Below are 55,271 nucleotides of genomic sequence, written 5' to 3'. Positions count from 1 at the left end.
TAGTCGGAGCTGGGTGAGGGGTGGGCTCGCTTAGCGAGTGGCGAGTCGGTCAGACCTAGAGAGACGCGTCGGAACCGCTCGCTACCAGGCGGTTCGCGCTTAGAAGCGGAAGGCCGTTCCCAGATACACCGCCTGGCTGTTGCGGCGATCATCGTCGAGTCGCGCCAGACGCTCACGGTCCGAGCGATAGCGGACACCCGCGGTCACATCGAGATTGCGCGTCAGCGAATAGGACCCGCCCATGTCGAGCGAATAGCTGGACGGCATGTCGACCAGCTTGGCCGTCGCGTCGATCGGGCGATCGGTCGACGCCTTCACCCGGCCGGTGAAGCGATTCGCGGTATAGCTGACCGCGACATCGGCACTCTCACGGCTGCCCGGCATGCCCGCCAGGTCCACCCGAGTCACGTCACCCGACACCGCCAGCCGCTTCCAGCCAACCGCCACGCCCAGATTGTAGGAGATCGGCGCCAGGCCGACGGTCGGCGCGGTGTTGGCGGCGATCCGCTCGTCATTGGTGCGGCTGGTCCGGGCACGCACCGCGACGGTCACCGCACGGCTGACGCCGCGCTGGCTTTCCGCCGGGGTGAAGCGCAGGTCGCCCGCGTCGAGCCCGCTCTTGGCGAACAGCGCCGCCAGCCGGGGATCGGCCGCCGCCGGGGTGAAGCCGCCGCTGGCGCGCAGCGAAAGGCTGCGCTTGATGGGCTTGCCCCCCTGCTCCACCGCGCCGATGGCGGGCGCGACCAGAGCCGTCGTGGCGGCGAGCGCCCCGATAGCAATTCCGATCACCACACGCCCGAACGACACGGTCCACCCCTTTATGGAAACCCCTTTGTAGGGATCGTCCTAACATGAAAAGGCAGGTGAGCGATCCCATTGTTACGCCCCCATGGGCGAATCTTGTCCGACTGTTGCGCACGATCCACAGAATCGGGGAAACGCCGCCCATCGTCCGGGCGCTTGCCGGGGTGGCGGGGCCCCTGTAGAGGCTATAGCCAACCCTTATTCCCAGTCAGGACAATGCCGATGCTTCGCCGTTCCGCCACCGCGTTCGCGGTTATCGCCGCCCTGTCGCTCGGCGCCTGTGCCGGCAAGAAGGATCGCCCGCAGGCCGATCTGGCCGCGTCGAAGGTCACGACGATCGGCGTCAATTCCTATCTGTGGCGCGCCAGCCTCGACACGCTCAGCTTCATGCCGCTGGCCGAAACCGACTCGAACGGCGGCGTGATCGTCACCGACTGGTATATCAACCCGCAGGTCCCGACCGAGCGGATGAAGGTCACCGTCACCATCCTCGACCAGGATCTGCGCGCCGACGCGCTGCGCGTCACCGCGCTGCGTGAGGTGAACCGCGGCGGCCAGTGGGTCGAGGCGCCCGTCCAGGCCGCCACCATCCAGAAGCTGGAAGACATCATCTTGACCAAGGCGCGCGACCTGCGCCGTGCGTCGATCACGAACTGATAAAAGACGAGAAGAATGGCCTCGCGTTTCAACGCCCTGAAATCGGATTCGACCTGGCAGCGGATCTGGGAGGAGCGGCGCACCTTCGCCGCCGACGATCACAGCCCCAAGCCGCGCAGCTATGTCCTTGAGATGTTTCCCTATCCTTCGGGGCGCATCCATATGGGGCATGTCCGCAACTATACGATGGGCGACGTGCTGGCGCGCTATCGGCGGATGATCGGGCATGAGGTGCTCCACCCGATGGGCTGGGACGCGTTTGGCATGCCCGCCGAGAATGCCGCGATGGAAAAGGGCGTCCATCCGGGCGGCTGGACCCGCGACAATATCGCGACGATGAAGGCGCAGCTGAAGCGGCTGGGCTTCGCGCTCGACTGGACGCGCGAGATCGCGACCTGCGAGCCCGATTATTACGGGCATGAGCAGGCGCTGTTCCTCGACCTGTATGCGGGCGGCCTGGTCTATCGCAAGGAATCGGCGGTCAACTGGGACCCGGTCGACATGACCGTGCTCGCCAACGAACAGGTGATCGATGGACGCGGCTGGCGTTCCGGCGCGCTGGTCGAGAAGCGCAAGCTGAACCAGTGGTTCCTCAAGATCACGGACTTCGCCGACGAGCTGCTGGAGGGCCTCACCACCCTCGAGCATTGGCCCGACAAGGTGAAGCTGATGCAGGAGAACTGGATCGGCCGCAGCCAGGGTCTCCAGTTCCGTTTCGCGCCGGTCGCCCCCTTCGCGACGCCGATCGAGGTCTATTCGACCCGCCCCGACACGATCTTCGGCGCCAGTTTCGTCGCGATTGCGGCGGATCACCCGATCGCGCGGCAGCTGGCCGAGACGAATGCTGAGGCGGCCGCCTTCATCGAACGCTGCAAGGCGGGCGGCACCACCGCGGCCGAGCTGGAAACGCAGGAAAAGCTGGGCTTCGACACCGGCTATCGGATGCAGCATCCTATGGACGCCAGCATCACCCTGCCCGTCTATATCGCGAACTTCGTGCTGATGGATTACGGCACGGGTGCGGTGATGGGCGTGCCTGCGCATGACCAGCGTGACCTCGACTTCGCGCGCAAATACGGCCTGTCCGTCACCCGCGTCGTCGCCGATGGCGACACGACCGCCCCGGTGTTCGAGGGCGACACCGCCTATACCGGCACCGGCCAGCTGGTGAATTCGGGTCCGCTCGACGGGCTGGATGTGGAGGCCGCCAAGGCCGCCGTCATCGCGCGCGCCGAAAGCGAAGGCTGGGGCCAGGGCCAGACCGTGTACCGCCTGCGCGACTGGGGCGTCAGCCGCCAGCGTTACTGGGGCACGCCGATCCCGATCATCCATTGCGAGGATTGCGGCGCGGTGCCGGTCCCCAAGGACCAGCTGCCGGTGACGCTGCCCGAGGACGTCACCTTCGACGTTCCCGGCAACCCGCTCGACCGGCATCCGACCTGGAAGCATGTCGACTGCCCCAATTGCGGCAAGCCCGCCCGGCGCGAGACCGACACGCTCGACACCTTCGTCGATTCGTCCTGGTATTTCATCCGCTTCGCCAGCCAGCCCAAGGATCGCCCGTTCGATCCCGAGGTCGTTAAGAAATGGCTGCCGGTCGGGCAATATATCGGCGGCGTCGAGCATGCGATCCTGCACCTGCTCTATGCCCGCTTCTGGACGCGCGCGTTGAAGCATATCGGCCTGATCGACGTGGCGGAGCCCTTTGCGGGCCTGTTCACGCAAGGCATGGTCACGCACGAAAGCTACAAGTCGTCGGACGGCCGCTGGCTGGCGCCGGGCGAGATTCGCGACGGCATCGAGATCGCGACCGGACAGCCGATCACCGTCGGCCGCGTCGAGAAGATGTCCAAGTCCAAGAAGAACACCGTCGATCCCGAACCCATTGTGGATCAGTACGGTGCGGACGCGGTGCGCTGGTTCATGCTGTCCGACAGCCCGCCCGAGCGCGATCTGCCCTGGTCCGAATCGGGCATCGAGGGGTCGTGGCGCTTCGTCCAGCGCCTGTGGCGCCTGTTCGACGGCTCGGAGGCCGCCGAGGGCGAGGACAAGGCGCTGTCCCGGAAATTGCACCAGACGATCGCGGGCGTCGCGACGGATATCGAGGCGCTGGCCTTCAACAAGGCGGTCGCCAAGCTGTACGAGCTGGTCAACGCGATCGAAAAGGCCAAGCCGTCGGCCGCCCGTAACGAGGCGATCCGCACCACCATGCTGCTGGTCGCGCCGATGGTGCCGCATCTGGCCGAGGAAGCCTGGGCCGGTATGGGCCAGGACGGCCTGATCGCCGACGCCGCCTGGCCGGTGGTCGATGAGAGCCTGCTGGTCGAGGACGAGGTCACCGTCGCGGTACAGGTCAACGGCAAGCTGCGCGACACGCTGACCGTCGCCAAGGGGCTGCCCAAGGACGTATTGGAGGCGACCGCGCTGGCGTCGGACAGGATCGTCCGCGCGCTTGATGGCGCAACGCCCAAGAAGGTGATCGTGGTGCCCGACCGTCTGGTGAACATCGTCGCATGACCCGCCCCCTTCCCCTGCCCCTCTTCTGTCAAATCGCAGCTGGTCTGGCGCTGACGCTGGGTCTGTCGGGCTGCGGGCTGCATCCGCTTTATGCGGGGGGCGGCTCGGGCTCGGTCGCGACCGCCTTGTCGCAGATCGAGGTTGCCCCGATTCAGGGGAAGGCGGGCTGGCTGATGGCCAATGCGCTCAACGACCGGCTGGGCGGCAAGACCGGGAATGCGCGCTATCGGCTCGATGTGAAGCTGGACGACCAGATTCGCGGGCTTGGCGTGCGGCGCGACGACTCGGTGGTGCGCGAGCGGCGAATCCTGCGTGCGCGCTATCAGCTGGTCGACCAGACGAGCAATGCGGTGCTGGTCGACGCCACCGCCGGATCCGATGCCGGGATCGACGTGGTCCGGTCCGAATATGCCACCATCGCGGCGGAAAATACCGCGCTGGAGCGGCTGTCGGTGATCGTCGCGGACGAAATCGTCGCGCGGCTGGCCACCTATGCCCGGTCGCGCCCCGGCGAGGCGATGGCGCCCGCGCGTCCGTGACGGCGCGACCGCTGTGAAAGCCCCCTGCTCTTGAAAGCCCCCCGGCCTTGAAAGCCAGCGCCAACCAGATTCGCCAGGCGCTGGGCCGCCCCTCGCCCGACACCCGCCTCTATCTGTTGCACGGGCCGGACGAGGCGGGGGCCGCCGAACTGGCCCGGTTGCTGGCCAATGCGATGGGGCGCGATGCCGAGCGGATCGATCTCGATTCGGCGACGCTTAAGAGCGACCCCGCCCGCCTGACCGACGAAGCCGCCGCGCTGTCGCTGTTCGGCGGGCCCCGGCATATCCGCATCGCCAGTGTCGGCGAGGAAGGGCTGGCGGCGTTTACCGCGCTGCTCGAAGCGGAATCGGCGGGCAATCCGGTGGTCGCCATCGCCCCATCGGTCAAGACGACCGCCAAGATCGTCAAGCTGGCGCTGGAATCGCCCCGCGCCATGGCCTTTGGCTGTTACGCCCCCACGGCGGCGGATGCCGAGCGGCTGGCGACGACGATGGCGAGCGAAATGGGGCTGCGGCTGGCGGCGGGCGTGGCGGCGCGGCTGGTCGATGCCGCCGCGGCCGATCGCTCGGTCATGACCCGCGAGTTGGAGAAGCTCGCGCTCTATGCCGACGCCGCCCCCGATCGCCCGCGCGAGATCGACCATGGTGCGCTGGACGCCATCGGTGCCGATCTGGGCGAGGTCGAGATGGGCGATGCGGTCGAAGCGGTGGTCGAGGGCCGCGTCGCCGATCTGGGCGGCGAACTGGCCTTGCTGGACGAGGGTGGCGCCTCCCCCATACCCTGGCTCCGCGCGCTGGCCCGCCGCCTGGTCGCGCTGGCCGAAATGCGCGCCGATATCGACAAGGGCGAGCCGGTCGACGCGGTGATGAAGCGCCACCGCGTCTTCTTTCGCGACGAGGCCCGCACCGCCAAGGCGTTGCGCCGCTGGACCCCGGCGATGCTGGCGCGCGCACTGGCTCGGATTCGCGCGGCGGAGCGGGCGGTGATGGCGCCGGGCAATGCCGGTGCCGTGCTGGCGGAGGCCGAGGCGACGATCATCGCACAGGGCATTGCCCGGCGGGGGTGATCGCCCTTGGGCTTCGACTTCGCTCAGCCTGAACGGGGCTTGGGGATCTTTACCAACACCCGTTCAGGCGGAGCGAAGCGGGGCCCACACCCCATTCAGAATTCAAAAGCGAGTTGCGCCGGTCTGCGGAACAGACCAGCGTCCCCCTTTCAAATACCCTCACCGGTCAGCCGCTGGCATACCATGTCGAGCTGATCGAGCGTCGAATAGCTGAGGGTCAGCGTGCCGCCCTTCTCGCCATGCGCGATCCGCACCGACAGGCCCAGCAGATCGGCGAGTTGGCCCTCCAGTGCCGCGATATCCGCATCTGCCGCGTCCATCCCGTTGCCGCGCGGACCCGATTTGTCCGAATCCGCCGACGCCTTGCGCCCGCCGCCCTTGGCCTCGCGGGTCAGCTTTTCGGTCTCGCGCACGCTCAGCGCGCGTCCGATCACCTGATCGGCCAGCGCCTCGACATCCTCCGCCCCAAGCAGCGCGCGGGCATGGCCCATCGACAGGGCGCCGGTGACGACCTGCTTCTGCACCGATTCGGGCAGTTCGAGCAGCCGCAGCAGGTTCGCGACATGGCTGCGCGACTTGTGGACGATCTTGGCCAGCGCCTCCTGGGTATGGCCGAACTCGCCCGCCAGCCGCTGATAGGCCTGCGCCTCTTCGATCGCGTTGAGGTCCTGGCGCTGGATATTCTCGATCAGCGCGATTTCGAGCGTCTGGGCGTCGTCAAAGTCGCGGACGACGACGGGCACTTCGTGCAGCCGGGCACGCTGCGCCGCGCGCCAGCGGCGCTCGCCCGCGACGATCTGATAATCCTTGCCATGCGGACGCACGACGATCGGCTGGATCAGCCCGCGCGCCGCGATCGAGGCGGCGAGTTCGTCGAGCGCGGCTTCCTCGAAATGGCGACGCGGCTGGTCGGGATGCGGCGACAAGGCCCCCACGGGCAGCATCCGCACGCCACCGGGTATCTGCTGATCGCCCGGCTGGATCGGCGTCTCGCGCGCAATGTCACCGAGCAACGCCCCCAGTCCGCGCCCGAGGCCGGGACGCGGGCGCTTGGCCGTTTCCGTGCTCATGCCGCCGCCGCTCCCGGCTGGGTGGTCAGCGGCAGGCGCGCGATCAGCTCGCGGGCCAGCGCGATATAGGCCTGGCTGCCGACGCAGCGATGGTCATAGATCAACGCAGGAAGTCCATGGCTGGGCGCCTCCGACAGCCGGACGTTGCGCGGAATCACCGTATCGAACACCACACCTCCCAAAACCGCGCGCACATCCGCCGACACCTGATCGGTCAGCCGGTTGCGCCGGTCGAACATCGTCAAAGCCACGCCGAGAATCGCCAGCCCCGGATTGAACCGCGCGCGTATCCGCTCGACCGTGGTCAAAAGCTGCGACAGCCCCTCCAGCGCGAAGAACTCGCATTGCAGCGGCACGAACAGCGAATCGGACGCCACCATCGCATTGATCGTCAGCAGCCCCAGCGAGGGCGGGCAGTCGACCAGCACGATGTCCCAATTGCCCTGTGAGCGGCGCATCGCATGATCGAGCCGATGGGTGCGATTCTCGTAATCGACCAGCTCCAGCTCGGCCCCCGACAGGTCGACCGTCGCGGGCACGACGTCGAGGCGCGGCACCTGCGTATGGACGACCGCATCGTCGATCCGCGCTTCCCCCAGCAGGACGTGATAGCTGGAGAACATGCGCTGGCTGTTGGGAATACCCAGCCCCGTCGAAGCATTGCCTTGCGGATCGAGGTCGATCAGCAGGACATGCAGCCCGGTCGCGGCCAGCGCGGTCGCTAAATTGATGGCGCTGGTGGTCTTGCCCACCCCACCCTTCTGGTTCGCGATGGCAACGCAGATCATCGGGCCCCTACTCGGTCGAGGATCACGATCGACGAATCCGCCGAGGTGATGCTATGTTCCACGTGAAACACGAAGCGCCAGTGCCGCTTGAGGGTCTTGATTTCGCGCTCGTCCAGGCGGCCGCGCGGGAGCAGCCACCGCGTATCCTGTTTGCCGCAATGGGCCGCCGCGCGCAAAAGATTTTCGACTGTCGCCACGGCGCGAGCAGAAATAATATCCGCCTTGATCTCCACCGCCTCGATCTTGGAGGCATGGACGCTGACCCGGTCGGCAACCCCCAGCGTCTCGGCACAGTCGCGCAGGAAATCGGCGCGGCGCTTGCGGGGCTCGACCAGCGCGACCTTGCCCGGCCAGGCCAGCGCCACGACCATGCCGGGAAAGCCACCCCCCGTGCCGATATCGACCCATTGCCCATCAGGCCGATCCGCCAGCGGAACCAGCTGTACCGAGTCGAGCGCGTGCCGCGACCAGATGGTCGAGATGGTCGAGGGAGCGATGAGATTCTGCTGGTCGTTTTCCACGACCACCAGATTGAGGAAATGGTCGATCCGGTCGGCGGCTTCCGCCCCGAAACGCGCGACGATCCAGTCGCGGGCCTGGTCTTCGGTCATGCCGCCATCTTTCGTGCGTGGAGAAGAACCGCCGACAAGGCGGCGGGGGTGATGCCGCGAATGCGCGATGCGGCGGCCAGCGTCGCGGGACGTGCCAGACCCAGCCGGTCGATCATCTCCTGCGACAGACCGGGGATGGCGGCATAGTCGATCGTGGCGGGCAACAGGATCTGCTCGTCGGCGCGCAACCGCGCGACCTCCTCGGCCTGACGCTCGACATAGGGGGCGTAGCGCGCATCCTCCAGCGTCTCGGCCACAACGGCCGGGTCACACCCCTCCGCCGCCTCGGGCGCGACATGCGCCAGCGTGACCCCGTCGAAGCGCAGCCACTCATAGGCGGACCGGCGGGCGCCATCCTGCGCGATCGCCGCTCCGCCGCGCGCCAGATCGGAGGCGGTGCGGATGACCGCCAAACGGTCGCGCAGGGTCGCCTGCTGCGCCTGCCGCCGCCGCCGATGCGCCAGCCGCTCGGGCGACAGGCATCCCGCCGCCTCGGCCATCTCCCCCAACCGCGTCTCGGCATTGTCGGCCCGCAGCGACAGCCGATATTCGGCGCGCGCGGTGAGCATGCGATAGGGTTCGGTCACGCCCTGCAACACCAGATCATCGATCATCACGCCCAGATAGCTGGAGGCGCGGTCGAGGATGACGGGGTCCAGCCCACAGGCGAGTGCCGCCGCATTGAGCCCGGCGATCAGCCCCTGCCCCGCCGCTTCCTCATACCCTGTCGTGCCGTTGATCTGGCCCGCACAGAACACGCCGGGAAGCGCCCCCAGCGCCAGCCGCGCATCGAGCGCGCGTGGGTCGATATGGTCATATTCCACCGCATAGCCGGGCAGCGTGATGACCGCGCGCTCCAGCCCCGGCATGGAGGCGATCATCGCCCCCTGCACATCGGTCGGCAGCGAGGTCGACAGGCCGTTAGGATAGACGATCGGATCGTCCAGCCCTTCCGGCTCCAGGAAGATCTGATGGCTGTCGCGGTCGGCGAAGCGCTTGATCTTGTCCTCGATCGACGGGCAATAGCGCGGGCCGTTCGCCTCGATCGCGCCGGTGAACAGCGGCGAGCGGTGAAAGGCCGCCGCGATGATCGCATGGGTCTCTTCGGTCGTCCGGGTGATCGCGCAGGCGATCTGCGGCAGCGGCCGTACCGCCGTCATCGGCGACATGGTCCAGGGATCGGTGTCGGACGGCTGCTCGTCCAGCCTGGCCCAATCGATGGTGCGCCCATCCAGACGCGGCGGCGTGCCGGTCTTCATCCGTGCCATCGGCAGGCCCAGGCCACGCAGCTGCTCGGCCATGCGGGTCGCGGCGCGCTCGCCGATACGGCCGCCCAGATGCCGCTCCTCGCCCCGGAACAGCCGTCCGCCCAGGAAGGTCCCGGTCGCCAGCACCACCGCGCGACAGACCAGCACCGAGCCGTCGGCGAGCTGCACACCGGCCACCCGGTCGCCCTCCAGCACCAGCGCCTCGGCCTCGCCCTCGACGATCGTCAGGCCGGGTTGCGCCGCCAGCATTGCCTGGATCGCCCCGGCATAGCGCCGCCGGTCGGCCTGGACGCGGGGGCCCTGCACGGCGGTTCCCTTGCTCCGGTTGAGCATGCGATAGTGGATCGCGCCCTGATCCGCCGCGCGACCGATCAGCCCGTCAAAGGCGTCGACCTCGCGCACGATATGGCCCTTCCCCAATCCGCCGATCGCCGGATTGCAGGACATGGCGCCCAGGCCATGACGATCGAAGGACAACAGGGCCGTCTGCGCGCCCCGGCGCGCGGCCGCTGCGGCGGCCTCGGTTCCCGCGTGACCGCCACCGATCACTACGACATCAAACATGCCCCCGCCCTATCGCAAGCGGCGCGCAGCGTCAAAGACGATCCGTGGCAAAACGTTCCACGTGGAACATCACTTGCCCAGGCAGAAGCGTCCGAACAGGGCATCGAGCATCGTCTCGGTCGCGCTGACCCCCAGCACCGCCGCCAGCGCTTGCCGCGCCACGCGCAGTTCCTCGGCGATCAACAGCACGTCATCGCTCTGAGCGGTGAGCAGCGCCTGTGCTGCACGGCGGCATTGATCCTGCTGGTGCCGCTTGAAACCCAGCGCGTCCTCGCGCGGGAGCAGGGTCACCGCATGCGCCGCAATCGCGTCCCAGACCATGGCCACCGTCGCCGCGTCGTCCCGCCGCACCGCCAGCGCCCGCCCCTCGGGCAAAGCCTCGCGCCCCGGCAGATCGGCGCGCGCGTGCAGCCAGATCGCATCGTCGCGCGGTGGCGGAGCATCGGCCATCCATAGCAGGATGTCGGCCTGTTGGATCGCCTCCTGCGCGCGCGTGACGCCGATCGCCTCGATCACATCGTCGGTATCCTCGGCCAGACCCGCCGTGTCGGTCAGCACATAGGCGATGCCGCCGCGCAGCACGCTCGCCTCGATCCGATCGCGCGTCGTCCCCGCAATCGGCGAGACGATCGCCGCCTCGCGTTCGACCAGCAGGTTGAGCAGGGTCGACTTGCCGCTATTGGGCGGCCCCGCCAGCACCACCCGGATGCCGTCATGCAGCCGGTCGACCGGCGGCTGGTCGACCGCCGCCAGCATCGTGGCGGCCAGCGCGGTCATGTCGCTCCTGATCCGCGCCACCATGGCGGCGTCGAGCGGCACGTCATCCTCCTCGGCGAAATCGAGCATCGCCTCGATCCCGGCGGACAAAACGGAGAGCCGGTCCATCCAGCCGCGCAGCGCCTGGCTCACCCGTCCCTCGACCGCGCCGATCGCGGCCCGCCGCTGTCGCTCGGTCTGGGCTTCGAGCAGATCGGCCAGCCCCTCCGCCTCGGCGAGATCGATCCGGCCGTTGAGCAGGGCGCGGCGGGTAAACTCGCCCGGCTCGGCCCGGCGAACACCGGGTGATGTCGCCAGCGCCGCCTCGACCGCCGCCACCACTGCGCGGCCGCCATGGCAATGCAGCTCGACCAGATCCTCGCCGGTCGCCGTCGCCGGGCCGGGGAAACAGAGCATCAGCGCCGAGTCCAGCACCGCCCCCTCCCCGTCGCGCAAGGTCCGCAGCCCCGCCCGACGCGGCGCGGGCAGACGCCCGCCCAGCCGCTCGGCCGTCGCGAACGCCGCCGGGCCGCTGACCCGGATCACCGCGATGGCGGCCGGGGGCTGCCCGCTCGATACGGCGAAGATCGTGTCGCTCACCGGATCAGCCCTTCTGCCCCTCGAACATGCGCCGCCACATCGCCATGCCCGCCTCGCCCATCGGGGCCCAGCTGCGCATCATCGCCTCGACCATTTCGGGCTTCACCCCCGACTGCATCGTGTCGAGCATCATCTGGACATAGCGCTCGTGAATCGGCGTCAGGTCAGGCAGGCCCATCGCACGCCGCGCTTCTTCGGGCGTGCAGTCGATTTCCACATTCACTTTCATGCGCCATTCTCCATCGCGACCAAGCCGGGCATAAGGCGTTATGATCGCGTGGACCACAGGAGACCAGTAGACATGACCGGGACCAAGACCATCGCCGCCGGCCACGGCGACGGCCAGTTCAACGCCTATCACGCCGAGCCGCAGGGACAGCCGGGCGCGGCGATCATCGTCATCCAGGAAATCTTCGGCATCAATGCGGGCATCCGCCGCAAATGCGATACGCTGGCCGAGGCGGGCTATCTGGCCGTCGCGCCCGATCTCTTCCACAAGATCGCGCCGGGTATCGAGCTCGACCCCGACGTCCCCGACGAGATGCAGCAGGCGCTCGACCTGATGGGCCGGTTCGATCAGGACGGCGGCATTCGCGATATCGAGGCGACGATCAAGGCGATCCGCGACGAACATGGCGCGGACTTCAAGGTCGGCGTGGTCGGCTATTGCCTGGGCGGACGGCTGGCCTTCATGACCGCGGCGCGGACCGATGTGGATGCCAGTGTCGGCTATTATGGCGTCGGCATCGACGGGCTGCTCGGCGAGAAACATGCGATCGCCAAGCCGGTGCTGCTCCACATTCCGGAAGAGGATCATTTCGTCGACAAGGACGCGCAGAAGCGGATGCACGAAGGGCTGGACGATCACCCCAAGGTGACGTTGTACGACTATCCCGGCGAGGATCACGGCTTTGCCGCCGAATTCGGCCAGCGCCGCTCGGAGGAGTCGGCCAGGCTGGCGGACGAACGCACCATGGCGTTCTTTGCGGAGCATCTCCGCTGATACGAAAAAGGGGGGAGCCGGTCGGCACCCCCCTTCCCTTTTACGCCGCCTTGGCGAGCGCCTCGGCGATCAGTTTGCGGCTGTTGTCCACACCGTAGAGCGCGATGAAGCTGCCCATGCGCGGCCCCTGCGCCGATCCCAGCAGCGTCTCGTACAGCGCCTTGAACCAGTCGCGCAGCGACGGGAAGGCGTCGGTCTTGCCGATCTCATAGACGATGTTCTGGATATCCTCGGCACTCGCTCCCTCGGGAAGCGCGGCCAGCTGTGCGTCGAGCTGGCGCAGCGCCTCGGCCTCATGCGGCTCGGGCGCGCGGCGCTGGAGCGTCGGGGCGACGAAGTCACGCGCATAGGCCAGCGCATGGTCGATCAGCCGGTCCAGCTCGGGATATTTCGCGGCCGAGGCTTCCGGCACATAATTGGCGAGATAGCCCCAGACCTGCTCCTTGGTCGCCTCGCCCATCACGCCAACCAGATTGAGCAGCAGGCCGAACGTCACCGGCAGTTCACCCTCGGGCAGCTTGCCGTCATGGATGTGATGCACCGGATTGCCCAGTTGCTCCTTGAGCGACTGGTTGGGATAGTTGACCCGGAACTGCCAATATTCGTCCACCGCGCGCGGGATGACGCCCATGTGCAGCTGCTTGGCCTTTTTGGGTTCGCGGTAAGCGAAGAAGGCCAGGCTCTCCTCCGGCCCATAGGTCAGCCACTGGTCGAGGCTCAGGCCATTGCCCTTGGACTTGGAGATCTTCTCGCCATGCTCGTCGAGGAACATCTCATAGTTGAAGCCCTCGGGCGGGCGGCCGCCGAGCACGCGCGCGATCTTGGACGACTGGGTGACCGAGTCGATCAGGTCCTTGCCCGCCATCTCGTAATCCACGCCCAGCGCGACCCAGCGCATGGCCCAGTCGACCTTCCATTGCAGCTTGGACAGGCCGCCCAGCGCCGACTGGACGATCCGCTCGCCCTCATCCTCGAACGCGATCAGGCCCGCCTCGGCATCCACGACCTCGATTGGCACCTGAAGGACGATGCCCGACTTGGGGCTGATCGGCAGGACCGGCGAATAGGTGGCGCGGCGCTCGGCGCGCAGGGTCGGGAGCATCACATCCTGAATGCCCTGGAAATGCCGGAGCACCAGCCGCAGCGCATCGTCGAACCGGCCCGAGGTGTAATAGTCGGTCGAGGAGGCGAACTCGTAATCGAAGCCGTAGCGGTCGAGAAACTGGCGCAGCATCGCATTATTGTGCGCGGCGAAGCTGTCGCACGTCTCGAACGGATCGGGCACCTGGGTCAGCGGCTTGCCGAGATGCTCGCGCAGCATCTCCTGGTTGGGGACATTGTCCGGCACCTTGCGCAACCCGTCCATATCGTCCGAAAAGGCGATCAGCCGGGTCTTCTGGTCCGACAGCGCATGGAGGGCATTGCGGACCATGGTGGTGCGAAGCACTTCGTTGAACGTCCCGATATGCGGGAGCCCCGAGGGGCCATAGCCGGTTTCGAACAGGATCGGCTCGCCGCCCGGTTTGCCGTCGGGATAGCGTTTGAGGAGCTTGCGGGCCTCCTCATAGGGCCAGGCCTTGGACTCGAGAGCGGTGGAGCGAAGTTCGTCTGTCATGATTTTGCCTCTGGCAAGCCGGGGGGCAATTCACAACGTATTTTGCGATTTCCACCGGCTATCCGCTCTTTGCCCACAGAGTTATCCACATTGCGGGTTGTTCCACGTGGAACAGCTAAGGGGGTATTGCTGGGCTTTCCCTCCCCCATCCCCTCCCGCTTGCGGGAGGGGCGTGGGTTGGTGAAGCGTTATGCGCGCCATGAATGAGTGCCCTGCTGGGAGGGTCGGACAGCAAACCCGTTGGCCTGAACGATTCCAACCCCATTCCCCGTTGCCAACCTGTTCCCACTCCCCCAAATCATCATCGTGACCGCGCTTCCCCACCCCGCTCTTCACGCCAGCCATAGCGGTGTGTGGATTTCCACCAGCGGACAGACCCGCGCCGTCTCGCGCGGCGAGGCGATCGGGCTGGCGTCGGAAACCCCGGTGATCCTTCTCAACGCGCCGTTGATCGGGCAGCGGCTGGGCTATGCCGAATTGTCGGGCCTCGACATCCTCGAGTTGTTCGCATTCCTGCGCCCCGCCCAATTCGCGGTCCCGACCCCGCATGGCCTTGCCCGTGCCTGCGGACTGGAGCCGCCGGAAAGCGATGCCGACGTCGCGGCCTTCCTCCTCCGCGCGACCGAGACGTTGCTCGCCATGCCCGACGGCGCCTGGCCCGAGCGCGAGGGTGCCTGGACCGCCGCGCAGAGTCTGGCGCGACTCCGCTGGCCCTGGGCACCGCTGATCGGTCCGCGCCTGACCCGGCCCGAGCGCAACGAACGCTGGCTGTTCAGCGCGCTGCCCGAATGGGAAGAGGATGCCCCCCGCCCCGCCCCGCGCACCATCGACCTGCCGCCGCAGGATTCGGAGGAGCGGCTGGTCCGGCTGACCGGCGACGGGGCCGAGGAACGGCCGGGTCAGCGCGCCTATGCCGCCGCGGTCACCGCCGCCTTCGCACCGCGCGCGGTTCGCGACACGCCCAACATGGTCCTGGCCGAAGCGGGGACCGGCATCGGCAAGACCCTGGGCTACCTCGCCCCCGCCAGCCTCTGGGCCGAGCGGGCGGGCGGCGCGGTGTGGATCTCGACCTATACCAAGGCGCTGCAACGCCAGCTGAGCGGCGAGACCGCGCGCATCTTCCCCGACGCGGTGCTGCGCAAGGAACGGGTGGTCACGCGCAAGGGGCGGGAGAATTATCTCTGTCTGCTCAATCTGGAGGACGCGCTTCAGGGCGGGTTCGCGGGACGCGCGGCGGTGCTGGCGCAGCTGGTCGCGCGCTGGGCGGCCTATACCGGCGATGGCGATATGGTCGGCGGCGACCTGCCCGGCTGGCTGACCACTTTGTTCCGGCGCAACGGATCGGCCGCGCTGACCGATCGGCGCGGCGAGTGCGTCTATGCGGGCTGCCCGCATTATCGGAAATGCTTCATCGAGCGGGCGGCGCGCGCCTCGGTGCAGGCGGACATCGTCATCGCCAACCATGCGCTGGTGATGGTCAATGCCGCGCGCGGGCGCGAGACGCAGACCCGGCCGACCCGCTATGTCTTCGACGAGGGCCATCACCTGTTCGACGCGGCGGACTCGATGTTCGCCACCGCGCTGACCGGATCGGAGACGATCGAGCTGCGCCGCTGGATCCTGGGCCCCGAGGCCGGGTCGCGCGGACGGCGGCGCGGTCTGGCGGCGCGGCTGTCCGATGTCGCCAGCTATGACGAGGGCGGCAATCGCGCGATCGGCGATGCGGTGCAGGCCGCGCATGCGCTGGCGAGCGAAGGCTGGCTCGGCCGACTAGCGGAGGGCCAGCCCTTCGGTCCGATCGAGACGCTGTTGGCGGCGGTGCGGGGGCTGGCCTTTGCCCGCGCCGAACAAACCGGCGATGCGGGCTATGGTCTGGAGACCGAACTCGCCGACCCCTCCCCCGAACTGATCGATGCCGCCGGTCCTGCTGCGCACGCGCTCGACGCGCTGCTCCGCCCCCTGGTGACGCTCGGCCAGCGGCTGGAGGCGGTGTTGCAGGAAGCGCCCGACTGGCTCGACGGTCAGGCGCGCGCGCGGGTGGAAGGCGCGATCGCGTCGATCGCCTGGCGCGCCGAGACGGTCGCCGCCTGGTTGTCGCTGCTGGCGCGGATCGGCGGCCCTGCCGATCCCGACTTTGTCGACTGGCTGGCGGTCGACCGGGTCGAGGGGCGCGAATATGATATCGGGCTGCACCGGCACTGGCTCGACCCCACCCGCCCCTTTGCCGAAATCGTGCTGAAGCCCGCGCATGGCGCGCTCGTCACCTCGGCGACCCTGCGCGCGGGCGGCGACTGGGACGTGGCGGAGGCGCGGACCGGCGCGCCGCATCTGGCGCGTGGCCCTGCCCATTTCGTCGCCCCCAGCCCGTTCGATTATCCGAGCCGGGCCGAGGTGCTGATCGTCACCGACGTCAAGCGCGGCGACATTCCCCAACTGGCCAATGCCTATGCCCGGCTGATCGCGGCATCGCGCGGGGGCACGCTGGGACTGTTTACCGCGATCCGACGGTTGCGCGGCGTGCATGGCCGGATCGCCGACCGGCTGGCGCGCGAGGGGCTGGCGTTGCACGCACAGCATGTCGATCCGATCGACACGGGGACGCTGGTGGATATCTTTCGCGACGATCCGTCGGCGTCGCTGCTCGGCACCGATGCGCTGCGCGACGGGGTGGACGTGCCCGGCGCTTCGTTGCGGCTGGTGGTGATGGAGGGCGTGCCCTGGCCCAAGCCGACCGTGCTGCATGCCGCGCGCAAGCTGGCGGGGGGCGGCAGCGCCTATGACGACCGCATCGTCCGCGCGCGACTGGCCCAGGCGTTCGGCCGGTTGATCCGCCGCGCCGACGATCGCGGCGCCTTCGTGCTGCTGTCCGCCGCCATGCCGTCGCGCCTGCTCGACGCCTTTCCACCAGGCGTGGCGATCGCGCGCGTCACGCTCGACGAGGCGGTCGCGCGGGTCGCGGCCCGGCTTTCCTCCGACGCCGGGATCGGGCATGGATCGGTGGACACCCCGCTGGCCGCCGCGACGGAGAATCCGATCCGATGAAGACGCTGACGCTGCTTCGCCATGCCAAATCGAGCTGGGACGATCCCGTCGCCCGCGACTTCGACCGGCCGCTCAACGCCAAGGGGCGGCGCGCGGCGGCGATGATGGGACGCCATCTGAAATCGCTCGACATGGCCTTCGACCATATCCTCGCCTCGCCCGCCGTCCGCGTGATCGAGACGCTGGACGAAGTGTGGAGCGGCTATGGCCGCAAGCTCGCGCCGGTCTGGGACAAGGCGCTCTACCTCGCCTCCTCGGCCAGTCTGCTCGATCAGGTCCATGCGCTGCCCGATGCCTGCGACCATGTCCTGATGGTCGGGCATAATCCCGGGCTGGAGGATCTGGTCCTCGACCTGACCCGCGACGGCGAACTGCGCGACCGGGTCGAGGAGAAATATCCCACCGCCACCGTCGCGCAGCTGACCCTGCCGATCACCCGGTGGGCGGATGCCGCTTCACACAGCGCGACCCTGATCGCCTTTATCCGGCCGCGCGACCTGGATCCCACGCTGGGGCCCGACACACCCTGACCTGACCCCTGATAGGCTGTGGGCCGATCTGTCGGAAAATGATCCCAAAAACCGTTGGCGACCTGTTGGCCATCTGTTGATAGCCTGTGGATAATCCGGAAAAAGTGGCGTGAATGAAGGAAGTTACTCCTTCCCCTCCAGCTTGGCCTTCAATCCCGCCAGCGCGCCGAACGGCCCGGCCTCATCCTCGCTGATCACGCCCGCTTCCTTCAAGGCCGCCGCCGCCTGGGGGCTGCGCGGAAACGGGTCGAGTGAGAGCGCCATGGTTTCGGCCGCGGCCTCGCCCAGATCGATCGTGCCGCCCTCGATCTCGATCGTGTCGAGCGAATCCTCGGACAGCTCGATCTCCTCATCGCCGCCATGGGCCGAAGGTTCGACGAAGCGCAACGCCACCGGCTCGTCGACCGTGGCGGGCACCGGGTCGCCGGTCACCGAACAGGGCTGGGCCACCTTCGCGCGGACCGTGCCGGTGACGAGGATGCCCATCGCATCGCGCCGGACGACCAGATCGGCGGTAAGGGCGTCGATCGACACCAGTCCGAACCGCCCGGCCAGCGCACGGCGCTCCTCCTCCGAGGCCTGGATCGTCACGGGCTTTTCACGCTCGCCGATCGTGTCGATCTTTTCGGGGCGGCTCCATTCGGGGGTCACGGCAATTCTCCCATTCTCAATCGGGCCAGCGACACCGCCGCCAGCCGTTCAGACAGATCGCGCATCCGATCGCGCACATGGGCGACGGCGTCCGGACCGGCGGGCGCATCCCCCCGATACAGATTGCGGAGCAAGGCGGCATCCAGCGCCGCCCCCTCCCCCGCCAGTCCGTCGCGATAGGCGGTCAGGCGGCCGCCGAGCATCGCCATCATCCGGCCGATATGCTTGCCGACCACGATGTCGCCGATGCCCAGCTCGCGCAACTGCCCGTCCATGTCGGTGACGAAGCGTTCGGTCAACCGCGCGGCCAGCGCCGCCCCCTCGGACTCCCGCTCCAGCCGGATCAGGACCAGCGATAGGATCGCCGCGATCATGTCGAACCGGCCATCGACCGTGTCGGGCACCGCGCCCTCGACATACCAATGCGGTTCGCGCGCGCGCAGCACCACCGCGTTGTAGAGCGGCAACGCCTCGTCCCCGTCGCGCCCGAAATAGCGCGCCACCATCCGCTTCAGCCAGCCCGCGGCCATCCGCCCCTCCCTCGCCTTGCGCGATCACACCCGCGCGAGTGCTTGTATGCGTCTTTCCCTTGGCATATCGAGGGGGTGACGGTCGAGCGGATCGACCGCCTGTATATTTGCCTGTGCGGCCGATCCCCCGGCCCGGAGATGATGATGAGCGTTTCTTCGACCCGCGCCCTCGGGCTTGGCCTGGCGATGGCCTTGGCCGCGTCGGCCTGCACGCCGCTGCGGTCGCATCAGGGTTATGTGGTCGACACCGATCTCGTCAACTCGATCCAGCCGGGCGTGGATAACCGCCAGTCGGTGCTCCAGACGCTGGGCACGCCGACCATCTCCAGCCAGTTCGGCGGCGGCGACTGGTATTATGTCGCGCGCGACAGCCGCAATCTGGGCTTCAACCTGCCCAAGCCGGCGTCGCAGATCACGCTTCAGATCAGCTTCGACCAGGCGGGCAACGTGACGACGATCCGCCGCTCGGGCGTGGATCAGGTCGCCGACATCTCGCCCTATGGCAAGACCACCCCGACGCTGGGCCGCAAGCGCGGCTTCTTCCAGGACCTGTTCGGCAATATCGGCGCGGTGGGCGCACCCGGCGCAGGTGGCGGCCAGGGCGGTGGCATGGGCGGCGGGCGCACCCGGCCGTAAGGGCCGGAGCGCCTTTCCCCCTTCCATTCCCGCGGGGCGACGTCGAAGCGCATGGTGTGCGTTTCGCCAACGGAGACGCTTGGCCTTCGACTTCGCTCAGGCTGAACGGAGTTTGGGGTGCCCCCCGTTTGGCCGCGCCGCCTGGTAAGCAACGACGCGGCCGTGCCGTGCTTGGACCGGCACGATCCCGAAAGGGGGTGGGATCGGGCCTGCTAACGCCCCAAAACGAAAATGGGTTCGCAAGCGGGACCAATTCCGCCGGCGAACCCCTATTTCCGTAGCGTCGCGGGGCCGCATGACCCCGCCGAGCGCCGGTTACTGGTTCATCGAGTCGAAGAAATCCTCGTTGGTCTTCGAGTTCTTCATCTTGTCGAGCAGGAACTCCATCGAATCGATCGTGCCCATCTGCATGAGGATGCGGCGCAGCACCCACATCTTGGACAGCTTGTCCTTCTCGACCAGCAGCTCTTCCTTGCGGGTGCCCGACTTGCCGACATCCATCGCCGGGAAGATGCGCTTGTCCGCCACCTTGCGGTCGAGGACGATTTCCGAGTTGCCGGTGCCCTTGAACTCTTCGAAGATAACCTCGTCCATGCGGCTGCCGGTGTCGATCAGCGCGGTGGCGATGATCGAGAGCGAGCCGCCCTCCTCGATATTGCGCGCCGCGCCGAAGAAGCGCTTCGGCCGCTGGAGCGCGTTCGCATCGACGCCGCCGGTCAGCACCTTGCCCGACGATGGCACGACCGTGTTGTAGGCGCGGCCCAGACGGGTGATCGAGTCGAGCAGGATGACCACATCCTTCTTGTGCTCGACCAGGCGCTTGGCCTTTTCGATCACCATCTCGGCGACCTGGACGTGGCGCTGCGCCGGTTCGTCGAAGGTCGAGGAGACGACCTCGCCGCGCACCGAGCGCTGCATGTCGGTGACTTCTTCCGGACGCTCGTCGATGAGGAGGACGATCAGGAAGACTTCGGGATGGTTGTCGGTGATCGCCTTGGCGATGTTCTGCAGCATCACCGTCTTACCCACGCGCGGGGGCGCGACGATCAGCGTGCGCTGGCCCTTGCCCTGGGGGCTGACGATGTCGATGACGCGCGCCGACTTGTCCTTCTGGGTCGGGTCGGCGGGGTCGAGGATCAGCTTCTGCTCGGGGTAGAGCGGGGTCAGGTTGTCGAAATTGACGCGGTGGCGGACCGCCTCGGGATCGTCGAAATTGACGCTGGTCAGCTTGGTCAGCGCGAAATAGCGCTCGCCGTCCTTGGGCGCGCGGATCTCGCCTTCCACCGTGTCGCCGGTGCGCAGGCCGTGCTTGCGGACCTGGTTGGGCGAGACATAGATGTCGTCGGGCCCGGCGAGATAGTTCGCTTCCGGCGAGCGCAGGAAGCCGAAACCGTCGGGCAGCACCTCGATCGTGCCCAGCCCCATGATCTGGTCGCCCTTTTCCGCCTGCTCCTTCAGGATGGCGAAGAGCAGGTCCTGCTTGCGCAGCGTCGACGCGCTCTCGACCCCCAGTTCCTCGGCCAGCTGCACGAGGTCGGCGGGGGTCTTCTTCTTCAGGTCTTTCAGATGCATGGGGATCGGTCCGGATGGTCGGAGGGCGTCGGTCGGCGAGGATCGCGGCGAAACGAGGCTGTCGATAAGGAAGCGTACGCGACGCGAGGACCGCGCCGTACAAGATTTGAGTTAGGATTCGGGGACCCCCAAGTCAATGGGGAAAGGGCCCGCCCCCCCATGAGACCCACGCCCCTCCCGCCTGCGGGAGGGGATGGGGGAGGGAAAGGCCGCAGGGGTTGGTCTCGGTGAGACTCCCTGCCCTCCCCCAACCCCTCCCGTTTACGGGAGGGGAGCAAATAGAAGGGCCCTCCCGCCTGCGAGCGGGGAGCAAGAAGGTCAGAACGGCTTGATGACCACCAGTACCACGATCACCGCCGCCGCCAGCGCGGGCACTTCGTTGATCATACGCAGCTGCTTGCCGGTCAGCGTCATCTGCCCCCGCGCCAGCTTTTTGGAATAGCCGACCATCCAGCCATGATAGCCGCTGAGCAGCAGCACGAAGAACAGCTTGGCATGCAGCCATCCCAGCCCCGGCACACCGGAAAACACCCCCAGCGACGCCCCCAGCAACAGCCCCAGCACCCACACCGCGATCATCGCGGGCGTCAGGATGATGGCGCGCAGCTTGCCCTCGCGCTCGACCCAGCGCGCGGCATCCGCCGCATCGCCCGCGACCAGCGCCTCCTGGTGATAGACCAGATAGCGCGGCATCATGAACAGCCCGGCCATCCAGAAGATCACGAAGATGATATGCGCCGCTTTCACCCATTCATAGGCGGCGCCGAGCAGTCCGATCATGATGCGCTCCGTACACGGGCGATCAGCCGCTCGACATGCGCGATCGGCGTGTCGGGCAGGATGCCATGGCCCAGGTTGAAGATATGCGGCCGCTCGGTGAACGCCGCCAGGATGCGGTCGACCGCACCGTCCAGCGCCTCGCCGCCCGCGATCAGCGCCAGCGGGTCGAGATTGCCCTGCACCGGCAGGTCCTCGGGCAGATAGGTGTCGGCCCAGACTGGATCGACCGTCTCGTCCAGCCCGACCGCATCCACCCCCGTCTCACGGGCATAAGCGGGCAGCTTGCCCCCGGCCCCCTTGGGGAAGCCGATGACCGGCACGCCCGGGCAACGCTGGCGGAAACCTTCGACGATCGCGGCATTGGGGGCGATCACCCAGCGCTCGAATTGCGCCGGGCTCAGCGACCCCGCCCAGCTGTCGAACAACTGCACCGCCTCGACCCCGTTGGCGACCTGCCCCGCCAGATAGTCGACGGTCATGGTCACGATCGCATCGATGATTGCGCCGAAGCCAGCCGGGTCGGCATAGGCGAAGCGCCGCGTCTCGCCCTGGTCCTTCGATCCCTGCCCCGCCACCATATAGGTCGCGACCGTCCAGGGAGAGCCCGCAAAGCCCAGAAAGGTGGTCTGGAGCGGCAATTGCGCCTTCACCCCCGCCACGGTGGCATAGACCGGGTCGAGCCGCTCAGGGACGCGCTCGAGGGCACCCAGCGCATGATCGACCAGCGCGGGCGCCAGACGCGGCCCCTCCCCCGCCCCGAAGCTCAGATCCTGGCCCAGCGCCCAGGGGACCATCAGGATGTCGGAGAACAGGATCGCGCCGTCGAACCCGAAGCGCCGGATCGGCTGCACCGTCACCTCGGCCGCCGCCGCCGGATCGGTGGCCAGGGCCAGGAAGCCGCCCTTCTGCGCCCGGAGTTCGCGATACTCGGGCAGATAGCGTCCGGCCTGTCGCATGAGCCACATGGGCGGTGTCGCCTGCCGCTCTCCGTTCAGCACGGCGAGCAGGGGCTTTTGAATCGCAACGTCGGTCAGGAGACCCCCCTTCTTCTAAATAAGAAGATTCTAAGAATGGATTGTTGAAGTGGTTGGCACGTTGGTTGTCGGGATTATGCGGCTCTCCCCGATATGCCAACACGTTGACTCATGGGGAATCGCCGATTCAACGGGATTCGGATTCATGACCCCCGTAACTCACAGGCTGTGGAAAAGAATCGGGCCTGTGAGATTCATTGTGGACGAATCGGTCGTTATCCACCGCCGGTCCGCCGCTTGGCCGGTCGGCGAAGTTACGCTACCGATTCTTCCCATGTTATCCACAGAGTCATTAGGCCGGTCATGACGACGCGGCTCCACCTCCACCTTTTGTCCGATTCCACGGGCGAGACGCTGGAGAACATCGCCAAGGCGGCGCTGGCCCAATATGACGATGTGGAAACCGTCCGGCACTTCTGGCCGATGGTCCGCACCGAGAGCCATCTGGAGCGTATCCTTCAGGAGATCGCGCAGAATCCGGGGCTGGTGATCTATACGCTGGTCAACCCGACGACCCGGCGCGTGCTGGAGAGCCGCTGCCATGCGCTGGGCCTGCCCACGGTCGCGCCGCTCGACCCGGTCAATGCCGCGCTGTCGGGGCTGTTGGGCGTGCAGGCCAAGATGCGGCCCGGTCGCCAGCATGTCCTCGACGCCGCCTATTTCGCGCGGGTCGATGCGATCCAGTTCACCATCGCGCATGACGACGGCATCGCGTGGGAGGAATGGGAGGAGGCCGATATCGTGCTGGCGGGCGTCAGCCGCTCGTCCAAGACGCCGACCTCCATCTATCTCGCCAATCGCGGGTTCAAGACCGCCAACATCCCGATCGTGGTCGAAAGCCCCCCGCCCCCCTTCCTGTTCACGCTGAAAAAGCCGCTGGTCGTCGGGCTGACCACCAGCGCCGACCGGCTGATCGCGATCCGGCGCAACCGGCTGCTCTCGCTGAACCAGGCGCCCGACACCGATTATGTCGAGCAGGAAGCGGTCAATCGCGAACTGACCTTTGCCAGGCGTATGTTCGCCGACAATGACTGGCCGGTGATCGACGTCACCCGCCGCTCGATCGAGGAGACGGCGGCGGCGATCATCTCGCTGGTGAATCAACGAAAGGCCGAAGCATGATCATCCTCGCCTCGCAAAGCGCCTCGCGCCGGGCGATGCTCGACGCCGCCGGAGTGGCCTATGAGGCGTTGCCCGCGCGCGTCGACGAGGCGGGCGTGAAGGCGGCGATGGCGGGCGCCTCCCCCCGCGACCTGTCCGACGCGCTGGCCGAGATGAAGGCGGTGAAGGTGTCGGCGAATGCCGGGCCGGTCCCGGTGCTGGGATCGGATTCGATCGTCGCGCTGGCCGACGGCACGCTGCTCGACAAGCCCGAGAGCCGCGAGGAAGCGGCCGAGCATCTCGCTCGGATGAGCGGAGGCAGCCACGAACTGTGGAGCGCCGCCGTCATCGCCGAACATGGTCGCCCCGTCTGGCGGCATGTCGAGCGCGCCAAACTCCATGTCCGCCCGCTTTCGGGTGCCTTTATCGATCGCTATCTGGATCAGGAATGGCCCGAAATCGCGGGCTGTGTCGGCTGTTTCCGGATCGAGGGGCCCGGCATCCAGCTCTTCTCGCGGATCGAGGGAAGCCATTTCACCATTCTCGGTATGCCGTTGCTGCCCGTGCTGGGCTATCTGCGCGAGCGCGGCTGGATGGCCGCCTGACAGGATTCATGATGACCAAGCCCTATGCAGAGGTGATCGGCGACCCGATCAGCCATTCCAAATCGCCGATCATCCACAATTTCTGGGCCGAGGCGCTGGGCCTCGACGTCGCGTATCGCGCGGTCCACGTCGCGCCCGAGGGGCTGGCGGCCTATTTCGCCGAGCGCAAGGCCGATCCCCATTGGCGCGGCTGCAACGTCACCGTGCCGCACAAGGTCGAGGCGCTGGCGCATGTCGAGGATCGCGGCGACGTCCGCACCACGATCGGCGCGATCAACACGGTGATCCGGGCCGAGGACGGCGCGCTGGTCGGCACCAACACCGATGCGGCGGGATTCTATGCGCCGCTGAGCGGGCTGGACCTCGCGGGGCAGCCGGTGACGGTGATCGGGGCAGGGGGGGCGGCGCGCGCCATCCTGTTCGCGCTGTCGCGCATGGGCGTCGGCCCGGTGACGCTGTTCAACCGCAACGTGCTCAAGGGCGCGGCGCTGCTGTCCTCCTTCGGCCTGAAGGGCCAGGCGCTGCCGATCGGCGCGGCGGTGCCGCCCTCGGCCCTGGTCGTCAACGCGACCAGCCTGGGGATGACCGGTCAGCCGCCGCTCGCCCTCGACCTGTCGGCGCTGCCCGAGGAGGCGGTGGTCTATGACATCGTCTATGCCCCGCTGGAGACCGACCTGCTGGCGGTGGCACGGGCACGCGATCTCGACACGATCGACGGGCTGGAGATGCTGATCGGCCAGGCGGCGGTGGCGTTCGAGCTGTTCTTCGGTGCCGAGCCGCCTCGCGACCGCGACGAGGAACTGCGCGGCCTTCTGCTCGGATGATCGTCCTCGGGCTGACCGGCTCGATCGGCATGGGCAAGTCCACCGTCGCGCAGATGTTCCGCGACGAGGGCGTGCCGGTGTTCGACGCCGATGCCTGTGTCCACCAGCTTCAGGGGCCGGGCGGGCGGCTGGTCGCGGCGATCGAATCGGCCTTTCCCGGCACCACCGATGCGAACGGCGTGAATCGCACGGCGCTGGGGCGCGCGGTGCTGGGCGATGATTCGGCGATGCGGCGGCTCGAGCGGATCGTCCACCCGGCGGTCCAGGCCGAGCGCGCCGCCTTTCTCCACCGCCATGCCGACGCGCCGCTGGTCGTCGTCGACGTGCCTTTGCTGTTCGAAACGGGCGGGGATAAGGCTGTGGATAAGGTGTTGGTCGTATCGGCAGAACCCGCCGTGCAGGAGGCCAGGGTGTTGGCAAGGCCCGGCATGACGCGCGAGAAATTAGACGCGATTCTCGCACGTCAGCTGTCCGATGCCGACAAGCGCGCGCGCGCCGATCACGTCATCGCGACCGATATTCCCATCACCGACACAAAGCGCGCGGTGCAGCGGCTGATCACTTGCATGCGGGACTCCGAAGTCCGATAGTCGGGGCATGAGAGAGATCGTTTTCGACACCGAAACGACAGGGTTCAAATTTTCGGAAGGCGACCGGCTGGTCGAAATCGGCTGTGTCGAACTGGTCAACCGGGTCGAGACGGGGCGGACCTATCACGCCTATTTCAACCCCGAACGCGCCATGCCCCCCGAGGCGCAGGCGATCCACGGCCTGTCCGACGCCTTTCTGAAGGACAAGCCGGTCTTCGCCCAGGGCGTGGCCGAGTTTCTCGACTTCATCGGCGACGCGCCGCTGATCGCGCACAATGCGACCTTCGACTTCGGCTTCATCAATGGCGAGCTGGGCGCGCTGGGCTTTCCGCCTGTCTGCGAGAGGACGCGGATGGTCGATACGCTGGCCATCGCGCGCAGCAAGCATCCGGGGGCCAAGCATACGCTCGACGCGCTGTGTTCGCGTTACGGCGTCGACCGGTCGCACCGCGTGCTGCACGGCGCGCTGCTCGACGCGCAGCTGCTGGCACAGGTCTATGTTGAGCTTATGGGCGGGCGCCAGATCGGGCTGGGCCTGCTGGCCGAGACCATGGTGGAGGCGGGGCCGGTCGTCGTCGCCCGCGCGCCCGCCAAAGTCCTGCCGCCGCGCATCTTCCGCCCCAGCGAGGGGGAACTTGCCGCCCATGCCGCGTTTCTAAAGGGTATCACCGATCCGATTTGGGGGGCCGAGGCGTCCGGTTGACGCCACGGGACAGGCCAAAAGGACCGTCCCAGTCGTGTAAGACAAGGAGAAGACGATGGATATCCGGATTTCTGGTCATCAGGTCGAAACGGGCGACGCGCTGCGGACCCATGTGACGGACCGGCTTCAGGGTATCGCCGAGAAATATTTCGCCCGCGCCATGTCGTCGGAGGTGACGTTCGGCAAGGGGCCGCACGATATCGGCTTCAAATGCGATATCGTCATGCACGTGACCCGCGGCCTCGTCCTGAAGGGCCGCCACGATGCACAGGACGCGCATCTGTCCTTCGACGGCGCCGCCACCAAGATCGAAAAGCAGCTGCGCCGTTACTCGCGCCGCCTGAAGGATCGCAATGCGGGCCAGGCGATCGAACTGGCCGAGGCGGGGGCCTATGATGCGGGCTATACCCTGTTCGCCGAACAGGTCGATGAAGATGAGGCGGGCGATGCACCCCTGATCATCGCCGAAACCCGCGTCGACATTCCCGATGCCAGCGTGTCCGATGCCGTGATGATGCTCGACCTGCGCAATACAGCCGCGCTGTTGTTCAAGAATTCGGGCACCGGATCGTATAACATGGTGTATCGCCGTGGCGACGGAACCATTGGCTGGGTCGAACCGCAGCGGGGCGGCTGACCTTTAAGCCCCTATCGTTCTTCCGCGTGGCCCGCTAATAGCCGGGCCGCGCGGGGGCGCACCGGAAAAAACGATGAACGACTTTAGCGATCTGTTGCGCCACGAAACCGTGCTGGCCGGTGTTACGGCCGCGAACAAGAAAAGCCTGTTTCCGGTTCTGGCGACGGCGGCGTCCGGTCCTGCCGGACAGAGCGCCAAGATACTGACCGACGTGCTGGTCGAGCGCGAGAAGCTGGGCTCCACCGGTTTCGGCGGCGGCATCGCCATTCCGCATGGCAAGGTTGCCGGGCTCGACCAGATCGTCGGCGTGTTCGCGCGGCTGGCGCAGCCGGTCGATTTCCAGGCGGTCGACGACATGCCGGTCGACCTGGTCTTTGCGATGTTCTCCCCCGCCGATGCGGGCTCCGCGCATCTCAAGGCGCTGGCGCGTGTCTCGCGGCGGCTGCGCGACAAGGGCTTCGTCGCCAAGCTGCGCGGGGCCGGGTCGCCCGACGCGATCTGGGCGCTGCTGACCCAGGACGAGGCGCGTGACGCCGCGGCCTGAAGGCGAGGCCGCGCATTTCCGGGCGCTGGAGGCGCTCTATGCCGAGGCACCGATCAACCGGCTGTTCGACTCCACGCTGGAGATTCCCGAACCCGGCGTCGCGCGCATCCGCTTCCGGGTGGACGAGCGCCATTATCATGCGGCGGGGGCGGCGCATGGCACCAGCTATTTCAAGATGCTGGACGATGCGGCCTTTTATGCCTGCAACAGCCTGGTCACCGATCGCTTCCTGCTGACGACGCAGTTCAACCTGCTGCTCACCCGGCCGATGCGGGCGGGGGCGGTCGTCGCCGAGGGGCGCTGGGTCAGCGGACGGCGTCGGGTGTTCGTGGCGGATGCGCGATTGATCGACGCCGATGGCGAAGAGGTCGCGCGCGGCACCGGCACCTTCATGCGCTCGCAGATCGCGCTGGCGGGGCTGCCCGGCTATCGGGCGGGTTGAGGCGATGGACGGTCGCCTGCCGAGCGGGATGCTGGTCACCGCGCTGCTCCGCCGGATGAACGATAGCGGCGGCATGGGCATGGTGCTGGCCAAGGGCGATCCGCAGGCGGGGGGCATATTGGTGATCGTCGTCGATACCGACCCCGCCACCGCCGAGCGCCGCGAGCGCGTGCTGGAGCGGGGGCTCGGCTCCGACGGCCTAACCGCGCTGATCGATTCGACGCCTGCAAACGATATTTTAAGCTATTGGCGCCGCCGCCGGTCGCGCGATCCCGACCTGTGGGTGATCGAACTGGATGGCGCTTCGGCGGAACGCTTCACCGCTGAAACGATCCTGCAACATTGACGAACGCGGCCGGATCGGCCACGAGCCCCCCATCTTAAAGTCGCGTTGTGCCGCGCTGGGTGCGATCCGGTCGGTTACGCAGTCGGGGGGAAGCCCGGACGAGTGCCCTTTGGGCTGCTCGGGTCCGTGATCCAACCGCATGTCTGTTCGAGTGAATGACGGTTTTCAAGCGAGTCGCGGCTACTGCGGCCATGGCTCTTTCCCTGGCGGGACTTCTCGCCACCAGCACCCCCAGCCTGGCGACCAATGTCGCCGCCAATGCTGCCGGTGGTGCCGTACCAGCCACGGCGATGGCTGTTTCCGGGATCAACGCCGCCGATCTGGCGATGGTTCCCCAGAGCGCCCGGGCCACCATGTCCGCGCTTCCCGATCTTTCCCAGGTTTCCGAAGCGGATGACGCCGGCGAATATGAAACGCTGGCCGAGGCCGTGGCCGCCCAGGACGAGATGGCGTCGAGCGAAGAGCTCCGCTGCCTTGCCGGTGCGATTTATTTCGAGGGTCGCGGCGAACCGCTCGCCGGTCAGCTCGCCGTCGCCCAGGTCATCCTGAACCGCACCAAGTCGGGCCGTTTCCCGACCAGCGTGTGCGACGTCATCAAGCAGCGCGGCCAGTTCAGCTTCGTGCGCGGTGGCGAGATTCCCTCGGTCAGCCCGTCGCGCGCCGCCTATCGCACCGCCATCGCGGTCGCGCAGGTCGCGCTGTCCCAGGCGTGGGACAGCACCGCGGGCAAGGCGCTGTACTTCAACACCCCCGGCAACCGTCCGGGCGTGCGGGTGCAGAAGGTCGCCGCGATCGGCAATCACATCTTCTATCGCTGATCCGGTCCCGCTCTGGCGGGGCTTTGCGTTTGTTCGTCAAATGTTCTAAGTGGGTGGCATGTTGGACATGCCGCCCGCTTCGTGTGTCGACGATCCCGCCTCGCCGCTCTGCGCCGCCGATGTCGCGCGCGGCGTGACGCGGATGCTGCTCCGCCACGATCTGATCACCATCCCCGAGGTTCCGCTGGACGGCGGCCGCCGCGCCGACCTGATGGCGCTCGACGCGCGCGGGCAGGCGGTGATCGTCGAGATCAAGGTGTCGCGCGCCGACATGCTGGGCGACGGCAAATGGCCCGACTATTTGGCGCATTGCGACCGCTTCTACTGGGCGGTGCCTGCCGGGTTCGACTGGTCGCCGCTGGAGGGCGCCGCCTTCCTGCCCGAGCGGACCGGGATCATCGTCGCCGACCGCTATGACGCCGCGATCGTCCGGGAGGCGCACAGCGTGCCGCTGCCCGCCCATATCCGCAAGAAGGTGACGCTGAACTTCGCCAGGCGGGCGGGGCGGCGGATGATCGGGCTGACCGATCCCGATGCTGGGATGTGATTCCCTTGGCCTTCGACTTCGCTCAGGCTGAACGGCGTGAGGGAATGGAGATGCCCCCCAAACCTCGTTCAGACTGAGCGAAGTCGAAGGCCACGCCCCGACCGCCCGTAAACTACCGCGTCAAAACCAGCGTCACGATCGACCGTGGCGGCGCCACCGTCGAATCCACTGCCTCGGCATGATGCCCCGCATCGGTCAGGAACGCCCGACGCTGCCACCGCCCTGGCACCGCGACGGTCAGCGGGCGCGGGGATAGCCCCGGATTGACATGGACCAGCACCAGCCGCCGTCCGTCGGGGGACAGCGCCGCGACCGTGTCCATATCGTCCACCGGCACCAGCCGATCCCCCGGCCGGATGAAGCGGCTGAACTGCGCCATCGCCCAATATTTGCCGGTGACGTGAATCGCATGCGGACGATCCGCCGCGCCTTGCAGGTCGGCCTTGACGATGCCCCAGTTCGATCCCTTCTGCCCGTCGCGCGTGCTCAGATCCTCGACCGCCTGCCAGAAGACCCAGGCGGCGGGTTCCAGCCGCTTGATGTCCCCCACGACATGCTCGGCAAAGGCCAAAGGCGTCGCCATCCCGGTAAAATCCTCGGGATCGCGCGACAGCGGGGTGTCGTTCTCGCTCATCCACAGCCGGATGCCCGACGATCGCGCAATGTCGCGCACCGCCGTCTGGTGGACGCTGCCATAGCTGTGGACGTTGAGCTGGCCGATCGCCGCGCGGGTCGCGGGCGGATAGGCGGCCCAGTCCTCGACGAACAGATGCGAGGCGGTCTCGTCGGGCGCGCCGACCACGGTCGCCAGGCCCTGCGCCTTCAGCGCGGCGGCGGTCGCGTCGATCATCATTGCCTGTCGCCGGGGCGACCAGTGCGCGCCCTCCTGGGTGTTGGCGGCGAACCAGTAATCGGTGTTGGGCTCGTTGACCGGCGACAGGGTGCGAAAGGCGATATGGTGGCGCTGCTGCAATTCGCGGGTCGCGCGGACCAGATAGGTGGCGAAGGCGCCCTCCATGCCGGGGCGCAGATTGTCGTCGGTGCCCTTTTCCGCGCCCGATACGCGCCCGCTGACCGTCATGAACCAGGGCGGCGAGTTGGAGAAGGCCTCGAAGATCGGCTGCTTGACCCGCACCCGGATCGCGTCCAGCCACCAGCGCTGGTTGGCGTCCTGGTTCCAGTCCCACATGGCGGGGTCCTCGGGCCGCCACCAGTCCTTGCCCGTCACACCGGCGGGTTGTCGCCAGAAGCCCGGAACCGCGCGGCCGACCTTCATATAGGGCTTGGTATCGGCGGCATTGCCGCCCCCGATATTATAGCGCGCGATCGTCCAGCCCAGGCCGCCCGGACCATAGAAGAGATCGGCCAGCCGCGTCCGCTCCGCCTCGGGCCAGCCGCCGGTGACATGCGCGAACCAGGCGAGCGCGGTGCCCCAGCCCTCGAAGACGGTTGAGGGGCGATCGATGGCGGGGCGCAGCGTGACGGGCACCGGGCGATCCGGCGCGGGCGACTGCGCCGCCACCGACGACGCCGACAAAATCATCCCCAACATGGCCGCGACCCGACCGCCGCGCCTTGCCCGATCCGCCCAAAACCCCATCGCCTGCTCCCCGCATGACCCGATTACGCAGGCATCTTAGCGGAGGAGGGGATGATCGCGTCAATCCATGGTGGAAAGGGGGCTGTTTTTTACTCGGACAATAATCCATCATGCCCGCATCAGGCAGAGGAGAATCCATGAAAAGGGCAACCAAGTTTCTGTTCGCGGCGGCGCTCGCCACCCTGTCGCTGAACGGAGCGTCGGCAACCGCGCAGACGGCACCGACGAGCGGCGGCGATCAGGTGGCGGTGCATGGCGACCGTCCCGGCGCGGTCTATGACCGCCACATCTTCGGTCAGTTCGCCGAGCATCTGGGCACCGGCATCTATCCAGGCATCTGGGTGGGCAAGGGCAGCAAGATCCCCAACATCAACGGCTATCGCCGCGACGTGATCGACGCGCTGAAGGCGATTCGCGTGCCGGTGATCCGCTGGCCGGGCGGCTGCTTCGCCGACGAATATCACTGGCGCGAAGGCGTCGGTCCGCAGGCCAAGCGCCTGACCAAGGTCAACACCAACTGGGGCGGCGTGACCGAGGATAACAGCTTCGGCACCAACGAATTCATGAACTATACCGAGCTGGTCGGCGCCGAGGCCTATGTCTCGGGCAATGTCGGCTCGTCCGCGCCGTCCGAAATGGCCGAGTGGGTCGAATATATGACCTTCCCGTCCAAATCGACCTATGCCGAGGAGCGCCGCCGGAACGGCCGCGACCGCCCATGGAAGCTGGCGATGTTCGGCATCGGCAACGAGCTGTGGGGCTGCGGCGGCAATATGCGCCCCGAATATGCCGCCGACGTGACGCGCCGCTATTCCACCTTCCTGAAGGTGCCCGCGGGCGAGAAGCTGATGAAGATCGCCAGCGGCGCCAACAGTGACGACTATAACTGGACCGAGGTGATGATGCGCGAGGCGGGCAACCACTTCGACGGCATCGGTGTCCATTATTACACCATCCCCGGCTCGTGGGAAAAGAAGGGCGCGGCGACCGGCTTCGACGAGGAGGCCTGGGCGCGCACCCTGTCCAAGACGCTGAAGATGGACGAGCTGATCACCCGCCACGCGGCGATCATGGACAAATACGACCCCCGGAAGCGGGTCGCGCTGCTCGTCGACGAATGGGGCACCTGGTATGACGTAGAGCCCGGCACCAATCCGGGCTTCCTGTTCCAGCAGAACAGCCTGCGCGACGCGATGGTGACGAGCCTGAACCTCGACATCTTCGCCAAGCATGCCGACCGGGTGCGCGGGGCCAATATCGCGCAGATGGTCAATGTGCTCCAGGCGATGCTGCTGACCGATGGCGCGCGGATGGTGAAGACGCCGACCTATTGGGTGTTCGACATGTACAAGGACTATCAGGACGCCACCGTCCTGCCGGTCGATGTCCAGTCGCGCTGGTACAGCAAGAACCAGTGGGTGATGAAGGCGGTCAGCGCCTCGGCGGTGCGCGACAAGGCGGGCGTGGTCCATGTCGGCCTGACCAATGTCGATCCCAACCAGCCCGCGACCGTCACCGTCAAGCTGGACGGCCTGAACGCCGCGCAGGTGTCGGGCCGCATCCTGACGGGTGCGACGATGGACGCGCACAACACGTTCGACGCGCCCAGCCAGGTCGCGCCGCAGCCGTTCAGCGGCGCGACGCTGTCGGGGGGCATGCTGAGCGTGCAGATCCCGGCCAAGTCGGTCGTGATGCTGGACCTGCGCTGATGAAGGTCCGCGCCGGGGCGCTGGTCGCCGCCATCCTGCTCGCCCCTATGGCGTTCGTCGGGACGGCGGGGTCCGCCGCGCCCCGACGCGACCTTTCGTGGAACAGTCCGGGAGCGGGCAATCCGCTGCTGCCCGGCTATTTCGCCGACCCCTCCATCGTGCGCGATGGGGGGCGTTGGTATATCTTCGCGACGGTCGATCCCTGGGGCGACGACCGGCTGGGGCTCTGGACCTCGGACAATGGCCGCGACTGGACCTTCTCTCAGCCGAACTGGCCGACCAAGCAGGCGGCGACCAGCCCGACCTCGGGCGATGCCAAGGTCTGGGCGCCCTCGGTGGTCAAGGCGGCGAACGGCCGCTGGTACATGTATGTCTCGGTCGGCAGCGAGGTGTGGGTCGGCTCCGCGCCGTCGCCGGCGGGGCCCTGGGCCGATGCCAATGGCGGCAAGCCGCTGATCGCGCGCGATTTCGCGCCCCAATATCACATGATCGACGCCGAGGCGTTCGTCGACGATGACGGCCAGGCCTATCTCTATTGGGGATCGGGGCTGAACTGGGTCAACGGGCATTGCTTCGTCGTGAAGCTGAAGCCCGACATGGTGCATTTCGACGGCGAACCCCGCGACGTGACCCCGGAAAACTATTTCGAGGGCCCCTTCGTGGTGAAGGAGAAGGGCCGCTATCTGCTGACCTATAGCGACGGCAACACGACCAAGGACACGTACAAGGTCCGCTATGCGGTCGGCCGCTCGCCGATGGGGCCGTTCACCGAGGCCGCCGACAGCCCGATCCTGCAGACCGATGCGGCCAAGCAGATCATCAGCCCCGGCCATCACGCGATCTTCGCGGACAAGGGGCGATCCTATATCCTCTATCACCGACAGGCGTTGCCCTTCGTCATGGGCAGCGAGCGGGTGTTGCGGCAGGTGGCGGTCGATCCGCTGACCGTGCGCGCCGACGGGACGCTGGCGCAGGTCGCGCCCAGCCATGACCCGGCCATCCCCGCCTTCGCCGCGCAGCGGACCCGCGGTCTGCGCTGGACGGGGCAGGGGGCGGCGGCGCTGGCGGCGGACGATAATTATGCGACCGCCTGGCGGCCCGAAGCGGGGCAGCCGCCGGTGCTGACCGCCGATCTGGGCCGGATGCGCGCGATCCGCGAAAGCCGGATCCGCCCGGCCTTCGTGATCCAGCCACAGGATATCCGGATCGAGGCATCGCCCGACGGCCGCCAGTGGCGCGAGGTCGCGGCGGCGAAGGGGGTGAGCGGGTCGCCGATCGTGCTGCGCCATCCGGTCACGGCGCGCTTCCTGCGCATGACGGTGCAAGCCAGGGAGCCCGCCATCCTGGAATGGTCGCTCTTCTGATCCGCCTGTCATAAAAAACGGCGGGAAGGGCGGTAGCGACCGGACTCCGTCCTCCGCCGTGAAGGGAAAGTCCGTGGCGCCATCACCGCACTGGTCCGCCGAATGGCTGTCCACCTGGGAAGCCCCGGACGGCTGGGTCCATCGCCGCTATGATCGTCCGCACGCAGAGGGCAGCGTGCGGCGCGGGCGGTTGCTGTTCCAGACCGGGCGCGCCGACATGATCGAGAAATATGGCGATGCGATCGACCATTTCCGCACCCTGGGGTGGGATGTGACCGCATTCGACTGGCGCGGGCAGGGCGGATCGGGGCGGCTGGCCGAAGGGGACACCGGGCATGTCGAGGGGTTCGACCGGCTGATCGATGATCTCGCCGCCTTCCATGCCGATTGGGTGGCGCAGGGCGAGGGGCCGCATGTCGTGCTGGGCCATTCGATGGGCGGGTTCGTCACGCTCGCCGCATTGGCGGCCGGGCGGATCGCGCCCGATGCGGTGGTGCTGGTCGCGCCGATGATCGCGATGCGCTCGCCGATCGGGCAATGGGCGGGGGCGCGGTTCGCCCGCTGGCAGGCGGGGCGGGGCGATCGCTTCCGCCCCGCCTGGCGTCGGCTGGAGACGCCCGCCGCCGCCACCGCCCGGCAAAAGCGGCTGACCCATGACCTTGCGCGCTTCGCCGACCAGCAGGCGTTTCGGCGGATGCGGCCCGAACTCTGTCTCGGTTCGCCCAGCTGGCATTGGGTGGCGAAGGCTTTCCGCGCAACGGCGGCGCTTCGCGACGATCCGGGGCTGGCGCGGATCGAGACGCCGGTGCTGATGCTGGTAGCGCAGGCCGACCGGCTGGTCGATGCGCGCGCCGCCGGGCGCGTGGCGGCGCGGATGCCGAACGCCACGTTGGTCTGTTTCGGCCAGGGATGCGCGCATGAGATCTTGCGCGAGGCCGATCCGGTCCGCGCCAACGCCCTGGCGGTGATCGACGCCTTTCTGGCGCGGCGGGTGGGGGCGCCCGGCTGATCCTATCGCGGGCCGCAGCGGGTCGTGCCGCCGCCGCCGCCGAGGATGCGGCATTTGGGCGTGCCGTCGACCGTCACCCGGCCCAGCCCGTTATTGGCGATGGTCGCGCTATAGCGGGCCCGCGCCGTCACCTCGCCCGGTCCCTCCAGCGTGACGGCCAAGTCGCCGACCTCCAGCCCCCCGGCGGCGATGGTCACAGTGCCGTTGCCCGCCAGCCGCGCCTTGCCGACCCGCCCGCCACCGATCGCCAGCCTGCCCGATCCCATCAGCGACGCGGCCAGCTGCTCGCCCTCCACCCGCTCGATCCGGACATCGGAGGGCCCCGCGATCGACACGTTCAGGCCGGGGCCGCGCAGCGCCTGCGCGGTGATCCGCGATCCGCCGATGACGGTGATCGCCGACAGCGGCGGCGCGGCGAGGGTCAGCGTCACCGGCTGGCCCGCCGGGCGTCGCATGGCGGGATCGCCCGGCATCATCCGGACGACCAGGCTATGCCCGTCGACATGCACATCGACCCGGCGCAGCGTCTCCGCATCCCCCGACAGCATGGCGCGCGGCGAGGGCGCGGTGGTCAGCGCGACGACGAACGCCCCCTCGACCCGCAGCGAGTCGAAGCTGCTCAGGTCGATCCGCCGATCCGCCGCCCCGGCGCCGGTGACGGGGATCAGGGCGGCCAGGATCAGAATGGACGGCAAAAGGTGACGCATCGCCCTATCCTCGTCCCGATCGCGCCGCTCGGCAAGCGCCGCCGGGCGGTCCTTATTGCCGTCCGCAGCGCACCGATCCCGAACCCGCCTTGCCGACCGTGCAGACCGAATTCGGGCCCAGATCGGCACTGCCCGACCCGGTCAGACCCACCTGGGCGGGACCATCGACCCGGACGGTCACATCGCCCGATCCGCTGATCCCGACCTTGGCCTTTCGGGCGTGCAGACCGGCGGCGTTGAGGCTGCCCGATCCGGCGACGCCGATCTTCAGCGCATCGGCGGTGCCGGCGGCGCTGATCGAACCCGATCCGGCGATCCCCAGATCCGCATCGCCCACCCGCATCGCGGCGATGGCGAGATCGCCCGAGCCCGCGACACCGCCCTTGAAGCGCGCCCCCTCAACCCGGTCGATCGTCATCCGGCCCGATCCGCCGACTCCGGCGCCGGTCAGGCGGGGCAGGGTGACCATCACCCGGACGCCGGAGCGCTTGCCCCAATGCACGCCCTTTTTCAGCCCGATCAGCAATTTGTCGCCGTCGCGCGCGACGCGCAGCTGGTCGAGTTCGGCGCTGGGCCCCTCGGCCCGGACCGAGAAGTCGCGGCCGACCCGGATGTCGACCGGATCGCTGCCGCTCGACTCGACGCTGGTGAAGGCGGTCGCGGCATAGCTGCGCGCACCGCCCGATCCCTGAGCGGGGATGTCTTGCCCCCGCGCGTCGCTTTCAAAGGAACAGGCGGCGGTGGGGATGGCCAGCGCGACGATGGCCAGGAGCGAGGGAAGAGCGAGCGACTTCGTCATGGGCGACCTCCTGTGTGTTGTGTGAACAATACACGCGGTCGGGGCATGGGCGCAAATGAAAAGGGCGGCCCCGTCGGGACCGCCCTTTTCGGTTCGGAAATAGCGAACGGCCTCAGGCCGCAGGCTTTTCCTTGTTATAGATGGCGGCTGCGGCGCGCAGGATTTCCAGGATCTTTTCCTGGGCGCGGGGCTCGTCCACCTCTTCCATCGCGGCAAGTTCGCGCGCGAGGCGGCTGGTGGCGGCCTCGAAGATCTGCCGCTCGGAATAGCTCTGCTCGGGCTGGTCGTCGGCGCGGAACAGGTCGCGGACCACCTCGGCGATCGACACCAGGTCGCCCGAGTTGATCTTGGCTTCATATTCCTGCGCGCGGCGCGACCACATGGTGCGCTTCACCTTGGGCTTGCCCTTCAGCGTTTCCATCGCCTCGCGCATGGTCTTGTCCGAGGACAGCTTGCGCATGCCGACCGACTCGGCCTTGTTGGTGGGAACGCGGAGCGTCATGCGCTCCTTTTCGAACCGCAGCACATAGAGTTCGAGCTGCATCCCTGCGATTTCCTGCTTTTGCAGCTCGATGACGCGGCCCACGCCATGTTTGGGATACACGACATAGTCACCGACGTCGAAGTGGAGCGCCTTGGCAGCCATTGGGGGCCTTTCCGGATCAAGGCCTTCGCGCGAGCGCCGAACGAGCGGAAATGGGTCCACTGATCAAGCCGGCCTCGGGAAGGAAGGGTCGAACACATCAAGGCGGGCCGTCGCAAGAAAAAGCTAGGCCCGTCGCGGAACCATATAGCATGGTCGCAACAAAATTACCAGCATATCCGCATGGCTACCCGTCGCAGGACGGTGCCGGTGCGGATCGGTCGACTCCGGTCGTTATCCCCGCTTAGTCGCCCCGCTTAGTCGCCCTTGCCGGGTTCGGGGCTGAAGAACTGCTCATATTTGTTCTCGACCCCCTTCATCGCATCGGCGTCGGGCGGCGTCTGGTCCAGCTTGCGCGTGACGTTGGGCCATTGGGCGGAGAAGGTGTTGTTCAGCTCCAGCCACTGTTCCAGACCGCTCTCGGTATCGGGCAGGATCGCCTCGGCGGGGCATTCCGGCTCGCACACGCCGCAGTCGATGCACTCGGACGGGTTGATGACGAGCATGTTCTCGCCCTCATAGAAGCAGTCGACGGGACACACCTCGACACAGTCCATATACTTGCAGCGAATGCAGGCATCGGTGACGACGTAGGTCATGACAACTCCCAAGGTACGAACGCGTGCTGCTATGCCGCATGCGACGATCCGTCAACGCTTGAAACCGGCGAAGTGACCAGATCGCAGTAGCAGGCGCGTCCTTCGGCGGGTGGTCCGCGCCGGACGGGGAGCGATTCCACCCGCAGCACGCGCACCTGGCCATGATGCGCGAAGGTCAGGATGCTGCCGATCCGTACCGGCGCATGCGCCCGGTCGATCGCGCGCCCATCCATCCGGAAATGCCCGTCACACGCCATCGCCTGCGCCGTATCCCGCGACTTGGCGATCCGCGCCCACCAGAGGAAACGGTCGAGCCGCATCGACTCGGGGGCAGGGGCGCGGTTCGTCATGGGGTCAGCCGGTCCTTTCCATCATAAAAATCCAAAACATATTATCCGCCCCGGCGGAGGCCGGGGCCCAGTCGCCATGCAGCCGGGTGGCGAGCCATGACTTTCATCGCAACTGGACCCCGGCTTTCGCCGGGGTGGCGAGGTGAAGGGGACTCACGAAGGCCGTCCCCAGTCGGCTAGCGCGGCGAAGGCGTTGCCGGGGCGTGCCTCGACGCGCGGCGCGGGACGGGCAGGGGGGCGGCCCCGCCAGATCCAGCGGGGGGCTTGGTCCTCGACGTCGCCACGCACCTTGCGGAAACCCAGATCGCCCATCAGCCGGTCGAGCGTCGCGGGTTCCAGCCCGATCGAGGTCGCCAGCGCCGGGTCGGGTGCGAACGGTCCGCGCCCCTGCCGCGCGTCATGGGTGGCGCGCGCGATTCGCTCGACCAGATCGATCCGCACCGCCTGCTCGCCCAAGGGCCGAAAGCCCGAGGCCACGGTCCGCCCCGGCTCGTCCCGGCGCAAGGTGGTCGCGCCGATCCGCGCCAGTTCGGGGCTTTGCCCCCAAAGCGTCATCAGCGTGCGCCGCCATGCCGCCGCGGCGGGCTTGAGCAGCCGCGCGTCGAAGATGTCGAGCGTCCCGATGGTGATCCCCAGCCCGCGCAGCCGGCGCCGCTCCTCGGGCGACAGCGCGTCGATCATCAGCCGCAGCGGCTGGCGCGGGACGATCCCGCCCGCATCCTCCAGCGCGGCGGCGACGGCGCGCAAGGCGGGCGACGCCTTGGCCTCGCGCGCCAGGGCGGCGAGCCGGACGAGCGCGGGCACGTTCCGATCGAGCGCCCGCGCCACCCAGCCGTCGAGGCGCGCCTTCACCCGCTCGCGAAGCGGCTGGCTCAGGCAATCGAGATCGCGCTCCAGCCGCACGACCGGCCGCCCCAGCGACGGCCCCGCCACCAGCCGGGCCACGCCATGCCCCTCCCAGACCAGCCGGTCCTCGACCAAAGTGAGCGCCTCCTGCCCGGCGGCGATCAGCGCCTCGGCCCGCCGCGACCGCTCGGTGCCGAGCCGCTTTTCGGCCGCCGCCAGCAACAGCCTCTTGTCGTTCGCCCGCGCCCCCGCCTCGACGGTGAAGCGGAACCCCTCCAGCCGCCCGATGGGGTGATCCTCGACCAGCACCTCGCCCTCCGGCCCGATCGTGACGGGCAGCGCGCCCGCATCCGCGCCGATGCGGCGGATTAGCGCGGTGGTGCGCTTGTCGACGAAACGCTGGGTCAGGCTGGCATGGAGCCCGTCGGACAGCCGCTCCTCGATCTCGCGGGTTCGCTCGGCCCAATGCTTCGGGTCGGCCAGCCAGTCGGCGCGCTGCGCGATATAGGCCCAGCTGCGGATCGCGGAGAGCCGCCCGGCCAGCGTCTCGACATCGCCCGCCATGCTGTCCAGCCGCGCGATCTCGTCGGCGAACCATTGGTGCGGGACATGGCCCAGCCCTTCGGACAGATGGCCGAACACGCGCGAGACGAAGCGGGCATGCGGATCGATGCCGACCTTGCGGAAATCGGGAATCCCGCACGCCGCCCACAGCCGCGCGACCATGGCGGGCCGCCGCACCCGGTCGCGGACCCAGGGTTCGTCGGCCAGCCGCTTCAGAACCTGCAAATCGGTGGCGAGCGGCGCGGCGCGCAGCACGCCGGGTTCGGGCTTGCGCTCCAGGCTCTTGATCAGCGCGTCGATGCTCGACAGGTCGGGATCGCCGTCGCGCCAATAGAGGTGGTCGAGCCGGGGGAAGCGATGCTCCTCGATCGCCAGCATCTCTTCGGGCAGGAACGCGTCGGGGCCTTCCTCGGCCAGCGCGCCGAAGGTGCCGTCGCGGTGATGCCGCCCGGCGCGGCCCGCAATCTGCGCCATCTCGGCGACGGTCAGGCGACGGCGGCGGCGGCCGTCGAACTTGTGGAGGCCCGCAAAGGCGACATGCGCGACGTCCATGTTCAGCCCCATGCCGATCGCGTCGGTGGCGACGAGATAATCGACCTCGCCCGCCTGGAACATCTGAACCTGCGCGTTGCGGGTGCGCGGGGACAGCGCCCCCATCACCACCGCCGCGCCCCCGCGCAGGCGGCGCAGCATCTCGGCGACGGCATAGACCTCCTCGGCGGAGAAGGCGACGATGGCCGAGCGCTTGGGCAGGCGGCTGATCTTCTTGGCGCCCGCATAGGACAGGGTCGAGAAGCGCGGTCGTGCGACGATCTCCGCCTCGGGCACCAGCGCGCGGATCATGGGTTTCAGGGCCTCGGAGCCCAGGATCATCGTCTCGTCCCGGCCGCGTGCGTGCAGCAACCGATCGGTAAAGACATGACCGCGCTCGGGATCGGCACCCAGCTGCGCTTCGTCCAGCGCGACGAAGGCGACGTCGCGGTCGGGCATGGATTCGGCGGTGCACAGGAACCAGCGGGCGTCGGGGGGAACGATCTTTTCCTCGCCCGTCACCAGCGCGACCTTTTCCGGTCCCTTCAGCGCGACGACGCGGTCATAGACCTCGCGCGCGAGCAGGCGGAGGGGAAAGCCGATGATGCCGCTGCTATGCGCGCACATCCGCTCGATCGCGAGGTGCGTCTTGCCGGTGTTGGTCGGCCCGAGAACGGCCGTCACGGTGCCCGATACGCGGCTGGTCATGATCCCTACATCGGGCTTCGCGCGGCCGGTTGCAACGGCATGAAGCAAGATGGCGGATGTCGGGCCGGTTTCGGCCCGAACCGGCCACGCCCGGTCGCAGCAGCGGGGCGGGGGGCGGCGCGGGCGTTTGACTTTGCGGCCCCGGGTTCGCACGGCGATCCTCGTGCGCCGGGGGGATCGGCGACGCTGATCGACGACAGACGGACGCATCATCCACCCATGTTCCTGACCACCGACGATACATTGATGGCCTCGGGCGGCTTCGGCTCGGGCGGTACGGCCGTCCGGCTGCCGGGCACCGCGCTGGCGCCGATTGCCGGCGGACGGCTGGCGCGCTGGCGCGCGGGGTTGCGCGGCATCGACTGGGTGCCCGATCTGGGCGCGCAGATCGGCAGCCGTGCCTGGTGGCGCGGACTGGCGACGTGCACCGGGCTGTGCGCCGCGACGATCGCGATGGCGCCGGGCTTTCACCGCCCGATCCAGTCCCCCTCGCCCGCCGCATGGACCGGAGAGGCGCGGAGCAACGCCCGGGCCCAGGCGATCGCGCCGCTGGCGCTGGGGGCCGATAGCGGTCGGCACATGGCCGCGAACGAACTGGTGGCCAATCTGGCCGAGGCGCCCGAGCGGCCGGTGGTCGAACTGTCCGCCACCGTCGGGTCGGGCGACCGGCTGGCGCGCGTGCTGCAACGCGCCGGGGTGGCGCGCGACCAGGCGCAGGCGGCGGCCGATCTGGTCGCGCAGGCGACGGACGGTGCGGACATCGCCTCGGGCACCCGCGTCATGCTGACGCTGGGGCGGCGGCCCAGCCGGACGGTCGCGCGGCCGCTGGAATCGATGACGCTGCGCGCGCGCTTCGACCTGGCGGTCACGCTGACCCGCACCGCGCAAGGGCTGGCGATGACGCAGCAGCCGATCGCGATCGACCGCACCCCGCTGCGCCTCCAGGGGCTGGTCGGATCCAGCCTGTACCGTTCGGTCCGCGCGGCGGGCGCCCCGGCCAAGGTGGTCGAGGCCTATATCAAGGCGCTGTCGGCGCGGCTGTCGGTCGGGCGCGACGTCCGGCGCTCGGACAGTTTCGACTTGATCATCGAACGCGAACGCGCCGCCACCGGCGAGACGCGGCTGGGCAAGCTGCTGTTCGTCGGGCTGAACCATGGCGGTCGCCAGATGCAACTCGCGCGGCTGGCGGGGGACGAGGACAGCCCCTGGTATGACGTCAACGGCCAAAGCGAACGGCGCGGCGCGATGGCGGTGCCGGTCGCGGGGCGTATCACCTCGTCCTTCGGCAAGCGGATGCACCCGATCCTGGGCTTCATGCGGATGCACAAGGGGACCGATATCGGCGCCCCTTACGGCGCGCCGATCCATGCGATCATGGACGGCGTCGTCCAGTTCGCCGGGCGATCGGGCGGCTATGGCAATTTCGTGAAGCTGACCCATGCGGGCGGGATCGCCAGCGGCTATGGCCATATGAGCCGTTTCACGGTCCGCTCGGGCGCGCGCGTCCGCCAGGGGCAGGTGATCGGCTATGTCGGCTCGACCGGCATGTCGACCGGGCCGCATCTGCATTGGGAGGTGTGGAAGAACGGCGTGACCGTCAATCCCTACAGCCTGAAGCTGACGAGCATGGCCGCGCTGTCGGGCGCCAGATTGCGCGCCTTCCGCCAGGAGGTTCGCGCGCTGCTGGCGGTTCAGCCCGGTCGCTGAGCCGTTATTTCCCCGCCCCGCGCCAGCGGGCGACGGTGTCGGCCAGCATCGCATCCCCGCGGGCAGGACGCGCCCATAGCTCGGTGATCGTCATGTCGCCGGAGACGGGGCAAAGCTCCTCGTCCAGCGTATCCAGGCTCGCGCGCATCGGCAGAGCGACGCCCTCGCCGCACAGGATCGCCTCGCGGTTGCGCAGCGCCGAGATGGTGTCGAGCAGGCCGCGCCCGCCCTCGGGCATCGCCGCGCGGACCACCGCCTGATCGCGTTCGTTGTTCAGCCGCATCGCGATGATCGTGCCGCATTGCGACAGCACGCCCTCGGCCAGATCGGACGGACGCTGGGTCACCAGTCCCAGCGAGACGCCATATTTGCGCCCCTCCTTGGCGATGCGCGACAGGATGCGCCCCGCCGCCGAATGGCGTTCGGCATGCGCGGGGATGTAGCGGTGCGCCTCCTCGCAGACCATCAGCACGGGGCGGCGATCCTCGGGCCGCGACCAGATCGCATGGTCGAAGATCATCCGCGCCAGCATCGCGACGACCACGCTCGTCACCTCGGAGGGGACGCCCGACAGGTCGATGATCGAGATCGGCCGCGATCCGCCCGGCATGCGCAGGATGCGCCCCAGGAATGCCGCCATGGTGTCGGCGACCAACATGCCGGAGAACATGAAGGCATAGCGGGAATCGCCCTTCACCTCCTCGATCCGCGCCTTCAGCCGCTGATAGGGCGCGGTGTCGCCCGCGCGGTCGAGCTTGCCCATCTCCTGCGCGATCGCGGCGGTCAGGTCGGACAGCAGATAGGGGATGGGGGTGTCGATGGTGACGCGGGGCAGCTCGGCCGCCGCCCGGTTGCGCATCCGCGCGGCGAGCAGGCAGCGGGCCAGGATGTCGACCTCCGCCTGTCGCTCGGCCGGACCGGCGGAGAGCAGCATCTCGGCATGTTCCTCGAAGGTCATCAGCCAATAGGGCATGCGCAGATTGCCGACATCGTGGATCTCGCCCCGGTCGGAAAAGGCGCGGGCATATTCGCCGTGCGGATCGATCATCACGACATGGCCCAGCGGCGCGAGCGCGCAGATGCGGTGCAGGATCAGCGCGGTCGCGGTCGACTTGCCGGTGCCGGTCGATCCCAGCATCGCGAAATGGCGGCCCAGCAGCGCATCCACCGCCAGCATCGCGGGCACGCTGCGCCCCGGATGGACGGTGCCGATCCGGATGGTGGTGGCATGGCGCTGGCCATGGATCGCCGCCAGCTCGGCCACCGAGACCGCATGGACGGTGCTGCCCGGCATCGGATAGGCGGTGACGCCGCGTCGAAAGCCGTAGAGCTCGCCGGTCTCGGGATTGCGCATCGCCTCGCCCATCAACTCGATCTCGGCGGCGATGGCGGCGGCGTCCTGTGCCGGGTCGAGCGTCAGCGAGCGGATGCTGCCCACGATCCAGCGATCGCCATGGCGCAGCTTGACCGGGGTTGCGACCTGCCCGGCCTGCGCCAGCACGGGATCGGCATGGCCGGACAGCAGCGCCAGTGCCTCGCGCTCGAGCAGGACGCGCCCGCCCGCGCCCGCGATGCCGAGCAGCCAGCCGATCGCGGGTGTGTCATGGGAAAGCGTTTCGGACGGTCGGGGCAGGAGGGCGTGCATCGGCCAGCACATATCCGGTCAGGGGAGGAATCAGCCCCGACCGTTAGGGATCAAAGACTTAAGAAGCCGTATCGATCCCGCCTCAGACCCGCCGCGCGATCCACCCGGCGGTCCAGCCGAGCAGCACCGAGAGCGCGACCACGGTCAGGCCATAGGGAATGGCGGCGCGGTCGGCGGCGCGCGCGACGAACCGCTCGAACCCCGATTTGCGGATGTCGATATCGCGTACCGCGGCGGCCAGCACGCGGCCGTCGCGGATCAGGAACGTCTCTGCGGTGAAGCGTCCCACCGGCACGCGCGCGGGGATGGTCACGCGCGCGCGGTAGAGGACATTGTCGGTGATCTCGACCGCGCGCGGCGCCTCGACATATAGCCCCGCGCGGCGGCGCTGGTCGACCAGCCCGGCCTGGAACCGCGCCTGCACATTGGCGGGCGCGTTGGAGGCGGGGGAAAGCTGCAGGCTGTCCAGCCCCAGTTCGTAGATGGCGCGCGTCCGGTCGTCGACGATCCGGTTGATCGGGCGGGACGAGGCGATGGCGTAGAAGGACGGTGCCGACTGATAGCGCAGCCGCCCGGCATTGACCCACAGCCCGGCGATCTTCTCCTTCTCGCGGATCAGGATCGACTGGGTCGGGCCCTTGACCACCACGACGATGTCGGTCGGCCGGTCGTCGCTGGGCGGGCGACCGCCGGGATAGAGGATCGCGCCGAACAGCAGCAGCTCGGCGCCGGTGAAGCTGTACACGATCTCGATATCGCGCTGCGACACGTCGGGGACCAGCACCGGCTTGGCCTGCCCCATCAGCAGCGGCGCGAGCAGCGTCAGGAGCGCGGCCCTCCTCACAGCAGCTGGACCGTGAAAATCTCCTCGGGCCGCCAGACCAGCCCCAGCAGGATGCGCAACCCGACGAGCAGGACGATGACCGCCAGCGCCAGGCGGAGATATTCGGGTTTGACGTTGGTCGCCAGCTTCGCCCCGACCTGCGCGCCCGTCACCGAACCGATCAGGAGCAGCGCGGCCAGCACGATGTCGACCGCCTTGGTCGTGGTCGCATGAACCATGGTCGCGGCGGCGGTGACGAACAGCGTCTGGAACAGCGAGGTGCCCAGCACGACATTGGTCGCCATGCCCAGGATATAGATCATCGCGGGGACAAGGATGAACCCGCCGCCCACGCCCAGCAATATGGTCAGGATGCCGATGAAGAAGCCCAGCAGCAGCGGCGCCAGCGGCGAGATATAGAGCCCCGAGGCATAGAATCGCGTGCGAAAGGGCAGGGCGGCGACCATCGGGTGATGCCGACGCCGCGCCGCGCGCTGGGCCACGCCCCGGCGCTGTGCGATGATCGCGTTCGTCGCCTCGCGCGCCATGACCGATCCGATCCAGCCGAGCATCAGGACATAAACGATGGCGATGACCGTATCGATCTGCCCGCTCGCCTGGAGCAGGCGGAAGATCCAGGCCCCCGCGAACGACCCGACGATGCCGCCCGCGACCAGCACCCCGCCCATCTTCACATCCACCCCGCCGCGCCGGAAATGCGCGAACACGCCCGAGACGCTGGCCCCCGTCACCTGGCTGGCGGCAGAGGCGGCGGCGACGGTGGGGGGAATGCCATAGACGATCAGCAACGGCGTGGTCAGGAACCCGCCGCCGACCCCCAGCATGCCCGACAACAGGCCCACGCCCGCGCCCAGCGCGACGATGACGAGCGCGTTGACCGACAGGTTGGCGATCGGAAGATACAGGTCCACGGCGGCGTTATAGCCCGATAGGCCTTGCCGAACAGTATCGGCGGATCAGAAATCGCCCGCCAGCGACAGGGCCGGGCCCGAGTTCGGCGCGGCGCGCCCCGCGATCCTCTGTCGCCAGTCGAGCGACAGGCGCATCCACCGCCCGGCGAGCGGCACGCCCACCCCCAATGTGGGACCGATATCCAGCCGCCGCACCTCGCGCTGCGCCCCGCCCCACAGACCCAGCCCGAGGTCTATGCCGGCCGCCAGCGGCGTCGTCACCCGGGCCGCGCCGTCGGCAAAGGGCTCGATCCGGGCGCGGGCCACCGCCCCGGCCTGCGCATACAGGGTCAGCGCGAGCCCCGGCGCGACCGGCCGGGGGCCGATCCCCGCCACCGCCAGCAGGGCAGGCCCGCCATCCCCGCCATCCAACGGGATACGCTGCTCGACCAGCACGCGAACCGGCCCATGGGGAAAGGGGCGCCAGTCGAGCCCCGGCGCGATCTCCCGGCTCATGCCGTTCAACGCCGACGAGACCCGCAGGCTGGCGGACAGGGTGCCGCTTCGGTCGAGGCGACGGAGCAGCCGGACACCCGCCTGCGAACCGCCCAGCTGTCCGCCAGGCGTCAGCGCATCGCCACCCCTTCGCAGGATGGCCCAGGCGGAGGCGCTCCATCGGTCGGGCGGTCGCGGGCCTTCGGGCAGAAGCGGAATCGCATCCGCCGGCGGGTTTGGTCCCGGCGTGTCGTCCGGGAACGGCATGACGGACGATAGCGGAGGAGGGGCGGGGGCCAGGACGGGGATGGACCGGCTCCGTTCGGGGTGTCGTTCGGTGGGTCGCTCCTCGGGGGTGCCTGGCCGGACCGCGCGCACCGCCACCGGCTGCGCCCCCGACCGCATGGCGAGATGCAGGGTCGGGGGCCGGACCGCCGTCACCGGCGCATCCGTCTCGGACGGCAGCAGGAAGGCGACCCGCCCCAGCGTCCATAGCGCCAGCGTACCCCCCAGGAAGCGTAGCGGCCGCCCGCTCATGGTTGCGGCGACAGGTCTGGAAAGGCGTGGCTGGTCTTGTCCCAGACGACCGGGCGCCCGCGCAGCACGAGCAGATAGCGGAGCAGCGCCCGCGGCGCGGCGGCCAGCGCGACGAAATTGCCGATGACGAAGCGCGGCAGCGACCACAGCGCCTCCCGCCAGCCATAGGCCCGGCCGGTAAAGACCATCCGCATCGTCAAACGCCACCCCAGCAGCAGCGCGTTGATCGCGAACAAGGTGCGGAGCGCCGGGGTGAGCGGTGGCAGCGGATGCCCCTCGACCCACCAGGTCACGATGCCGAACGCCTCGGCGAACAGCCCCAGATAGGCCGCCGCCAGCACCAGCATGGCCAGCGGCGCTCGCCGGTCGCGCAGCCGCCACCAGTGATCGCCCAGCGCGGCGGTACGGCTCCAGCCGGTGCGGTCCCAGCCGATCAGAGCGATGCCCGTCATCCACCGCGCCTTTTGCCGGATCGCGGCGATCAGCGTGGCGGGGAAATAGGCGCGCACCGCGACGATGCCGCCCGCCGCTCCGTCGGCGACCCGTGCGAACAGCCCTTCACCCCCCAGCTCGGCGATGCGCAGACCCAGTTCGTAATCCTCGGTCAGGCTGGTCGAATCGAACGGATCGCCGCCGCGCCGCGCCGCAATCTCCGCCAGCATCGTCGGGGCAATGGCGCAGCCTGTCCCCGCCAGCGGCATTCCCGCCCCGATCCAGGTGCGAACGACCAGCTGCTTCTGATGGCTTTCGGCAAATTCATCGGCATAATGGCCGGACACCAGTCGAGAGCCCGGCACCACCAGCGGCAGCACGGGCAATTGCACTACCGCGCGTCCCTCGATCAGCGTGTCGAACACCGTCAGTTCGTCGGGATGCACGACATCCTCGGCATCGTGCAGGACGATCGCCTTGACCGCGAAATCCTCCACCACGCGATCCCGCGCCAGCGCGCGCCCCACAGTGCGTTGAGGCAATCGGCCTTCGTGGTGGGGCCGTCGCGCGGGCCGATGACCAGTCGGACGCGTTCGTCGTGTTGCGCCACATCGGCGGCGGCGGCGATGGTGGCGGGGTCATTGGGGTACAGCCCGACATAAAGCCGGTAATCGGGGTGGCGGAACCGCGCCAGCGCCGCCGACAGCATCGCGCCGATCACAGCCGCTTCGTCCCAGGCGGGGATGAAGACGATCATCCTGCCCGGCTCCAGCGGCGGGGGCAGGGCATGGCTGTGGATCGGGGTCGCGCTACGCCTCGCCAGACGCCGCGCCAGATAGAGCAGATCGACCAGAAGATCGTCCAGCCCGCCGATCAACAGCCCCGCCGCTGCGAACAGGGTCAGCTCGCGCGCGACGACGGCCATCACCCCCGTGACATCCATCCGGCATTCCCCCTTTGCCGATGCGCGAATGTGACGGCCGGATTGCGGCGGATCAACAGGATTATGGGAAGCCGGATGGTTGCACCGCGTGCTGCGCTGCAACATATAAAAGAGGAAAGGACATCTTCATGGCGCGGACATTTCCCCCCGGCATCGTCCATACCGCGCTGGCGGTGGGCGGCTTTGCGATCGGCACCACCGAATTCGCCGCGATGAGCCTGGAGCCCGATCTGGCGCGCGGGCTGGGCATCGATGCGCCGACCGCGGGCCATGTCATCAGCGCCTATGCGCTGGGCGTGGTGGTGGGCGCGCCGATGCTGGCGGTGCTGTCGGCCCGGCTGGCGCGGCGCACGCTGCTGATCGCGCTGATGCTGATGTTCGCGGTCGGCAACGGCCTGTCCGCGCTGGCGCCCGATTATCACTGGATGCTGTTCTTCCGCTTTCTCAGCGGCCTGCCGCACGGGGCCTATTTCGGGATCGCGGCGCTGGTCGCCGCCTCGCTGGTGCCCGAGGATCGGCGGACGGTCGCGGTCGGGCGGATCATGCTGGGGCTGACGGTGGCGACGGTCATCGGCGTACCATTGGCACAGATGCTGGGGCAGTGGCTCAACTGGCGCTGGGTGTTCGGGGTGGTCGCGGGGCTCGCGCTGCTGACCGCGACCCTTGTCTGGATCGCCGCGCCGCATGACCGGCCGGACGAGGGCGCGACCATCCGGCGCGAGCTGGCGGCGCTGGGTCGCGGGCAGGTCTGGCTGACGCTGGCGATCGGGGCGATCGGCTTTGGTGGCATGTTCGCCGTCTATACCTATCTGGCCGCGACGCTGACCGAGGTGACGGGCACGTCCACCGCGACCATCCCGCTCGTGCTGGCGGTCTTCGGGCTGGGGATGACGATCGGCAATATCGTCGTGCCGCGCTTCGCCGATCGCGCGCTGATGCCGACGGCCGGGGGGCTGCTGCTCTGGTCGGCGGCGATGCTGGCGCTCTATCCGCTGGCGGCGGGGAGCCTGTGGACGATCCTGCCCAATGTCTTTGCCATCGGGCTGGGCGGCGCGCTGGGCACGGTGCTCCAGACGCGGCTGATGGACGTGGCGGGCGAGGGGCAGGGGCTGGCCGCCGCGCTCAACCATTCGGCGTTCAACACCGCCAATGCCATCGGCCCCTGGGCGGGCGGGCTTGCCATCGCGCATGGGCTGGGCTGGACCTCGACCGGCTATGTCGGCTGCGGACTGGCGCTGGGCGGCTTTGCGATCTGGCTGATCGCGATGCGATTCGCCGGAGACACGCTCAACGGGCCAGCGGATCGATCGAATCGTCCGGTGCTGTCGCACTGAGGCCTTTCGCCACCGCCTCGACCCGCGCCATCACGCGCAGGATATTGCCGCTGGTCAACCCCGCGAGATCGGCATCGCTCCAGCCGCGCCGGACCAGCTCGGCCAGCACCAGCGGATAGCCGTCGACGCCGGTCATCCCCTCCGGCCCGGTGCCGTTGATCCCGTCATAATCGCCGCCAAAGCCCACCGCACCGCGCCCTGCGATCCGGGCGATATGCTCGATATGGTCGGCGACCATCGTCGCGGTCACGCGCGGGGCGGGGTTCGCGGCGTCCCAGGCGACCAGCGGCGCTGGGGAGCGCGCGCCATAGACATTGGCGGGCACGCCGACCGATTTCGCGAATGCCGTACGCCGCGCGTCCCAGGCCCGCCAGGCGCTCGACAGAAAGGCGGGATAGCAATTCACCATCACCACCCCGCCGCCCGCGCCGATCCGGCGGAGCAGCGCGTCGGGGATGTTGCGCGGCGCATCCGCCAACGCGCGCGCGTCGGAGTGCGAGGCGATGACCGGCGCCTTGCTGACGTCCAGCACCGCCGCCATCGTCGCGTCCGAGACATGCGCGACATCGACGATCATGCCGATCCGGTTCATCTCGGCCACGACCGCGCGGCCAAAGGCGCTGAGCCCGTTGGCGTGTGGGGCATCGGTCGACGAATCGGCCCAGGCCAGGCTGCGGCCATGGGTCAGCGTCAGATAGGCGACGCCGAGCGCCTTATACTGGCGCAGCACCGCCAGCCGCCCGTCGATCTGATGCCCGCCCTCGACCCCGATCAGCGAGGCGATGCGGCCCGTCTGCGCGATCCGGCGGACGTCCCCGGCGGTGCGCGCCATCGCCATCCGGTTGGGATGCGCGGCGACGAGGCGGTGGACGCGGTCGATCTGTTCCAGCGTCATCTCGACCGCGCGCGGGCCGGTGACGTCGGCGGGAATCCAGACCGACCAGAATTGCCCGCCGACCCCGCCGCGCTTGAGCCGGGGCAGGTCGGTCTGGAGCGGATGGGGCAGCGCGGCGGTGTCGGTCGCGAGCGAGGGCGACTCGGGGGTGACGCCCGTGTCGCGCAACTCCCAGGGTAGGTCGTTATGCCCGTCGACGATCGGCGCGCGGGCGAGTACCGAGTCGACGCGGCGCGTGACGGCGGGATCGGCGGCCTGGGCGAGGAAGAGCGCGATCAGCATGTCGGGCGCTGCTCGAATCGGGTGAGCATGGCATCGACTGGTTGCTCGGTCGTATCGACCTGATCGACCCGCGCGGCGGGCGGTCCCGACCGGGCCTCGGCGATGATTGCCGCGACCTTGTCCTCGGGCCCCTGCACCACCGCTTCGACCGCGCCGTCGTCCCGGTTGCGGACCCAGCCGGTCAGCCCCAGCGCTTCGGCACGGCCGAGGAACCAGTAACGATATCCGACGCCCTGCACGCGTCCGGTGATGCGAAGATGACGGCCGATCATGGCGGCGAGTGTCGCGCGGCCGGAGACGAAAGGGAAGTTCCAAATCCTCCCCTGCAAGGGGAGGGGGACCAGCGAAGCTGGTGGAGGGGTGTCGCACTCTCGTTGGCGCTGACACCCCTCCGTCAGGCCTTCGGCCTGCCACCTCCCCTTGCAGGGGAGGAATGTTGGTTTCCGCGGAGAAGGAACCCTCTCCGCGTCCTCCGCGCGAACTATCCTCAGACCTTGTCGGTCAGTTCCGGGACGACGGTGAACAGATCGCCGACCAGGCCGATGTCCGCCACCTGGAAGATCGGGGCATCCTCGTCCTTGTTGATCGCGACGATGACCTTGGAGTCCTTCATCCCCGCCAGATGCTGGATCGCGCCCGAGATGCCGACCGCGACATAGACTTCGGGCGCGACGATCTTGCCGGTCTGGCCGACCTGATAGTCGTTGGGGGCATAGCCCGCATCGACCGCCGCACGGGATGCACCGACGGCGGCACCCAGCTTGTCGGCGAGCGGGTCGATCAGCGCATGGAACTGCTCCTCCGAACCCAGCGCGCGACCGCCCGAGACGATGACCTTGGCGCTGGTCAGTTCCGGCCGGGCATTCTCGGCCTTCTCCGCGCCGACGAAGCGGGACTTGGCCGCATCGCCCGTGGTCGGGAGGACCTCGATGGTGCCCGAGCCACCCTCGGCCGCCGCCTTTTCAAAGGCGGTGGTGCGGACGGTCAGCACCAGCTTGGCGTCGGTCGTCTTGACGGTCGCAATCGCGTTGCCCGCATAGATCGGCCGGGTGAAGCTGTCCGGACCCTCGACCGACAGGATGTCCGAAATCTGCATCACGTCGATGAGGGCGGCGACGCGCGGCGCGATATTCTTGCCGGTGGTGGTCGAGGGCGCGAGGAAGGCGTCGTGATGGCCCATCAGCTCGGCAATCAGCGGCGCGACATTCTCGGCGAGCGCATTGGCGTACGCCGCGTCGTCGGCGACATGGACCTTGCCGACGCCTGCGATCTTCGCGGCGGCCTGCGCGACGCCGTCCACACCCTGACCGGCGACGATCAGATGCACCTCGCCCAGCTTGGCGGCCGCCGTGACGGTCGCCAGCGTGGCATCCTTGACGGTCCCGCCGTCATGCTCGACCCATACCAGCGTCTTCACTTGGCCACTCCCAGTGCTTTGAGTTTCTCGACCAGCTCGTCGACCGAGCCGACCTTGACGCCCGCCTGGCGCTTGCCGGGTTCGGCGACATGGGTGATCGTCAGCCGGGGTGCGATGTCGACGCCGTAATCGGCCGCCGTCTTGGTCGCCATCGGCTTGGACTTGGCCTTCATGATGTTGGGCAAGCTGGCATAGCGCGGCTCGTTCAGACGCAGGTCAGTCGTCACGATCGCAGGCAGCGTCAGCGCCACCGTCTCCAGACCGCCATCGACCTCGCGGGTCACGTTGGCGCTCTGTCCGTCGATCTCGACCTTGGAGGCAAACGTCCCCTGCGCCCAGCCGAGCAGGCCCGCCAGCATCTGGCCGGTCTGGTTGTTGTCGCCGTCGATCGCCTGCTTGCCCAGGATCACGAGGCCGGGCTGTTCCTCCTCGACCACCTTGGCGAGCAGCTTGGCGACGCCCAGCGGCTCGGGCGCCTGGTCGGCGGTGATGAGGATCGCGCGGTCCGCGCCCATGGCAAGCGCAGTGCGCAGCGTGTCCGCCGCCTTGGGCTCGCCGATCGAGACGACGACCACTTCGGTCGCCGCCCCCTTCTCCTTCAGCCGAATCGCCTCTTCCACCGCGATCTCGTCGAACGGGTTCATCGACATCTTCACGTTCGCCAGATCGACGCCCGTCCCGTCCGCCTTCACCCGCGGCTTCACGTTATAGTCCAACACCCGCTTCACGGGCACGACGATCTTCATCGCGATTCCTTCCCGGCTGGATAGCCCATCATGCCGCCGTCTTTGGCGGGCTTGCGACCGCATCGCAAGAGTTACGCCCGACCAACGAGAAAGGGGCCCGGACGTTTCCGCCCGAGCCCCCCTATATCGGTCCGTCAGGGCCGAAGGTGCGGTTTAGGCGACCTTCTGAACCTCGGCGACGATCTTCTTGGCGGCGTCGCCCAGATCGTTGGCGGGGACGATGGCGAGACCCGAATTGGCGAGGATTTCCTTGCCCTTCTCGACATTCGTACCCTCGAGGCGGACGACCAGCGGAACCTGCAGGTTCACTTCCTTCGCCGCCGCGACGATGCCGTCGGCGATGATGTCGCAACGCATGATGCCGCCGAAGATGTTGACCAGGATGCCCTTCACGGCGGGATCGCTCAGGATGATCTTGAACGCCGCGGTGACCTTCTCCTTGTTCGCGCCGCCGCCGACGTCGAGGAAGTTGGCCGGGAACATGCCGTTCAGCTTGATGATGTCCATCGTCGCCATGGCGAGGCCGGCGCCGTTGACCATGCAGCCGATGTCACCGTCGAGCTTGATGTAGGCCAGGTCGTACTTCGACGCCTCCAGCTCCATCGCGTCTTCTTCGGTGGTGTCGCGCAGTTCCATCAGGTCCTTGTGACGGAACATGGCGTTGCCGTCGAAGCCGACCTTGGCGTCGAGCACCATCAGCTTGCCGTCCTCGGTGACGGCGAGCGGGTTGATCTCGATCTGCTCGGCATCGGTGCCCAGGAACGCGGCGTACAGCTTCGACGCGACGTTCGCGGCCTGCTTGGCGAGGTCGCCGGTCAGTTCCAGCGCGGCGGCGACGGCGCGGCCGTGATGCGGCATGAAGCCGGTCGCGGTGTCGATGTCGATCGAGTGGATCTTCTCGGGCGTGTCATGCGCCACGGTCTCGATGTCCATGCCGCCCTCGGTCGAGGCGACCATCGAGACGCGGCCGGTCGCGCGGTTGACGAGCAGCGCGAGGTAGAATTCCTTGGCGATGTCGACGCCGTCGGTCACGTACAGGCGGTTGACCTGCTTGCCCGCTTCGCCGGTCTGGATGGTGACCAGCGTGTTGCCCAGCATGTCGGTGGCGTGCGCACGGACTTCCTCAGGCATTTTGGCCAGGCGGACACCGCCCTTGGCGTCGGGGCCGAGTTCCTTGAACTTGCCCTTGCCGCGGCCGCCCGCATGGATCTGCGCCTTGACGACGTAGAGCGGTCCGGGGAGCTTGGACGACGCCTCGACGGCCTCCTCGACGGTCATCGCGGCGAAGCCGGCGGGGACGGGCACGCCGAACTTGGCGAGCAATTCCTTGGCCTGATATTCGTGGATGTTCATGCGCTAGCCTTCCGCCTCTCGGGTGGTTCTAGGGAAATTGCTTCGCGCTAAAGCACAGGCCGGGCCACAAATCCACCCCGAAAGCGTTCTATTGCAATTGCATCGCAAGTGCGAAACGCAGTGCGTCATGCCGTTCGATCCGCGCGATGTATGGAAATGCGAGCAAATTCCGTGCGGCTGTTCTATATCGGTCCGATGCACTGGGCTCTCGGCATTCTCCTGTTCCTCGGCACCGTGATCTTCATGGAGGGATTCGCCTATGCGGCGCATCGCTGGATCATGCATGGGCCGGGCTGGTTCCTGCACGAAAGCCATCATCGCCCGCGCACCGGCAACTGGGAGCTGAACGACCTGTACGCGGCGATCTTCGCGGTGCCGTCCTTCGTGATGATCCTGGGCGGCGCGCAGCTGGGCTGGTGGAGCGGCTTCACCTGGATCGGGGCAGGGATCGCGGCCTATGGCGCGATCTATTTCGGGTTCCATGACGTGATCGTGCACAAGCGGCTGCCGACCCGCTATCTGCCCAAGTCC

Annotated in this window: 56 protein-coding genes (1 of these 56 cut by a window edge); 25 read left to right on the top strand and 31 right to left on the bottom strand. The window is 68.2% G+C overall.

All coding sequences use genetic code 11. The features are described from left to right. Nucleotides 1-99: 99 nt before the first annotated feature. On the bottom strand, nucleotides 100-807 hold the full coding sequence (locus tag QE385_RS11220) for a hypothetical protein (protein ID WP_307101835.1): 708 nt from the start codon (nucleotides 805-807) through the stop codon (nucleotides 100-102). A gap of 219 nt (nucleotides 808-1,026) precedes the next feature. Here QE385_RS11220 and QE385_RS11215 point away from each other — a divergent pair, with 219 nt between their 5' ends. Genes QE385_RS11215 through holA form a run of 4 tightly spaced genes read left to right on the top strand, consistent with a single transcriptional unit; the run spans nucleotide 1,027 to nucleotide 5,584 of the window. Then, a complete protein-coding gene (locus tag QE385_RS11215; RefSeq protein ID WP_307101833.1) occupies nucleotides 1,027-1,461 on the top strand; it encodes a DUF3576 domain-containing protein in 435 nt (144 codons plus the stop codon). A gap of 15 nt (nucleotides 1,462-1,476) precedes the next feature. After that, on the top strand, nucleotides 1,477-3,978 hold the full coding sequence (gene leuS / locus QE385_RS11210) for a leucine--tRNA ligase (protein ID WP_307101831.1): 2,502 nt from the start codon (nucleotides 1,477-1,479) through the stop codon (nucleotides 3,976-3,978). Next, nucleotides 3,975-4,517, top strand: coding sequence for an LPS assembly lipoprotein LptE (lptE, locus tag QE385_RS11205; RefSeq protein WP_307101829.1), 543 nt, complete (start codon nucleotides 3,975-3,977; stop codon nucleotides 4,515-4,517). The genes leuS and lptE overlap by 4 nt, the downstream gene beginning before the upstream one ends. A gap of 47 nt (nucleotides 4,518-4,564) precedes the next feature. Further along, the gene (gene holA / locus QE385_RS11200) at nucleotides 4,565-5,584 is read left to right on the top strand and encodes a DNA polymerase III subunit delta (RefSeq protein WP_307101828.1); all 1,020 of its coding nucleotides are present in this window, start codon (nucleotides 4,565-4,567) and stop codon (nucleotides 5,582-5,584) included. Between the two features lie 149 nt (nucleotides 5,585-5,733). Here holA and QE385_RS11195 read toward each other — a convergent pair whose 3' ends face one another. The 6 genes from QE385_RS11195 to QE385_RS11170 all read right to left on the bottom strand — a co-directional run bounded on the left by QE385_RS11195 (nucleotide 5,734) and on the right by QE385_RS11170 (nucleotide 11,470). After that, a complete protein-coding gene (locus QE385_RS11195; RefSeq protein WP_307101826.1) occupies nucleotides 5,734-6,654 on the bottom strand; it encodes a ParB/RepB/Spo0J family partition protein in 921 nt (306 codons plus the stop codon). Beyond that, on the bottom strand, nucleotides 6,651-7,442 hold the full coding sequence (locus tag QE385_RS11190; RefSeq protein WP_307101824.1) for a ParA family protein: 792 nt from the start codon (nucleotides 7,440-7,442) through the stop codon (nucleotides 6,651-6,653). Before QE385_RS11190 ends, QE385_RS11195 begins: the two co-directional genes overlap by 4 nt. Further along, on the bottom strand, nucleotides 7,439-8,053 hold the full coding sequence (gene rsmG / locus QE385_RS11185) for a 16S rRNA (guanine(527)-N(7))-methyltransferase RsmG (protein ID WP_307101822.1): 615 nt from the start codon (nucleotides 8,051-8,053) through the stop codon (nucleotides 7,439-7,441). The genes QE385_RS11190 and rsmG overlap by 4 nt, the downstream gene beginning before the upstream one ends. Further along, the gene (mnmG, locus tag QE385_RS11180; RefSeq protein ID WP_307101820.1) at nucleotides 8,050-9,885 is read right to left on the bottom strand and encodes a tRNA uridine-5-carboxymethylaminomethyl(34) synthesis enzyme MnmG; all 1,836 of its coding nucleotides are present in this window, start codon (nucleotides 9,883-9,885) and stop codon (nucleotides 8,050-8,052) included. The genes rsmG and mnmG overlap by 4 nt, the downstream gene beginning before the upstream one ends. A gap of 69 nt (nucleotides 9,886-9,954) precedes the next feature. Beyond that, nucleotides 9,955-11,241, bottom strand: a complete 1,287-nt coding sequence (mnmE, locus tag QE385_RS11175) for a tRNA uridine-5-carboxymethylaminomethyl(34) synthesis GTPase MnmE (RefSeq protein WP_307101818.1) — start codon at nucleotides 11,239-11,241, stop codon at nucleotides 9,955-9,957. A gap of 4 nt (nucleotides 11,242-11,245) precedes the next feature. Continuing rightward, nucleotides 11,246-11,470: a DUF6489 family protein gene (locus QE385_RS11170; protein WP_306997208.1), complete on the bottom strand. Its 225-nt coding sequence runs from the start codon at nucleotides 11,468-11,470 to the stop codon at nucleotides 11,246-11,248. Nucleotides 11,471-11,542: 72 nt separating this feature from the next. Between QE385_RS11170 and QE385_RS11165 the strand changes: the two genes are divergently transcribed. Further along, on the top strand, nucleotides 11,543-12,244 hold the full coding sequence (locus QE385_RS11165; RefSeq protein ID WP_307101815.1) for a dienelactone hydrolase family protein: 702 nt from the start codon (nucleotides 11,543-11,545) through the stop codon (nucleotides 12,242-12,244). Nucleotides 12,245-12,284: 40 nt separating this feature from the next. Here QE385_RS11165 and QE385_RS11160 read toward each other — a convergent pair whose 3' ends face one another. Beyond that, nucleotides 12,285-13,859, bottom strand: coding sequence for a lysine--tRNA ligase (locus tag QE385_RS11160; RefSeq protein ID WP_307101813.1), 1,575 nt, complete (start codon nucleotides 13,857-13,859; stop codon nucleotides 12,285-12,287). Nucleotides 13,860-14,165: 306 nt separating this feature from the next. Between QE385_RS11160 and QE385_RS11155 the strand changes: the two genes are divergently transcribed. Both QE385_RS11155 and QE385_RS11150 read left to right on the top strand, forming a co-directional pair. Continuing rightward, nucleotides 14,166-16,901 (top strand): ATP-dependent DNA helicase, encoded by a 2,736-nt coding sequence (locus tag QE385_RS11155; RefSeq protein ID WP_307101811.1) that lies wholly within the window; start codon nucleotides 14,166-14,168, stop codon nucleotides 16,899-16,901. Beyond that, nucleotides 16,898-17,431 carry a histidine phosphatase family protein gene (locus QE385_RS11150; protein ID WP_307101809.1) on the top strand — a complete coding sequence of 178 codons (534 nt, stop codon included), beginning with the start codon at nucleotides 16,898-16,900 and terminating at the stop codon, nucleotides 17,429-17,431. The genes QE385_RS11155 and QE385_RS11150 overlap by 4 nt, the downstream gene beginning before the upstream one ends. A 123-nt stretch (nucleotides 17,432-17,554) precedes the next feature. On the opposite strand, the gene QE385_RS11145 is transcribed toward QE385_RS11150, so the two are convergent. Both QE385_RS11145 and QE385_RS11140 read right to left on the bottom strand, forming a co-directional pair. Next, nucleotides 17,555-18,082, bottom strand: coding sequence for a DUF177 domain-containing protein (locus tag QE385_RS11145; RefSeq protein WP_307101807.1), 528 nt, complete (start codon nucleotides 18,080-18,082; stop codon nucleotides 17,555-17,557). Next, nucleotides 18,079-18,612 (bottom strand): ubiquinol-cytochrome C chaperone family protein, encoded by a 534-nt coding sequence (locus tag QE385_RS11140; RefSeq protein ID WP_307101804.1) that lies wholly within the window; start codon nucleotides 18,610-18,612, stop codon nucleotides 18,079-18,081. Before QE385_RS11140 ends, QE385_RS11145 begins: the two co-directional genes overlap by 4 nt. A 138-nt stretch (nucleotides 18,613-18,750) precedes the next feature. On the opposite strand from QE385_RS11140, the gene QE385_RS11135 reads away from it, so the two are divergent. Then, entirely contained in the window at nucleotides 18,751-19,248 is a 498-nt protein-coding gene (locus QE385_RS11135) for an outer membrane protein assembly factor BamE (RefSeq protein ID WP_373424720.1), read from the top strand. 315 nt (nucleotides 19,249-19,563) lie between these two features. Here the strand turns inward: QE385_RS11135 and rho are convergent, their stop codons facing one another. The 3 genes from rho to hemE all read right to left on the bottom strand — a co-directional run bounded on the left by rho (nucleotide 19,564) and on the right by hemE (nucleotide 22,619). Then, nucleotides 19,564-20,820, bottom strand: coding sequence for a transcription termination factor Rho (gene rho, locus QE385_RS11130; RefSeq protein ID WP_042486922.1), 1,257 nt, complete (start codon nucleotides 20,818-20,820; stop codon nucleotides 19,564-19,566). Between the two features lie 318 nt (nucleotides 20,821-21,138). Continuing rightward, on the bottom strand, nucleotides 21,139-21,600 hold the full coding sequence (locus QE385_RS11125; RefSeq protein ID WP_307101800.1) for a CopD family protein: 462 nt from the start codon (nucleotides 21,598-21,600) through the stop codon (nucleotides 21,139-21,141). After that, nucleotides 21,597-22,619 carry a uroporphyrinogen decarboxylase gene (gene hemE, locus QE385_RS11120; RefSeq protein WP_307104688.1) on the bottom strand — a complete coding sequence of 341 codons (1,023 nt, stop codon included), beginning with the start codon at nucleotides 22,617-22,619 and terminating at the stop codon, nucleotides 21,597-21,599. Before hemE ends, QE385_RS11125 begins: the two co-directional genes overlap by 4 nt. A gap of 318 nt (nucleotides 22,620-22,937) precedes the next feature. Between hemE and QE385_RS11115 the strand changes: the two genes are divergently transcribed. The 11 genes from QE385_RS11115 to QE385_RS11065 all read left to right on the top strand — a co-directional run bounded on the left by QE385_RS11115 (nucleotide 22,938) and on the right by QE385_RS11065 (nucleotide 29,791). Further along, nucleotides 22,938-23,756, top strand: coding sequence for a pyruvate, water dikinase regulatory protein (locus tag QE385_RS11115; RefSeq protein ID WP_307101798.1), 819 nt, complete (start codon nucleotides 22,938-22,940; stop codon nucleotides 23,754-23,756). Beyond that, nucleotides 23,753-24,340, top strand: coding sequence for a nucleoside triphosphate pyrophosphatase (locus QE385_RS11110; RefSeq protein WP_307101796.1), 588 nt, complete (start codon nucleotides 23,753-23,755; stop codon nucleotides 24,338-24,340). The genes QE385_RS11115 and QE385_RS11110 overlap by 4 nt, the downstream gene beginning before the upstream one ends. A gap of 11 nt (nucleotides 24,341-24,351) precedes the next feature. Next, on the top strand, nucleotides 24,352-25,164 hold the full coding sequence (gene aroE / locus QE385_RS11105) for a shikimate dehydrogenase (RefSeq protein ID WP_307101794.1): 813 nt from the start codon (nucleotides 24,352-24,354) through the stop codon (nucleotides 25,162-25,164). Then, complete coding sequence (coaE, locus tag QE385_RS11100) at nucleotides 25,161-25,754, top strand: dephospho-CoA kinase (protein WP_307101792.1); 594 nt, start codon at nucleotides 25,161-25,163, stop codon at nucleotides 25,752-25,754. The genes aroE and coaE overlap by 4 nt, the downstream gene beginning before the upstream one ends. A gap of 7 nt (nucleotides 25,755-25,761) precedes the next feature. Beyond that, nucleotides 25,762-26,457: a DNA polymerase III subunit epsilon gene (gene dnaQ, locus QE385_RS11095; protein WP_307101790.1), complete on the top strand. Its 696-nt coding sequence runs from the start codon at nucleotides 25,762-25,764 to the stop codon at nucleotides 26,455-26,457. 55 nt (nucleotides 26,458-26,512) lie between these two features. Beyond that, on the top strand, nucleotides 26,513-27,094 hold the full coding sequence (hpf, locus tag QE385_RS11090) for a ribosome hibernation-promoting factor, HPF/YfiA family (RefSeq protein WP_307101788.1): 582 nt from the start codon (nucleotides 26,513-26,515) through the stop codon (nucleotides 27,092-27,094). 73 nt (nucleotides 27,095-27,167) lie between these two features. Continuing rightward, nucleotides 27,168-27,638 carry a PTS sugar transporter subunit IIA gene (locus QE385_RS11085; RefSeq protein ID WP_307101786.1) on the top strand — a complete coding sequence of 157 codons (471 nt, stop codon included), beginning with the start codon at nucleotides 27,168-27,170 and terminating at the stop codon, nucleotides 27,636-27,638. Beyond that, on the top strand, nucleotides 27,622-28,080 hold the full coding sequence (locus tag QE385_RS11080) for a PaaI family thioesterase (protein ID WP_307101784.1): 459 nt from the start codon (nucleotides 27,622-27,624) through the stop codon (nucleotides 28,078-28,080). The genes QE385_RS11085 and QE385_RS11080 overlap by 17 nt, the downstream gene beginning before the upstream one ends. 4 nt (nucleotides 28,081-28,084) lie before the next feature. Next, the gene (locus QE385_RS11075) at nucleotides 28,085-28,426 is read left to right on the top strand and encodes a DUF1491 family protein (RefSeq protein ID WP_307101782.1); all 342 of its coding nucleotides are present in this window, start codon (nucleotides 28,085-28,087) and stop codon (nucleotides 28,424-28,426) included. Nucleotides 28,427-28,617: 191 nt separating this feature from the next. Next, nucleotides 28,618-29,244: a cell wall hydrolase gene (locus tag QE385_RS11070; protein ID WP_307101780.1), complete on the top strand. Its 627-nt coding sequence runs from the start codon at nucleotides 28,618-28,620 to the stop codon at nucleotides 29,242-29,244. A 58-nt stretch (nucleotides 29,245-29,302) separates the two neighbouring features. Then, entirely contained in the window at nucleotides 29,303-29,791 is a 489-nt protein-coding gene (locus QE385_RS11065; protein ID WP_307101778.1) for an MmcB family DNA repair protein, read from the top strand. Between the two features lie 112 nt (nucleotides 29,792-29,903). Here the strand turns inward: QE385_RS11065 and QE385_RS11060 are convergent, their stop codons facing one another. Continuing rightward, nucleotides 29,904-31,343: a glycoside hydrolase gene (locus QE385_RS11060; RefSeq protein WP_307101776.1), complete on the bottom strand. Its 1,440-nt coding sequence runs from the start codon at nucleotides 31,341-31,343 to the stop codon at nucleotides 29,904-29,906. A gap of 185 nt (nucleotides 31,344-31,528) precedes the next feature. Here QE385_RS11060 and QE385_RS11055 point away from each other — a divergent pair, with 185 nt between their 5' ends. The 3 genes from QE385_RS11055 (at nucleotide 31,529) to QE385_RS11045 (ending at nucleotide 35,473) form a co-directional block, all read left to right on the top strand. Further along, complete coding sequence (locus QE385_RS11055; RefSeq protein ID WP_307101774.1) at nucleotides 31,529-33,100, top strand: alpha-N-arabinofuranosidase; 1,572 nt, start codon at nucleotides 31,529-31,531, stop codon at nucleotides 33,098-33,100. Next, a complete protein-coding gene (locus QE385_RS11050) occupies nucleotides 33,100-34,464 on the top strand; it encodes a family 43 glycosylhydrolase (protein ID WP_307101772.1) in 1,365 nt (454 codons plus the stop codon). The genes QE385_RS11055 and QE385_RS11050 overlap by 1 nt, the downstream gene beginning before the upstream one ends. A 73-nt stretch (nucleotides 34,465-34,537) precedes the next feature. Further along, a complete protein-coding gene (locus QE385_RS11045) occupies nucleotides 34,538-35,473 on the top strand; it encodes an alpha/beta fold hydrolase (protein WP_307101770.1) in 936 nt (311 codons plus the stop codon). A 2-nt stretch (nucleotides 35,474-35,475) separates the two neighbouring features. Here the strand turns inward: QE385_RS11045 and QE385_RS11040 are convergent, their stop codons facing one another. The 6 genes from QE385_RS11040 to QE385_RS19860 form a co-directional block, all read right to left on the bottom strand. Then, nucleotides 35,476-36,180: a GIN domain-containing protein gene (locus QE385_RS11040; RefSeq protein WP_307101768.1), complete on the bottom strand. Its 705-nt coding sequence runs from the start codon at nucleotides 36,178-36,180 to the stop codon at nucleotides 35,476-35,478. A gap of 52 nt (nucleotides 36,181-36,232) precedes the next feature. Then, nucleotides 36,233-36,979, bottom strand: coding sequence for a head GIN domain-containing protein (locus QE385_RS11035; protein WP_307101766.1), 747 nt, complete (start codon nucleotides 36,977-36,979; stop codon nucleotides 36,233-36,235). Between the two features lie 112 nt (nucleotides 36,980-37,091). Then, nucleotides 37,092-37,625, bottom strand: a complete 534-nt coding sequence (locus tag QE385_RS11030) for a CarD family transcriptional regulator (RefSeq protein WP_042486954.1) — start codon at nucleotides 37,623-37,625, stop codon at nucleotides 37,092-37,094. 254 nt (nucleotides 37,626-37,879) lie between these two features. Further along, the gene (gene fdxA, locus QE385_RS11025) at nucleotides 37,880-38,221 is read right to left on the bottom strand and encodes a ferredoxin FdxA (RefSeq protein WP_125959090.1); all 342 of its coding nucleotides are present in this window, start codon (nucleotides 38,219-38,221) and stop codon (nucleotides 37,880-37,882) included. Between the two features lie 29 nt (nucleotides 38,222-38,250). Further along, nucleotides 38,251-38,571: a S4 domain-containing protein gene (locus QE385_RS11020; protein ID WP_261268405.1), complete on the bottom strand. Its 321-nt coding sequence runs from the start codon at nucleotides 38,569-38,571 to the stop codon at nucleotides 38,251-38,253. A gap of 153 nt (nucleotides 38,572-38,724) precedes the next feature. Continuing rightward, nucleotides 38,725-41,220 carry a helicase-related protein gene (locus QE385_RS19860; RefSeq protein ID WP_373424656.1) on the bottom strand — a complete coding sequence of 832 codons (2,496 nt, stop codon included), beginning with the start codon at nucleotides 41,218-41,220 and terminating at the stop codon, nucleotides 38,725-38,727. A gap of 219 nt (nucleotides 41,221-41,439) precedes the next feature. Between QE385_RS19860 and QE385_RS11010 the strand changes: the two genes are divergently transcribed. Next, nucleotides 41,440-42,927, top strand: a complete 1,488-nt coding sequence (locus QE385_RS11010; RefSeq protein ID WP_307101760.1) for a M23 family metallopeptidase — start codon at nucleotides 41,440-41,442, stop codon at nucleotides 42,925-42,927. Between the two features lie 4 nt (nucleotides 42,928-42,931). Here the strand turns inward: QE385_RS11010 and QE385_RS11005 are convergent, their stop codons facing one another. From QE385_RS11005 to QE385_RS10980, 6 genes are all read right to left on the bottom strand, one after another. Beyond that, nucleotides 42,932-44,572 carry an ATP-binding protein gene (locus tag QE385_RS11005; protein ID WP_307101758.1) on the bottom strand — a complete coding sequence of 547 codons (1,641 nt, stop codon included), beginning with the start codon at nucleotides 44,570-44,572 and terminating at the stop codon, nucleotides 42,932-42,934. An 82-nt stretch (nucleotides 44,573-44,654) separates the two neighbouring features. Next, the gene (locus QE385_RS11000) at nucleotides 44,655-45,374 is read right to left on the bottom strand and encodes a TIGR02186 family protein (RefSeq protein WP_373424719.1); all 720 of its coding nucleotides are present in this window, start codon (nucleotides 45,372-45,374) and stop codon (nucleotides 44,655-44,657) included. A gap of 38 nt (nucleotides 45,375-45,412) precedes the next feature. Beyond that, on the bottom strand, nucleotides 45,413-46,327 hold the full coding sequence (locus QE385_RS10995; protein ID WP_307101754.1) for a sulfite exporter TauE/SafE family protein: 915 nt from the start codon (nucleotides 46,325-46,327) through the stop codon (nucleotides 45,413-45,415). Between the two features lie 45 nt (nucleotides 46,328-46,372). Further along, entirely contained in the window at nucleotides 46,373-47,338 is a 966-nt protein-coding gene (locus tag QE385_RS10990) for a hypothetical protein (RefSeq protein WP_307101752.1), read from the bottom strand. Continuing rightward, complete coding sequence (locus QE385_RS10985) at nucleotides 47,335-48,312, bottom strand: glycosyltransferase family 2 protein (protein ID WP_307101749.1); 978 nt, start codon at nucleotides 48,310-48,312, stop codon at nucleotides 47,335-47,337. The genes QE385_RS10990 and QE385_RS10985 overlap by 4 nt, the downstream gene beginning before the upstream one ends. Then, a complete protein-coding gene (locus QE385_RS10980) occupies nucleotides 48,198-48,713 on the bottom strand; it encodes a glycosyltransferase (RefSeq protein ID WP_307101747.1) in 516 nt (171 codons plus the stop codon). Before QE385_RS10980 ends, QE385_RS10985 begins: the two co-directional genes overlap by 115 nt. A 128-nt stretch (nucleotides 48,714-48,841) precedes the next feature. Here QE385_RS10980 and QE385_RS10975 point away from each other — a divergent pair, with 128 nt between their 5' ends. Then, nucleotides 48,842-50,047, top strand: coding sequence for an MFS transporter (locus QE385_RS10975; RefSeq protein ID WP_307101745.1), 1,206 nt, complete (start codon nucleotides 48,842-48,844; stop codon nucleotides 50,045-50,047). Here the strand turns inward: QE385_RS10975 and QE385_RS10970 are convergent. The 5 genes from QE385_RS10970 to sucC all read right to left on the bottom strand — a co-directional run bounded on the left by QE385_RS10970 (nucleotide 50,001) and on the right by sucC (nucleotide 54,740). Next, nucleotides 50,001-51,224: a dipeptidase gene (locus tag QE385_RS10970; protein WP_307101743.1), complete on the bottom strand. Its 1,224-nt coding sequence runs from the start codon at nucleotides 51,222-51,224 to the stop codon at nucleotides 50,001-50,003. The genes QE385_RS10975 and QE385_RS10970 overlap by 47 nt on opposite strands. After that, a complete protein-coding gene (locus QE385_RS10965) occupies nucleotides 51,218-51,496 on the bottom strand; it encodes an acylphosphatase (protein WP_307101741.1) in 279 nt (92 codons plus the stop codon). The genes QE385_RS10970 and QE385_RS10965 overlap by 7 nt, the downstream gene beginning before the upstream one ends. Nucleotides 51,497-51,711: 215 nt before the next feature. After that, on the bottom strand, nucleotides 51,712-52,641 hold the full coding sequence (locus QE385_RS10960) for an electron transfer flavoprotein subunit alpha/FixB family protein (RefSeq protein ID WP_307101738.1): 930 nt from the start codon (nucleotides 52,639-52,641) through the stop codon (nucleotides 51,712-51,714). Continuing rightward, a complete protein-coding gene (locus QE385_RS10955; protein WP_307101736.1) occupies nucleotides 52,638-53,387 on the bottom strand; it encodes an electron transfer flavoprotein subunit beta/FixA family protein in 750 nt (249 codons plus the stop codon). Before QE385_RS10955 ends, QE385_RS10960 begins: the two co-directional genes overlap by 4 nt. 153 nt (nucleotides 53,388-53,540) lie before the next feature. Beyond that, nucleotides 53,541-54,740 carry an ADP-forming succinate--CoA ligase subunit beta gene (gene sucC, locus QE385_RS10950; protein WP_307101734.1) on the bottom strand — a complete coding sequence of 400 codons (1,200 nt, stop codon included), beginning with the start codon at nucleotides 54,738-54,740 and terminating at the stop codon, nucleotides 53,541-53,543. 195 nt (nucleotides 54,741-54,935) lie between these two features. Between sucC and QE385_RS10945 the strand changes: the two genes are divergently transcribed. Further along, a protein-coding gene (locus QE385_RS10945; protein WP_307104686.1) for a sterol desaturase family protein crosses the window boundary here: on the top strand, nucleotides 54,936-55,271 show its 5' portion. The gene runs 198 nt beyond the window's last position; the window shows 336 of its 534 coding nt (coding positions 1-336); its start codon is at nucleotides 54,936-54,938; its stop codon lies beyond the right edge, outside the window.

This window comes from Sphingomonas sp. SORGH_AS_0950, assembly GCF_030818415.1.
Lineage (GTDB): Bacteria > Pseudomonadota > Alphaproteobacteria > Sphingomonadales > Sphingomonadaceae > Sphingomonas.
This window is presented reverse-complemented; position numbering and strand designations above follow the sequence as displayed.

Excerpts from the sequence above, each read along its gene's own strand:
- QE385_RS11005 (WP_307101758.1), bottom strand. The coding sequence starts at position 44,572 with ATGCACGCCCTCCTGCCCCGACCGTCCGAAACGCTTTCCCATGACACA.
- aroE (WP_307101794.1), top strand. The coding sequence starts at position 24,352 with ATGACCAAGCCCTATGCAGAGGTGATCGGCGACCCGATCAGCCATTCC.
- QE385_RS11035 (WP_307101766.1), bottom strand. The coding sequence starts at position 36,979 with ATGACGAAGTCGCTCGCTCTTCCCTCGCTCCTGGCCATCGTCGCGCTG.
- QE385_RS11020 (WP_261268405.1), bottom strand. The coding sequence starts at position 38,571 with ATGACGAACCGCGCCCCTGCCCCCGAGTCGATGCGGCTCGACCGTTTC.
- QE385_RS10965 (WP_307101741.1), bottom strand. The coding sequence starts at position 51,496 with ATGATCGGCCGTCATCTTCGCATCACCGGACGCGTGCAGGGCGTCGGA.
- QE385_RS11065 (WP_307101778.1), top strand. The coding sequence starts at position 29,303 with ATGTTGGACATGCCGCCCGCTTCGTGTGTCGACGATCCCGCCTCGCCG.
- fdxA (WP_125959090.1), bottom strand. The coding sequence starts at position 38,221 with ATGACCTACGTCGTCACCGATGCCTGCATTCGCTGCAAGTATATGGAC.
- QE385_RS11000 (WP_373424719.1), bottom strand. The coding sequence starts at position 45,374 with ATGGGGCAGGCCAAGCCGGTGCTGGTCCCCGACGTGTCGCAGCGCGAT.
- mnmG (WP_307101820.1), bottom strand. The coding sequence starts at position 9,885 with ATGTTTGATGTCGTAGTGATCGGTGGCGGTCACGCGGGAACCGAGGCC.
- QE385_RS10975 (WP_307101745.1), top strand. The coding sequence starts at position 48,842 with ATGGCGCGGACATTTCCCCCCGGCATCGTCCATACCGCGCTGGCGGTG.
- QE385_RS11050 (WP_307101772.1), top strand. The coding sequence starts at position 33,100 with ATGAAGGTCCGCGCCGGGGCGCTGGTCGCCGCCATCCTGCTCGCCCCT.
- QE385_RS11140 (WP_307101804.1), bottom strand. The coding sequence starts at position 18,612 with ATGGCCGCGGGCTGGCTGAAGCGGATGGTGGCGCGCTATTTCGGGCGC.
- QE385_RS11085 (WP_307101786.1), top strand. The coding sequence starts at position 27,168 with ATGAACGACTTTAGCGATCTGTTGCGCCACGAAACCGTGCTGGCCGGT.
- QE385_RS11010 (WP_307101760.1), top strand. The coding sequence starts at position 41,440 with ATGTTCCTGACCACCGACGATACATTGATGGCCTCGGGCGGCTTCGGC.
- QE385_RS11170 (WP_306997208.1), bottom strand. The coding sequence starts at position 11,470 with ATGAAAGTGAATGTGGAAATCGACTGCACGCCCGAAGAAGCGCGGCGT.
- QE385_RS11055 (WP_307101774.1), top strand. The coding sequence starts at position 31,529 with ATGAAAAGGGCAACCAAGTTTCTGTTCGCGGCGGCGCTCGCCACCCTG.
- hpf (WP_307101788.1), top strand. The coding sequence starts at position 26,513 with ATGGATATCCGGATTTCTGGTCATCAGGTCGAAACGGGCGACGCGCTG.
- rho (WP_042486922.1), bottom strand. The coding sequence starts at position 20,820 with ATGCATCTGAAAGACCTGAAGAAGAAGACCCCCGCCGACCTCGTGCAG.
- QE385_RS11150 (WP_307101809.1), top strand. The coding sequence starts at position 16,898 with ATGAAGACGCTGACGCTGCTTCGCCATGCCAAATCGAGCTGGGACGAT.
- QE385_RS11125 (WP_307101800.1), bottom strand. The coding sequence starts at position 21,600 with ATGATCGGACTGCTCGGCGCCGCCTATGAATGGGTGAAAGCGGCGCAT.
- QE385_RS11070 (WP_307101780.1), top strand. The coding sequence starts at position 28,618 with ATGGCTCTTTCCCTGGCGGGACTTCTCGCCACCAGCACCCCCAGCCTG.
- QE385_RS11215 (WP_307101833.1), top strand. The coding sequence starts at position 1,027 with ATGCTTCGCCGTTCCGCCACCGCGTTCGCGGTTATCGCCGCCCTGTCG.
- QE385_RS11135 (WP_373424720.1), top strand. The coding sequence starts at position 18,751 with ATGATGATGAGCGTTTCTTCGACCCGCGCCCTCGGGCTTGGCCTGGCG.
- leuS (WP_307101831.1), top strand. The coding sequence starts at position 1,477 with ATGGCCTCGCGTTTCAACGCCCTGAAATCGGATTCGACCTGGCAGCGG.
- sucC (WP_307101734.1), bottom strand. The coding sequence starts at position 54,740 with ATGAACATCCACGAATATCAGGCCAAGGAATTGCTCGCCAAGTTCGGC.
- QE385_RS11160 (WP_307101813.1), bottom strand. The coding sequence starts at position 13,859 with ATGACAGACGAACTTCGCTCCACCGCTCTCGAGTCCAAGGCCTGGCCC.
- QE385_RS11110 (WP_307101796.1), top strand. The coding sequence starts at position 23,753 with ATGATCATCCTCGCCTCGCAAAGCGCCTCGCGCCGGGCGATGCTCGAC.
- QE385_RS11075 (WP_307101782.1), top strand. The coding sequence starts at position 28,085 with ATGGACGGTCGCCTGCCGAGCGGGATGCTGGTCACCGCGCTGCTCCGC.
- QE385_RS11060 (WP_307101776.1), bottom strand. The coding sequence starts at position 31,343 with ATGTTGGGGATGATTTTGTCGGCGTCGTCGGTGGCGGCGCAGTCGCCC.
- lptE (WP_307101829.1), top strand. The coding sequence starts at position 3,975 with ATGACCCGCCCCCTTCCCCTGCCCCTCTTCTGTCAAATCGCAGCTGGT.
- rsmG (WP_307101822.1), bottom strand. The coding sequence starts at position 8,053 with ATGACCGAAGACCAGGCCCGCGACTGGATCGTCGCGCGTTTCGGGGCG.
- QE385_RS11030 (WP_042486954.1), bottom strand. The coding sequence starts at position 37,625 with ATGGCTGCCAAGGCGCTCCACTTCGACGTCGGTGACTATGTCGTGTAT.
- QE385_RS11115 (WP_307101798.1), top strand. The coding sequence starts at position 22,938 with ATGACGACGCGGCTCCACCTCCACCTTTTGTCCGATTCCACGGGCGAG.
- QE385_RS10990 (WP_307101752.1), bottom strand. The coding sequence starts at position 47,338 with ATGAGCGGGCGGCCGCTACGCTTCCTGGGGGGTACGCTGGCGCTATGG.
- QE385_RS10955 (WP_307101736.1), bottom strand. The coding sequence starts at position 53,387 with ATGAAGATCGTCGTGCCCGTGAAGCGGGTGTTGGACTATAACGTGAAG.
- coaE (WP_307101792.1), top strand. The coding sequence starts at position 25,161 with ATGATCGTCCTCGGGCTGACCGGCTCGATCGGCATGGGCAAGTCCACC.
- QE385_RS10970 (WP_307101743.1), bottom strand. The coding sequence starts at position 51,224 with ATGCTGATCGCGCTCTTCCTCGCCCAGGCCGCCGATCCCGCCGTCACG.
- QE385_RS11040 (WP_307101768.1), bottom strand. The coding sequence starts at position 36,180 with ATGCGTCACCTTTTGCCGTCCATTCTGATCCTGGCCGCCCTGATCCCC.
- QE385_RS11165 (WP_307101815.1), top strand. The coding sequence starts at position 11,543 with ATGACCGGGACCAAGACCATCGCCGCCGGCCACGGCGACGGCCAGTTC.
- dnaQ (WP_307101790.1), top strand. The coding sequence starts at position 25,762 with ATGAGAGAGATCGTTTTCGACACCGAAACGACAGGGTTCAAATTTTCG.
- QE385_RS11195 (WP_307101826.1), bottom strand. The coding sequence starts at position 6,654 with ATGAGCACGGAAACGGCCAAGCGCCCGCGTCCCGGCCTCGGGCGCGGA.
- QE385_RS10980 (WP_307101747.1), bottom strand. The coding sequence starts at position 48,713 with ATGGATGTCACGGGGGTGATGGCCGTCGTCGCGCGCGAGCTGACCCTG.
- QE385_RS19860 (WP_373424656.1), bottom strand. The coding sequence starts at position 41,220 with ATGACCAGCCGCGTATCGGGCACCGTGACGGCCGTTCTCGGGCCGACC.
- QE385_RS11190 (WP_307101824.1), bottom strand. The coding sequence starts at position 7,442 with ATGATCTGCGTTGCCATCGCGAACCAGAAGGGTGGGGTGGGCAAGACC.